Source organism: Pseudomonas sp. ABC1 (genome assembly GCF_013395055.1).
Lineage (GTDB): Bacteria > Pseudomonadota > Gammaproteobacteria > Pseudomonadales > Pseudomonadaceae > Stutzerimonas.
The window spans coordinates 1541596-1598593 of the sequence record NZ_CP058349.1 but is presented as its reverse complement, the minus strand read 5'-3'; the positions used below and the strand labels follow the sequence as shown (position 1 = coordinate 1598593).

Annotated in this window: 50 protein-coding genes and 1 pseudogene (2 of these 51 running past the window's edge); 33 read left to right on the top strand and 18 right to left on the bottom strand. The window is 63.0% G+C overall.

What is annotated here, in order from left to right; genetic code table 11:
* On the top strand, window positions 1–296 hold the 3' end of the coding sequence (locus HW090_RS07025; protein ID WP_179112843.1) for an oxaloacetate decarboxylase. It extends 568 nt beyond the left edge of the window; the window shows 296 of its 864 coding nt (coding positions 569–864); its start codon lies beyond the left edge, outside the window; it ends in the stop codon at window positions 294–296.
* A 67-nt stretch (window positions 297–363) separates the two neighbouring features.
* Entirely contained in the window at window positions 364–630 is a 267-nt protein-coding gene (locus tag HW090_RS07020; protein WP_179112842.1) for a DksA/TraR family C4-type zinc finger protein, read from the top strand.
* Between the two features lie 3 nt (window positions 631–633).
* Here HW090_RS07020 and urtE read toward each other — a convergent pair whose 3' ends face one another.
* From urtE to atzF, 8 genes are all read right to left on the bottom strand, one after another.
* Entirely contained in the window at window positions 634–1332 is a 699-nt protein-coding gene (gene urtE / locus HW090_RS07015) for an urea ABC transporter ATP-binding subunit UrtE (RefSeq protein ID WP_179112841.1), read from the bottom strand.
* Window positions 1333–1416: 84 nt separating this feature from the next.
* Window positions 1417–2250: an urea ABC transporter ATP-binding protein UrtD gene (urtD, locus tag HW090_RS07010; protein ID WP_179112840.1), complete on the bottom strand. Its 834-nt coding sequence runs from the start codon at window positions 2248–2250 to the stop codon at window positions 1417–1419.
* On the bottom strand, window positions 2247–3326 hold the full coding sequence (urtC, locus tag HW090_RS07005; protein ID WP_179112839.1) for an urea ABC transporter permease subunit UrtC: 1080 nt from the start codon (window positions 3324–3326) through the stop codon (window positions 2247–2249). The genes urtD and urtC overlap by 4 nt, the downstream gene beginning before the upstream one ends.
* Window positions 3327–3402: 76 nt before the next feature.
* Complete coding sequence (gene urtB, locus HW090_RS07000; RefSeq protein WP_179112838.1) at window positions 3403–4974, bottom strand: urea ABC transporter permease subunit UrtB; 1572 nt, start codon at window positions 4972–4974, stop codon at window positions 3403–3405.
* Window positions 4975–5096: 122 nt separating this feature from the next.
* Window positions 5097–6362, bottom strand: a complete 1266-nt coding sequence (gene urtA / locus HW090_RS06995; protein WP_179112837.1) for an urea ABC transporter substrate-binding protein — start codon at window positions 6360–6362, stop codon at window positions 5097–5099.
* On the bottom strand, window positions 6344–7117 hold the full coding sequence (locus tag HW090_RS06990) for a GntR family transcriptional regulator (protein ID WP_179112836.1): 774 nt from the start codon (window positions 7115–7117) through the stop codon (window positions 6344–6346). The genes urtA and HW090_RS06990 overlap by 19 nt, the downstream gene beginning before the upstream one ends.
* Before the next feature lies 1 nt (window position 7118).
* Complete coding sequence (gene uca, locus HW090_RS06985) at window positions 7119–10748, bottom strand: urea carboxylase (protein WP_179112835.1); 3630 nt, start codon at window positions 10746–10748, stop codon at window positions 7119–7121.
* A gap of 65 nt (window positions 10749–10813) precedes the next feature.
* Window positions 10814–12604, bottom strand: a complete 1791-nt coding sequence (atzF, locus tag HW090_RS06980) for an allophanate hydrolase (RefSeq protein ID WP_179112834.1) — start codon at window positions 12602–12604, stop codon at window positions 10814–10816.
* A 221-nt stretch (window positions 12605–12825) separates the two neighbouring features.
* Between atzF and HW090_RS06975 the strand changes: the two genes are divergently transcribed.
* On the top strand, window positions 12826–13461 hold the full coding sequence (locus HW090_RS06975) for a pseudouridine synthase (RefSeq protein WP_179112833.1): 636 nt from the start codon (window positions 12826–12828) through the stop codon (window positions 13459–13461).
* A 60-nt stretch (window positions 13462–13521) separates the two neighbouring features.
* On the opposite strand, the gene HW090_RS06970 is transcribed toward HW090_RS06975, so the two are convergent.
* Window positions 13522–13863 carry an FKBP-type peptidyl-prolyl cis-trans isomerase gene (locus HW090_RS06970; RefSeq protein WP_179112832.1) on the bottom strand — a complete coding sequence of 114 codons (342 nt, stop codon included), beginning with the start codon at window positions 13861–13863 and terminating at the stop codon, window positions 13522–13524.
* Window positions 13864–13949: 86 nt separating this feature from the next.
* Here HW090_RS06970 and HW090_RS06965 point away from each other — a divergent pair, with 86 nt between their 5' ends.
* Together HW090_RS06965 and HW090_RS06960 are read left to right on the top strand one after the other, a co-directional pair.
* Window positions 13950–14354 carry a DUF4878 domain-containing protein gene (locus HW090_RS06965; RefSeq protein WP_179112831.1) on the top strand — a complete coding sequence of 135 codons (405 nt, stop codon included), beginning with the start codon at window positions 13950–13952 and terminating at the stop codon, window positions 14352–14354.
* Window positions 14354–14923 (top strand): YiiX/YebB-like N1pC/P60 family cysteine hydrolase, encoded by a 570-nt coding sequence (locus tag HW090_RS06960; protein ID WP_179112830.1) that lies wholly within the window; start codon window positions 14354–14356, stop codon window positions 14921–14923. The genes HW090_RS06965 and HW090_RS06960 overlap by 1 nt, the downstream gene beginning before the upstream one ends.
* A gap of 353 nt (window positions 14924–15276) precedes the next feature.
* Here HW090_RS06960 and HW090_RS06955 read toward each other — a convergent pair whose 3' ends face one another.
* Window positions 15277–15747, bottom strand: a complete 471-nt coding sequence (locus tag HW090_RS06955) for a hypothetical protein (protein WP_179112829.1) — start codon at window positions 15745–15747, stop codon at window positions 15277–15279.
* 12 nt (window positions 15748–15759) lie between these two features.
* Window positions 15760–15930, bottom strand: coding sequence for a type IV pilin protein (locus tag HW090_RS06950; protein ID WP_179112828.1), 171 nt, complete (start codon window positions 15928–15930; stop codon window positions 15760–15762).
* A gap of 300 nt (window positions 15931–16230) precedes the next feature.
* Here HW090_RS06950 and pilB point away from each other — a divergent pair, with 300 nt between their 5' ends.
* The 5 genes from pilB (at window position 16231) to yacG (ending at window position 20897) form a co-directional block, all read left to right on the top strand.
* Window positions 16231–17934 (top strand): type IV-A pilus assembly ATPase PilB, encoded by a 1704-nt coding sequence (pilB, locus tag HW090_RS06945; RefSeq protein WP_256930760.1) that lies wholly within the window; start codon window positions 16231–16233, stop codon window positions 17932–17934.
* Between the two features lie 12 nt (window positions 17935–17946).
* On the top strand, window positions 17947–19152 hold the full coding sequence (locus HW090_RS06940) for a type II secretion system F family protein (RefSeq protein ID WP_256930759.1): 1206 nt from the start codon (window positions 17947–17949) through the stop codon (window positions 19150–19152).
* Window positions 19153–19155: 3 nt separating this feature from the next.
* The gene (locus HW090_RS06935; protein ID WP_179112827.1) at window positions 19156–20025 is read left to right on the top strand and encodes an A24 family peptidase; all 870 of its coding nucleotides are present in this window, start codon (window positions 19156–19158) and stop codon (window positions 20023–20025) included.
* 75 nt (window positions 20026–20100) lie between these two features.
* Window positions 20101–20709: a dephospho-CoA kinase gene (gene coaE / locus HW090_RS06930; protein WP_373416369.1), complete on the top strand. Its 609-nt coding sequence runs from the start codon at window positions 20101–20103 to the stop codon at window positions 20707–20709.
* On the top strand, window positions 20706–20897 hold the full coding sequence (gene yacG / locus HW090_RS06925; protein WP_179112825.1) for a DNA gyrase inhibitor YacG: 192 nt from the start codon (window positions 20706–20708) through the stop codon (window positions 20895–20897). The genes coaE and yacG overlap by 4 nt, the downstream gene beginning before the upstream one ends.
* Before the next feature lie 32 nt (window positions 20898–20929).
* Here the strand turns inward: yacG and HW090_RS06920 are convergent, their stop codons facing one another.
* A complete protein-coding gene (locus HW090_RS06920; protein ID WP_179112824.1) occupies window positions 20930–21619 on the bottom strand; it encodes an energy-coupling factor ABC transporter permease in 690 nt (229 codons plus the stop codon).
* A 346-nt stretch (window positions 21620–21965) separates the two neighbouring features.
* Here HW090_RS06920 and rplM point away from each other — a divergent pair, with 346 nt between their 5' ends.
* From rplM to HW090_RS06885, 7 genes are all read left to right on the top strand, one after another.
* The gene (gene rplM / locus HW090_RS06915; protein WP_179112823.1) at window positions 21966–22394 is read left to right on the top strand and encodes a 50S ribosomal protein L13; all 429 of its coding nucleotides are present in this window, start codon (window positions 21966–21968) and stop codon (window positions 22392–22394) included.
* Between the two features lie 14 nt (window positions 22395–22408).
* On the top strand, window positions 22409–22801 hold the full coding sequence (gene rpsI / locus HW090_RS06910) for a 30S ribosomal protein S9 (RefSeq protein ID WP_179112822.1): 393 nt from the start codon (window positions 22409–22411) through the stop codon (window positions 22799–22801).
* A gap of 305 nt (window positions 22802–23106) precedes the next feature.
* Window positions 23107–23700: a ubiquinol-cytochrome c reductase iron-sulfur subunit gene (gene petA / locus HW090_RS06905; RefSeq protein ID WP_179112821.1), complete on the top strand. Its 594-nt coding sequence runs from the start codon at window positions 23107–23109 to the stop codon at window positions 23698–23700.
* The gene (locus HW090_RS06900) at window positions 23700–24911 is read left to right on the top strand and encodes a cytochrome bc complex cytochrome b subunit (protein WP_179112820.1); all 1212 of its coding nucleotides are present in this window, start codon (window positions 23700–23702) and stop codon (window positions 24909–24911) included. Before petA ends, HW090_RS06900 begins: the two co-directional genes overlap by 1 nt.
* Entirely contained in the window at window positions 24911–25723 is an 813-nt protein-coding gene (locus HW090_RS06895; protein ID WP_179112819.1) for a cytochrome c1, read from the top strand. Before HW090_RS06900 ends, HW090_RS06895 begins: the two co-directional genes overlap by 1 nt.
* A gap of 90 nt (window positions 25724–25813) precedes the next feature.
* Window positions 25814–26449, top strand: coding sequence for a glutathione S-transferase N-terminal domain-containing protein (locus tag HW090_RS06890; RefSeq protein WP_179112818.1), 636 nt, complete (start codon window positions 25814–25816; stop codon window positions 26447–26449).
* Window positions 26446–26847 (top strand): ClpXP protease specificity-enhancing factor, encoded by a 402-nt coding sequence (locus HW090_RS06885; protein WP_179112817.1) that lies wholly within the window; start codon window positions 26446–26448, stop codon window positions 26845–26847. The genes HW090_RS06890 and HW090_RS06885 overlap by 4 nt, the downstream gene beginning before the upstream one ends.
* 12 nt (window positions 26848–26859) lie before the next feature.
* Here HW090_RS06885 and HW090_RS06880 read toward each other — a convergent pair whose 3' ends face one another.
* The 3 genes from HW090_RS06880 to dksA form a co-directional block, all read right to left on the bottom strand.
* On the bottom strand, window positions 26860–27354 hold the full coding sequence (locus tag HW090_RS06880; protein WP_179114848.1) for a murein L,D-transpeptidase family protein: 495 nt from the start codon (window positions 27352–27354) through the stop codon (window positions 26860–26862).
* Between the two features lie 49 nt (window positions 27355–27403).
* Window positions 27404–28291 carry a tRNA glutamyl-Q(34) synthetase GluQRS gene (gene gluQRS / locus HW090_RS06875; protein WP_179112816.1) on the bottom strand — a complete coding sequence of 296 codons (888 nt, stop codon included), beginning with the start codon at window positions 28289–28291 and terminating at the stop codon, window positions 27404–27406.
* Between the two features lie 82 nt (window positions 28292–28373).
* Window positions 28374–28820, bottom strand: coding sequence for an RNA polymerase-binding protein DksA (gene dksA / locus HW090_RS06870; protein WP_179112815.1), 447 nt, complete (start codon window positions 28818–28820; stop codon window positions 28374–28376).
* A gap of 189 nt (window positions 28821–29009) precedes the next feature.
* On the opposite strand from dksA, the gene HW090_RS06865 reads away from it, so the two are divergent.
* Complete coding sequence (locus HW090_RS06865; RefSeq protein ID WP_179112814.1) at window positions 29010–30182, top strand: pyridoxal phosphate-dependent aminotransferase; 1173 nt, start codon at window positions 29010–29012, stop codon at window positions 30180–30182.
* The gene (sfsA, locus tag HW090_RS06860; RefSeq protein WP_179112813.1) at window positions 30182–30889 is read left to right on the top strand and encodes a DNA/RNA nuclease SfsA; all 708 of its coding nucleotides are present in this window, start codon (window positions 30182–30184) and stop codon (window positions 30887–30889) included. The genes HW090_RS06865 and sfsA overlap by 1 nt, the downstream gene beginning before the upstream one ends.
* A gap of 9 nt (window positions 30890–30898) precedes the next feature.
* On the opposite strand, the gene HW090_RS06855 is transcribed toward sfsA, so the two are convergent.
* Entirely contained in the window at window positions 30899–31933 is a 1035-nt protein-coding gene (locus HW090_RS06855; RefSeq protein ID WP_179112812.1) for a DUF5924 family protein, read from the bottom strand.
* A 16-nt stretch (window positions 31934–31949) separates the two neighbouring features.
* Entirely contained in the window at window positions 31950–32537 is a 588-nt protein-coding gene (locus HW090_RS06850; protein ID WP_179112811.1) for a TIGR00730 family Rossman fold protein, read from the bottom strand.
* Between the two features lie 334 nt (window positions 32538–32871).
* Between HW090_RS06850 and HW090_RS06845 the strand changes: the two genes are divergently transcribed.
* The 6 genes from HW090_RS06845 to HW090_RS06820 all read left to right on the top strand — a co-directional run bounded on the left by HW090_RS06845 (window position 32872) and on the right by HW090_RS06820 (window position 48841).
* Complete coding sequence (locus tag HW090_RS06845; RefSeq protein WP_179112810.1) at window positions 32872–35145, top strand: YgiQ family radical SAM protein; 2274 nt, start codon at window positions 32872–32874, stop codon at window positions 35143–35145.
* 261 nt (window positions 35146–35406) lie between these two features.
* On the top strand, window positions 35407–36174 hold the full coding sequence (locus tag HW090_RS06840; RefSeq protein WP_179112809.1) for an efflux RND transporter periplasmic adaptor subunit: 768 nt from the start codon (window positions 35407–35409) through the stop codon (window positions 36172–36174).
* Window positions 36171–37490 carry an efflux RND transporter periplasmic adaptor subunit gene (locus HW090_RS06835; RefSeq protein WP_179112808.1) on the top strand — a complete coding sequence of 440 codons (1320 nt, stop codon included), beginning with the start codon at window positions 36171–36173 and terminating at the stop codon, window positions 37488–37490. Before HW090_RS06840 ends, HW090_RS06835 begins: the two co-directional genes overlap by 4 nt.
* A complete protein-coding gene (locus HW090_RS06830) occupies window positions 37487–39586 on the top strand; it encodes an HlyD family efflux transporter periplasmic adaptor subunit (RefSeq protein WP_179112807.1) in 2100 nt (699 codons plus the stop codon). Before HW090_RS06835 ends, HW090_RS06830 begins: the two co-directional genes overlap by 4 nt.
* A gap of 503 nt (window positions 39587–40089) precedes the next feature.
* Window positions 40090–47316, top strand: coding sequence for a DUF4347 domain-containing protein (locus HW090_RS06825; protein WP_179112806.1), 7227 nt, complete (start codon window positions 40090–40092; stop codon window positions 47314–47316).
* A 49-nt stretch (window positions 47317–47365) separates the two neighbouring features.
* A complete protein-coding gene (locus HW090_RS06820) occupies window positions 47366–48841 on the top strand; it encodes a TolC family protein (protein ID WP_179112805.1) in 1476 nt (491 codons plus the stop codon).
* A gap of 76 nt (window positions 48842–48917) precedes the next feature.
* On the opposite strand, the pseudogene HW090_RS18110 reads toward HW090_RS06820, so the two are convergent.
* A pseudogene (locus tag HW090_RS18110) lies at window positions 48918–49433 on the bottom strand (methyl-accepting chemotaxis protein); the annotation flags it as partial.
* A gap of 1682 nt (window positions 49434–51115) precedes the next feature.
* Here HW090_RS18110 and HW090_RS06810 point away from each other — a divergent pair.
* From HW090_RS06810 to HW090_RS06775, 8 genes are all read left to right on the top strand, one after another.
* The gene (locus HW090_RS06810; RefSeq protein WP_179112803.1) at window positions 51116–52177 is read left to right on the top strand and encodes a DUF2333 family protein; all 1062 of its coding nucleotides are present in this window, start codon (window positions 51116–51118) and stop codon (window positions 52175–52177) included.
* Between the two features lie 208 nt (window positions 52178–52385).
* On the top strand, window positions 52386–52637 hold the full coding sequence (rpsP, locus tag HW090_RS06805) for a 30S ribosomal protein S16 (protein ID WP_179112802.1): 252 nt from the start codon (window positions 52386–52388) through the stop codon (window positions 52635–52637).
* 5 nt (window positions 52638–52642) lie between these two features.
* Window positions 52643–53179, top strand: a complete 537-nt coding sequence (gene rimM, locus HW090_RS06800) for a ribosome maturation factor RimM (protein ID WP_179112801.1) — start codon at window positions 52643–52645, stop codon at window positions 53177–53179.
* Between the two features lie 6 nt (window positions 53180–53185).
* Window positions 53186–53935 carry a tRNA (guanosine(37)-N1)-methyltransferase TrmD gene (gene trmD, locus HW090_RS06795; protein WP_179112800.1) on the top strand — a complete coding sequence of 250 codons (750 nt, stop codon included), beginning with the start codon at window positions 53186–53188 and terminating at the stop codon, window positions 53933–53935.
* Window positions 53936–53983: 48 nt separating this feature from the next.
* Window positions 53984–54334, top strand: coding sequence for a 50S ribosomal protein L19 (rplS, locus tag HW090_RS06790; RefSeq protein ID WP_179112799.1), 351 nt, complete (start codon window positions 53984–53986; stop codon window positions 54332–54334).
* Between the two features lie 133 nt (window positions 54335–54467).
* Window positions 54468–55364, top strand: a complete 897-nt coding sequence (gene xerD, locus HW090_RS06785) for a site-specific tyrosine recombinase XerD (protein WP_179112798.1) — start codon at window positions 54468–54470, stop codon at window positions 55362–55364.
* A 212-nt stretch (window positions 55365–55576) separates the two neighbouring features.
* On the top strand, window positions 55577–56305 hold the full coding sequence (locus HW090_RS06780; RefSeq protein ID WP_179112797.1) for a thioredoxin fold domain-containing protein: 729 nt from the start codon (window positions 55577–55579) through the stop codon (window positions 56303–56305).
* A gap of 118 nt (window positions 56306–56423) precedes the next feature.
* Window positions 56424–56998, top strand: the beginning of a protein-coding gene (locus HW090_RS06775; RefSeq protein WP_179112796.1) for a homoserine dehydrogenase. The gene runs 730 nt beyond the window's last position; only the first 575 of its 1305 coding nucleotides appear in the window; its start codon is at window positions 56424–56426; its stop codon lies off the right edge, out of view.

The following is a 56998-nucleotide window of genomic DNA, read 5'->3' as shown; positions in this document are numbered from 1 at the left end:
TCGAGGATTTCGAGCAACTGGAAAAGGTCTCCGAGCAGATCAACGTGCCGTTGATGCTGGTGACCTACGGCAACCCGAAACTTCGCGACAATGCCCGCCTGGCCAGCCTCGGCGTGCGCATCGTGGTGAACGGTCATGCCGCCTATTTCGCCGCGATCAAGGCGACCTACGACTGCCTGCGCGAGCAGCGCGAGGTGCAGGCCTGCGACCTGAACGCCTCTCAGCTTTCGGTGAAGTATTCCACGGCGGACGAGTACATGGTCTGGGCCGAGGAGTACATGCAGGTCAAGGAATAGGGCTTGCAAAAAGCGCGGGGCGCGTCCATATCTCCATGATCGCCAATCGTTGCGCTGGAGGTGTGGCATGGCCACCGGCTGGGCCCATGACGGGGCCGTACAGGAACAGATCGACAGCACCATCGAGGATGCGGTGCAGCGCGCCCGCAACCAGTTGCCTCAGGGCGAAAGCCTGGAGCATTGCGAAGAGTGCGGAGCGCCGATTCCTCCGGCACGGCGCAAGGCCGTACCGGGAGTGCGCCTGTGCATCGGTTGCCAGGCGGAACATGATCGCGAGCAGATGAACTTCAGCGGCTATAACCGGCGCGGCAGCAAGGACAGCCAGTTGCGCTGAGGCTCAGATGGCGACCAACCCGCGAACGCCCTCGGCTTCCATGGCGCTGCCTGCGCCACGCTGGATGATTTCTCCTCGGCTCATCACCAGGTACTGGTCAGCCAGTTCGGCGGCGAAATCGTAGAACTGCTCCACCAGCAGGATCGCCATGTCGCCACGGGCGGCGAGTTTTTTGATCACCACGCCGATCTCCTTGATCACCGAGGGCTGGATGCCTTCTGTGGGTTCGTCGAGGATCAGCAGCCGTGGCTGGCTGGCCAGGGCCCGTCCTATCGCAAGCTGTTGCTGTTGGCCGCCGGAAAGGTCGCCACCCCGGCGATGCTTCATTTCGCGCAATACCGGGAACAGTTCGTAGATGAACTCGGGTACGGCCTTGGCGTCTTTGGCGCTGAAGCGGGCAAGCCCCATCAGCAGGTTTTCCTCGACCGTCAGGCGGGCAAAGATTTCGCGCCCCTGCGGTACGTAGGCGACACCGGCGTGTACGCGCTGATGCGGTTTGCAGGTGGTGATGGCCTTGCCTTCCCACTGCACATTACCGTCCGAGGCCGGGACCAGGCCCATCAGGCACTTGAGCAGGGTGGTCTTGCCGACGCCGTTGCGTCCGAGCAGGCAGGTGACTTCGCCGACCTTCGCGTCGAACGACAGACCACGGAGGATGTGGCTGCCGCCGTAGTACTGGTGGAGCTGTTGGACTTGCAGCATAGAAATGTCCTTAACCATTGTTCGGTGCGCAGGCGCGCCTCATGTGTGTTCCCCTCTCCCGTTTGCAGGAGGGGGAGAGGGCTTTCAGCGCCCCAGGTACACCTCGATCACCCGCTCGTCGTTCTGCACCTTCTCCAGCGAGCCTTCGGCCAGCACGCTGCCCTGGTGCAGTACGGTGACGTGGTCGGCGATGGCACCGACGAAGTCCATGTCGTGCTCGACCACCATCAACGAGTGCTTGCGCGCCAGGGACTTGAACAGCTCGGCGGTGAACTCGGTCTCGGCATCGGTCATGCCCGCCACCGGCTCATCGAGTAGCAGCAATTGCGGTTGTTGCACCAACAGCATGCCGATCTCCAGGAACTGCTTCTGCCCGTGGGACAGCAATCCGGCCTGGCGCTGCCGCTGGTCGTGCAGGCGGATGGTGTGCAGCACCTCGTCGATACCGTCACGTTGTTCGCCGGAAAGGCGCGCGCGCAGGCTGGCCCATACCGATCGGTCGGCTTTCTGTGCCAACTCCAGGTTCTCGAATACCGACAGCGCCTCGAACACCGTCGGTTTCTGGAACTTGCGACCAATCCCGGCCTGGGCGATCTGCGCCTCACTCATGCGCGAGAGGTCCAGGGTATCGCCGAAGAACGCGCTGCCACTGGTGGGGCGGGTCTTGCCGGTGATCACGTCCATCATGGTGGTCTTGCCGGCCCCGTTCGGGCCGATGATACAGCGCAGTTCACCGACACCGATGTAGAGCGTCAGGTCGGTGAGGGCCTTGAAGCCGTCGAAGCTGACGTTGATGTCTTCCAGGCTGAGGATGGTACCGTGGCGAGCATCCAGGCCCTGGCCCGCGACGTGCCCGAGGCCGATGGCTTCACGGCCACTGCCGGCCAGGTGCGAAGTGTCTCGTGTGTGGACGTTCATGGCTTGTTCCTCTTGTGCAACAGGCCGACCAGGCCCTTGGGCAGGTACAGGGTGACGATGATGAACAGCGCGCCGAGAGCGAACAGCCAGTATTCCGGGAAGGCCACGGTGAACCAGCTCTTCATGCCGTTGACCAGGCCGGCGCCGAGCAGCGGCCCGATCAGCGTGCCGCGTCCGCCGAGGGCGACCCATACCGCGGCTTCGATGGATTGCGTGGGCGCCATCTCGCTCGGGTTGATGATGCCGACCTGTGGTACGTAGAGCGCACCGGCCAGGCCGCACAGCACCGCGCTCAGCACCCAGATGAACAGCTTGTAGCCACGCGGGTCGTAGCCGCAGAACATCAGGCGGTTCTCGGCATCGCGTACTGCCGTGAGGATGCGCCCGAACTTGCTGCGCGCCAGGACGAAGCCCAGGGCCAGGCTGCCCGCCAACAAGGCGACGGTGGCGATGAACAGCGCGGCGCGTGTACCAGGCGCGGTGATGGCGAAGCCGAGGATGCTGCGAAAATCGGTGAAGCCATTGTTGCCGCCGAAGCCGGTCTCGTTGCGGAAGAACAGCAGCATGCCGGCGAAGGTCAGCGCCTGGGTCATGATCGAGAAATACACCCCCTTGATCCGCGAGCGAAAGGCGAAGAAGCCGAACACCAGCGCCAGCAGGCCCGGCACCAGCACTACCAGGCACAGCGCCCAGAGGAAGTTGCTGGTGCCGTACCAGTACCAGGGCAGTTCGTTCCAGGCCAGGAAGCTCATGAATGCGGGCAGGCCATCGCCGGCGCTCTGGCGCATCAGGTACATGCCCATGGCATAGCCGCCGAGGGCGAAGAACAGGCCGTGGCCCAGCGACAGCAGCCCGGCGTAGCCCCAGACCAGGTCGAGGGCCAGGGCGACGATGCAGTAGCAGAGGATCTTGCCCACCAGCGTCAGGCTGTAGGCCGAAACGTGCAGGGTGTGTTCCGCCGGCAGCAGGTGCAGCAGCGGCATGGCGAGCAGGATGGCCGAGACCAGCGCGGCGATTGCCAGGGTCAGCCTGGGGCCGGCTTTCTGTGCCAGCGTCAGCGTGAGGGGCTGGTTCATGGGCGATTCTCTCCAGCGCCTGTGCGCGTGTGACGGTTTGTCTGTTCGAGGTGGTGGGGCGTCAGGGCGAGTTTCATCAGTCGATCACCCTCCCTTTCAAGGCGAACAGCCCCTGCGGGCGCTTCTGGATGAACAGGATGATCAGCCCCAGGATCAGGATCTTGCCCAGTACGGCGCCGATCTGCGGTTCGAGGATCTTGTTGGTGATGCCCAGGCCGAAGGCCGCCAGCACGCTACCGGCCAGTTGGCCGACGCCACCGAGTACCACCACCAGGAAGGAGTCGATGATGTAGCCCTGGCCGAGGTCCGGGCCGACGTTGCCGATCTGGCTCAGGGCCACGCCGCCGAGGCCGGCGATACCCGAGCCGAGGCCGAAGGCGAGCATGTCCACGCGCCCGGTGGGCACGCCGCAGCAGGCGGCCATGTTGCGGTTCTGCGTCACCGCGCGCACGTTCAGGCCGAGGCGGGTCTTGTTCAGCAGCAGCCAGGTCAGCAGTACCACAGCCAGCGCGAAGACGATGATGACGATGCGGTTGTACGGCAGCACCAGGTTGGGCAGCACCTGCAGGCCACCTGATAGCCAGGCCGGGTTGGCCACTTCGACGTTCTGCGCGCCGAACAGCACACGCACCGCCTGGATCAGGATCAGGCTGATGCCCCAGGTCGCCAGCAGGGTTTCCAGCGGGCGGCCATACAGGTGGCGGATCACCGTGCGTTCCAGTGCCATGCCGATGGTGGCGCTGACGCAGAAGGCCACCGGCAGGGCGGCCAGCGGATAGAAGTCGAGGAACTCCGGCGCCAGGCGCTGGAACGCCAGTTGCACCAGGTAGGTGGAGTAGGCGCCGAGCATCAGCATCTCGCCGTGGGCCATGTTGATCACCCCGAGCAGGCCGAAGGTGATCGCCAGGCCAAGGGCCGCCAGCAGCAACACCGAACCCAGGCTCATGCCGCTGAAGGCCTGGCCGAGTAGTTCGCCGACCAGCAGCTTGCGCTTGACCTGGGCCAGGCTGGTTTCCGCCGCGGTGCGCACGGCCGGGTCGCTTTCCGCGTCGGCTTGCAGCAGGGCCTCCAGGCGGCTGCGCGCCTGGGGTTCGCCGGTTTCGCCGAGCAGGCGCACGGCCGCCAGACGCACGGCTGGGTCGGTGTGGGTCAGTTGCAGGTTGGCCAGCGCCAGGGCGAGGGCGTCGCGGACGGCCTCGTCGCTTTCCTCGGCATGCAGGGCGCCGAGACGTTCCAGCTGTGCGGGCTGGGCAGAGCGTTGCAACTGGCGGGCGGCGGCCAGTCGCTCGACGGCATCGGCGCTGAGCAACTGGTGACTGGCCAGGGCGGTGGCGAGCAGGCCGCGCAGGCGGTTGTTCAGGCGCAGCTTGCGGGGTGTGCCGTTGGCTTGTGCATCGCCGTCGGCTGCGTGCCAGGCGCCGTCCCGTTCGATGAAGGCGCGCTTGTCGGCATCGCTGCCAACACGGCCCTGTTGCAGGGCCTGCAGCAAGGGCTGGCGCTGGGCATCGGGGGCGGCGCTCCAGTCCTGCAGCAGCTTGGCCTGTTTGCCAGCGTTGGCGGCGACGAAGTCGTCGGCTTCGCCAGCGGTCGCGGCCAGGGGCAGCAACAGCAGCAGGCTCAGGAAAATTCGGGTAAGGGCAGTGGGCATGGCGTGATCCTTGGGGCTACTTTTTGCCCTCTCCCCCAGCCCCTCTCCCGCGAGCGGGAGAGGGGAGCAATGCCGCGCGATTGAAATTACGGCACGGGAGGGGTGGGGAGAGGGGCTTTGCCTCAGTTCGACTTCACCGGGGTATCGGCTTTCTTGTCGTTGCCTTCGATGTACGGGCTCCACGGCTGGGCGCGGATCGGGCTGTCGGTTTCCCAGACCACCGAGAACTGCCCGTCGTCCTGGATTTCGCCGATCATCACTGGCTTGTGCAGGTGATGGTTCTTCTCGTCCATCTTCAGGGTGAAGCCGCTCGGCGCAGCGAATTCCTGGCCAGCCATGGCCGCACGGACCTTGTCGACGTCAGTGGTGCCGGCCTTCTCGACCGCCTGGGCCCACATATGCAGGCCGACGTAGGTGGCTTCCATCGGGTCGTTGGTCACCACGTTGGCGGCGTTGGGCAGGCTCTTGGCCTTGGCGTAGGCCTTCCACTTGGCGACGAAGGCCTCGTTGACCGGGTTTTCCACCGACTGGAAGTAGTTCCAGGCCGCCAGGTGCCCGACCAGTGGTTTGGTGTCGATGCCGCGCAGTTCTTCCTCGCCCACCGAGAAGGCCACCACCGGCACTTCGGTGGCTTCCAGGCCCTGGTTGGCCAGTTCCTTGTAGAACGGCACGTTGGAGTCGCCGTTGACCGTGGAGACCACGGCGGTCTTGCCGCCCGCGGCGAATTTCTTGATGTTGGCGACGATGGTCTGGTAATCGCTGTGGCCGAACGGCGTGTAGACCTCTTCGATGTCCTTGTCGGCGATGCCTTTGCTGTGCAGGAAGGCGCGCAGGATCTTGTTGGTGGTGCGCGGGTAGACGTAGTCGGTGCCGAGCAGGAAGAAGCGCTTGGCGCTGCCGCCGTCCTCGCTGAGCAGGTATTCCACCGCCGGGATCGCCTGCTGGTTCGGCGCGGCGCCGGTGTAGAAGACGTTCGGCGACATTTCCTCGCCTTCGTACTGCACCGGGTAGAACAGCAGGCCGTTGAGTTCCTCGTAGACCGGCAGTACGGATTTGCGCGACACGCTGGTCCAGCAGCCGAAGGTCACGGCGACCTTGTCCTGGGTCAGCAACTGCCGACCGCGTTCGGCGAACAGCGGCCAGTTGGACGCGGGGTCGACTACCACCGGTTCCAGTTGCTTGCCGAGTACGCCGCCCTTGGCGTTGATCTCGTCGATGGTCATCAGCGCCATGTCCTTCAACGAGGTCTCGGAGATGGCCATGGTGCCGGACAGCGAGTGCAGGATGCCGACCTTGATGGTCTCGGCGGCCTGCAGGGTCCAGGTCATGCCCATCGCGGCGATGGAGGCGGAGAGGGTGAAGGCCTTGATCAGACTGCGTCTTTGCATGGTGATAGCTCCTGTTGTGAATCCGTTGCGAGGTGCTGCCGTTGCTCCGCCAGTGCCTGTTGCCGGGCACTGTGCAGGCGGTGCAGGGTGATGCTGCGCACCTCGGCCTTGCTGGTTTCGATGTGGTCCTTGAGCAGCTGCTGGGCGTCCTGGCAACGGCGCTCCAGCAGTGTGCGGAGGATCTGTCCGTGTTCTTCGTAGGTGGCGGTTACCCGTGCGCCCTGGGTGAAGTCGAGGCGGCGGATGATGCGGATCTTCTCGCTGATCTCGCGGTGGATACGGGCCATCTCGTGGTTGCCGGCAAGCTCCAGCAATTGGCAGTGGAAGTCTTCGTCGAGCTGCTGCACGGTGCGTTCTTCGGTCTGCCGTTGGCTGGCGTCCACCAGCCAGGTGGCGCAGAGCGGGCCGAGACGCTCGGCCAGGGACTCGGACGGCAGCAGGCACAGGCGCTGGAGCGCTTCCAGTTCCAGGGTGATGCGCACCTCGTACAGCTCCTCGAAGTGCTCGAAGTCGAACGGCCGTACCTGCCAGCCGCTGCGAAAGTGCACTTGCAGGTAGCCTTCGCGGGCCAGGCGGTCCAACGCCTGGCGCACCGGTGTGCGGCTGACGGCCATGCGCTGGGCGATCTCGCCTTCGGAAAAGCGGTCGCCCGGCAGCAGGCGGAAGTGGCCGATGTCATCCTTGATGCTGGCGTAGATGCGTGCGGCCAGGCTTTGCGGCCGCTGCGGCGCTGGATGGGTGCCTGCCAGTTGCATGTCAGGCCGCCTCCAGCGGGGTCAGCAGCAGCAAGGTGTCGCCAGGGGTGACGGCCTTGCCGGGCTGGCAGCGCACGGCCTTGACCGTGCCGCTCACCGGCGCCTTCACCGACAGCTCCATCTTCATCGCCTCGACCACCAGCAGCGGGGTGCCGGCCTCGACGAACTGGCCCGGCTCCACCAGCACCTTCCACACACTGCCGCACATCTCGGCACTGACCAGGTGCCCGTCGAGGTCTTCTTCCTCTCCCGTGGCGGCCTGTTGCAGTGGCTCGACGTGGACGTCGTATTCATGCCAGCGTTCCACCTCGCTGGCGAAGGCCTGTTGCTGGCGCTGCTGGAAGCTGTCGATGCTTTCGGCCTGCTCGGCGAGGAAGCGGCGGTATTCGGCGAAGTCGAACTCGCCTGCTTCGATGCGGACCTGTGCCCGGCCCTCGCGGAAGGCTTCGCGCTGGCGGGTCAGTTCCTCCTCGCTGACCGGGTAGAAACGCACCTGGTCGAAGAAGTGCAGCAACCAGGGCTGGCCATCGGCGAACTGCTCGTTCTTGCAGTGCTTGTTCCAGATCGGCAGGGTGCGCCCGACCAACTGGTAGCCGCCGGGCGAGTCCATGCCGTAGATGCACATGTACATGCCGCCGATGCCCACGGTGCCCTCGGCGGTGAAGGTGCGCGCCGGGCTGTACTTGGAACTGAGCAGGCGGTGGCGCGGGTCCAGCGGCACGGCGCAGGGCGCGTCGAGGTAGACATCGCCGAGGCCGAGGATCATGTAGCTGGCATCGAACAGGATGTCGCGCACCTGCTCTCGGCTGTCCAGGCCGTTGGCGCGCTGGATGAAGTCGACGTTGTTCGGCAGCCAGGGCGCCTGGGCGCGCACGGTCTCGCTGTAGCGCTGCACGGCGCCGAGGGTGGCGCTGTCCTCGAAGGCCATGGGCAGGTGGACGATGCGGGTCGGGATCTTGATTCGCTCGACATCCGGCAGGTTTCGCTCCAGCTCCAGCAGGTGGGCCAGCAGGGCCTGCTGGTGGAGTACACGGCTGTCGTAGCGCAGTTGCAGCGAGCGCACGCCGGGCGCCAGTTCCTCCAGGCCGGTCAGCGGTTCGGCCTTGAGCGCTTCCATCAGCAGGTGCACGCGCAGGCGCAGGGCGAGGTCCAGCACGTTGTCGCCGTATTCCAGCAACAGGTAGGCGTCACCGGCCTGGCGATAGGTGGCGTGGGGGCGGCCCTCTTCGGCCGGCAGCTCTGCGAGGATGGTTGCGGAGGCGGTCTGCTGCGGCGCCAGGGACGGTGCCGGCAGAGTGACGGCGGAGATCGCCGCCAGTGCTTCGATGCTGCCCAGTTGTGCCTGCTCCAGGCTGCGCGCCTGCTGGTAGCTGATCGGGTGGAAGCGCAGCTTGTCGCCGGGGCGGACCTGGCCGACTTTCCACAGTTCGGCCTTGGCGATGGTCACCGGGCAGACGAAGCCGCCCAGGCTCGGGCCGTCCTTGGTCAGGATCACCGGGAAGTCGCCGGTGAAGTTGATCGCGCCGATGGCGTATTCGCAGTCATGTACGTTGGACGGGTGCAGCCCGGCCTCACCGCCATCGGCGCGGGCCCAGCTCGGTTTGGGGCCGGACAGGCGTACGCCAAGTCGGTTGGAGTTGTAGTGCACCTCCCATTCGGCGGCGAAAAAGGCCTCGATCGCCTCCGGGGTGAAAAAGTCGGGTGCACCGTGCGGGCCGTACAGCACGCCGATGTCCCAGGTGTTGCCGTAGTGCGGGACCAGGCTGGCATCCAGCGGCTGCGGTGGGCTGACCGGTGCCGGCGTGGTGCAGGCTGGCAGGTGCGGTTGCGAGATCGCCAGCATGTCGGACGGGCGCAGGGTGCGGCCCGCATGGCCGCCGAACTGGCCGAGGGCGAAGGTGGAGCGGCTGCCGAGGTAGACCGGCACATCCAGGCCGTTGCGTATCGCCAGGTAGCCGCGGCAGCCGCTGCGGGCGTGTCCCAGCTTCAGGGTCTGGCCGGCCTTGACGCTGATCGGCGCCCAGTAGGGAACGGCCTGGCCGTCCAGTTCGGCCGGGCAATCGGCGCCGGTCAGGGCGATCAGGCTGTCGCAGTGGAAGCGCAGGGTCGGGCCTTGCAGGGTGTACTCCAGGCCGGCGGCGCTGGCATGGTTGCCGACGATGCGATTGGCCAGGCGAAAGGCGAAGTCGTCCATCGGTCCGGACGGTGGCACGCCGATGTCCCAGTAGCCCAGGCGGCCGGGGAAGTCCTGCACGCTGGTGTAGGTGCCTGGCTCCAGCACTTCGAGGGTGCTGGGGCAGAAGGCGAAGTCATCGAGCAGGCGGGTCCAGACGCGTGCCTGCTGGAACGCCTCGCTGGCGACGACCTGGCGCAGGTAGTCGAGGTTGCTGGAAATGCCATGCAGGCGCGTGGCGGCCAGCGCTTCGCTCAGTCGCGCGATGGCCTGGCGACGGTCGGCGCCCTTGACGATCAGCTTGGCCAGCATCGGGTCATAGAAGGCCGAGACTTCGCTACCGCTGCTGACCCAGCCATCGACCCGCACGTCTTGCGGAAAGTACACCTCGCTGAGTACGCCAGGGCTGGGCTGGAAGTTTTTCAGCGGGTCTTCGGCATAGATGCGCACCTCGATGGCAGCACCTTCGGGCGTCCGCTCCAGGGCCGGCCAGTCCAGCGCGTCGCCGGCGGCCACACGCAGCATGCATTCGATCAGGTCGAGGCCGGTGACCATTTCGGTGACCGGGTGCTCCACCTGCAAGCGGGTGTTCACTTCGAGGAAGTAGAAGGCGTCACGGCGGCTGTCGTAGATGAACTCCACGGTCCCGGCGCTGCGATAGGCCACCGAGCGACCCAGCTCGACCGCTGCCGCGTGCAGTTTCTCCCGCGTGGCCTGGGGCAGGTTAGGGGCCGGGGTCTCTTCCACGACTTTCTGGTTGCGCCGTTGCAGCGAGCAGTCGCGCTCACCCAGTGCCGCCACACGGCCCTGGCCGTCACCGAATATCTGTACCTCGATATGCCGGGCCTGGTCGATGAAGCATTCGAGGAACACCCCGGCATCGCTGAAGAACTGCTCGCCCATGCGCCTGACGCTGTCGAAGGCGGCTTGCAGGCCGGCGGCATCGTCGCAGCGGGTCAGGCCGATACCGCCACCACCGGCGGTGGTCTTGAGCATCACCGGATAGCCGATGGCCTCGGCGGCCTGCAGGGCCTGTTCGGCACTGTCCAGCAGGCCGGTGCCGGGCGCCATCGGTACGCCGGCCGCGCCGGCCAGTTCACGGGCTCGGTGCTTGAGGCCGAATTCGCGGATCTGTCCGGGTGTCGGGCCGATGAAGGCGATGCCAGCGGCCTCGCAGGCTTCGGCGAATTCGGCACTCTCGGAGAGAAAGCCATAGCCGGGGTAGATCGCCTGGGCGCCGCTTTCCCGGGCGGCGGCAAGGATCTTGTCGACGCTCAGGTAACTGTCGGCGGCTTTCTCTCCGCCCAGGGCGATGGCGATATCGGCCTCATGGACATGCGGTGCGTTGCGATCCGGTTCCGAGTAGACCGCAACGCTGCGGACACTCAGGCGCTTGAGGGTGCGGATGGTGCGGACGGCGATCTCGCCACGGTTTGCGATCAGTACGGTGTTGAACATGTGTTGCGGCCTCCTGGCTGGCGCTGTTCTTGTTCCCTCTCCCGCGTGCAGGCGAGGGGAGCTGATTACGCTTTGGTGCTGGCGATAAAGGCGCGCCAGCCGCCGAAGCTGGTGATGTCGCGAGCGTCGGCCAGGGCCCAGGGTTCGCAGATGAAACCCTTCACGCTGCGGCCATCGGCCAGGGTCAGGTTGCCGATGCCGAGCGGCGCGGGAATTTCCGCGACGAACTCACCGAAGCGCGCCAGGGGGATGTCCCACAGCTCGACGATGATCGAGCTGCCGTCCTCGTCGCGGGCCAGCCCCGGCTTGGGTGGCACCGTGCCGGCCAGGGCATAGAGGCGATAATCCGGCGCGGTCAGCGTCTGCTCGACCAGCACCGCCGCGCGGCTGGTGAGCTGGAAGTTGAGGGGCATGCCGGTCAGGTGGGCGCCGACCACGGCGACCCGCACGCTGCCGTGCGCAGGGGTGTTCAGGGTGTTCTGTGGTTCAGGCAGGTGGCGTCCGGTGGCGCCGAGGGGGAGGCGGGTATGTGCCTGCCAGCGTTTGCCGAAGGCACTCAGCGCCTGGTCGTGCCAGGCCGGTGCGATCAGCGTGATCCCGGCGGGCAAGCCGTCCGCGCGCAGGGCTGCGGGCAGAGCCAGAGCGGCGAGGTCGGCGAGGTTGGTGAAGTTGGTGTAGGTGCCGAACTGGCTATTGAAGCGCACCGGCTCCTCGGCCATTTCTGCGCGGGTATGGATGGTTGGGCTGGTGGGCACCACCAGGGCATCGAAACCCGCCAGCAGGTCGTTGATCTGGCGGCTCAGCTCGGCGCGCCGGTATTCGGCGCGGTAGGCGTCGCAGGCGTCGTAGGCATGGCCATTCGCGACAATGCCGCGTACCACCGGCTCGATCTGTTCGGCGTCGACACCCTCTAGCGCAACGGTGCGTTCCGCGACCCAGGCGCCCTGGTAGAGCTGTTCGGCCAGCAGGCGGAACGGGGTGAAGTCGATGGGTTGCAGGTGCACGCCGAGCGCAGTCAATCGCTCCAGGGCCTGCTCATGGGCGGCCTGTGCCTGCTGGTCGCCGAAGAACTCCAGCGTGTCCGGTACGGCGAAGCGCGGTGCGCTGCCCATGCCGACCGGGGCTGTGCATGGATTCTTGCGGGAATAAGGATCGGCGGCGTCGTAGCCACCGGCCAGGCTGGCCACCAGGGCGGCATCCTCCACGCTCAGGGCGAAGACCGAGATGCAGTCCAGGGTGCGGCAGGCGGGCACCAGTCCGCTGGTGGAAAGCCAGCCCTTGCTCGGCTTCAGCCCGACGATGTTGTTGAAGCCCGCCGGCACCCGTCCCGATCCGGCGGTATCGGTGCCGAGGGAGAAGGGCACCAGGCCGCGCGCGACCACGCTGGCCGAACCTGAGCTGGAGCCGCCGCTGACATAGTCCGGGTCGAAACTGTTGGGCACCTCGCCATACGGCGAGCGCGTGCCGACCAGGCCGGTGGCGAACTGGTCCAGGTTGGTCTTGCCGATCAGGACCGCGCCGGCCTTGCGCAGGCGAGCGAGGACGTGGGCATCCTGTTCGGCGATATGGCTGAACGCCGGGCAGGCGGCCGTGGTGGGCCAGTCCGCCGCATCGATATTGTCCTTGATGGCGAAGGGCACGCCATACAGTGGAAGCTTGTCGAGATCGCCGCCGGCTTCGGCCAGCAGGCTGTCCAGGTGCTGTAGCTGTGCCTGCAACTGTTCTTCGCCAGCCAGGCTGATCCAGGCACAGTCATTGTGGTCGATACCGGCCAGCAGGCGGCCGATCAGGTCGGCGGGGCGTTGGCCATCGAGGTAGGCGAGCTTCCAGTCGGTCAGGGTGAGTGCGTGGGACATGCTCTGAAATTCCATCTTGTATCCAAGTTGTGGAATCTCTTTAGCAGTGAGCGTGCCAATTTTTATCTATTTGATTTTAATGGATTTTCTGTTTTCTACATGAAATGAGATGCATGGATTGCACTGTGCTGGCGCATCGTTGCGCCGCGCTGGGGCAGGGCGGGCGAAGGCGGGGCGTGCTGTATGCTATGCCCTGTCCCATGCCCTGGAAGCACCGCCCCATGTCCCGCCCCCGTCGCCCTTCCGATCCCCGCCCCACTGCTCGCGGTGACGAGCGTTCCAGGCGTGTAGCCAGGCCTGCGCCTGCCCAGACGCGGCTGCTGGTGCTGAACAAGCCCTTCGATGTGCTGACCCAGTTCACCGACGAACAGGGACGGGTCACGCTCAAGGATTTCATCGCGCTGCCTGGTATGTACCCTGCGGGGCGACTGGACCGGGACAGTGAGGGCCTGCTGTTGCTGACCAACGATGGCCGCTTGCAGGCACGCATCGCCGACCCTCGGCACAAACTGCCCAAGACGTATTGGGTCCAGGTCGAAGGGGAGATCAGCGAGGCGCAATTGCAGCAGTTGCGCGAGGGCGTCGAACTCAACGATGGCCCGACGCTACCGGCGCAGGCGCGCCGCCTGGACGAGCCGGAACTCTGGCCGCGTCATCCGCCGGTGCGTTTTCGCAAGAGCATTCCCACCGCCTGGCTGGAACTGGTGATTCGCGAGGGGCGTAACCGCCAGGTCCGGCGCATGACGGCGGCGGTCGGCCTGCCGACGTTGCGGCTAGTGCGGGTGCGGATTGGCAATGCCAGCCTGGAGGCGCTGGCGCCGGGTGAGTGGCGGGAAATTTCGCCTGATTCGCTCTAGGGTCGTTGACGTTTCGACGCAAGCCGCGTTCTCGCTCCGAAACGACAGTACGTTCAGGCTTCAGTCGTCCCGTGTCAGTACTTCCAGCAGTTCGATCTCGAACAGCAGGTTGCTGCCTGGCTTGATATGTTCACCCATCTGGCGTTCGCCGTAAGCCAGGTGAGCGGGCACCCATAACTGGCGTTTACCGCCTACGCGCATTCCGATGAGGCCTAGGTCCCAGCCTTTTATCACGCGTCCGCTGCCGATCACGCACTGGAATGGCTTGCCCCGTTGGTAGGACGAGTCGAACTCCGTTCCATCCTCGAGGGTGCCGCGGTATTGCGTGGTGATCAGGGCGCCTTTGACGACCGCCTTGCCATCGCCGGTGTGAATATCGGTGATCTTCAGTTCTGTATTCATCGTGCCGTCCTGTCGGGTGCTTCCAGGCTTCCGGTGGGAGCCTTGGGTATACTGGGTCGGTCAATTATCAACCGGTAGGTATCGACATGCACCAGAGCAAGGCGGTGTTCCGCGTTTTATTCCTGGGCCTGATGGCCATTTTGTTGGCCGCGTGTTCGGGCGGTAGCCCCGAGTCAACGGTGGAGAATTTCTACAAGGCGGCGGCGAAGGGTGACGTGGACAAGGCTATCGAGCTGATTTCCTTCGCTGATGTCGGGGCGAACGAGATGGTCCAGGCCAAGGGCAAGGTGCAGATGATCGTCGGGCAGTTGCAGGCCCGGATCCAGGCCAACGATGGCCTCGACAGCGTCGAGGTGCTGTCATCGACAGTGAACGAAGAGGGCACCCAGGCGGTGCTGAATAACCGCTTGAACTACAAGAATGGCAAGAGCCAGGAGGACCGGGTACGTCTGGTCAAGGAAAAGGGCGACTGGAAGATCTCCCTGAAGTGATGTACGCGTGGCTGCTCAGGCTTGGCGGCCTGCTCGCCTTCTTGTGGCTGGCGCCGGCCTGGGCTATCTCCCTGCCCTCCGGTGCCGAGGCTGGCGATCTGATTTTTCGTGAGGGCACCGAGGCCGTCAGTGCCATGGTCATGGCGGTGGGGCGCGACCAGTACAGCCATGTCGGTATGCTGATCGGTGAGCCGGGTAACTGGCAGGTCATTCACGCAACACCCTCCGAAGTACCAGGGCGTGCCGATGCCGTTGTGGTCGACTCCCTGGCATTCTTCTCCGCCCCCAAGCGCTCGCGGCGCCATGCCGTCTACCATGTCGAAGCGACCTCCCAGCAGCGAGTGAAGGCTGTCGAACAGGCGCGTCTGGCCCTGGGCGTGCCATTTCGTATCGGAGAGCCCGAAGGCACCTACTGTACGCTGCTGGTGTGGCAGGCCTGGAAAACGGCAGGCGTAGACCTTGAGGTCATGTTCGACTACCTGTACATCCCCATGCTGGCAGGTGAGTACTTGTTGCCGGGCGCCTTGCGCGCTTCTCCCAAGTTGCGACTGCTGCCTTCAGCGTCTTGATGCCAGGTTTTCCGGTCAGGGTATAAACAAGCACTCCTCCTCAATGGCCGAAATATGGACCCGGCAATAAGTGCCATTTTTCGAGCGCTCAATAGATTCGAGTATATAGGGCTAATTTGACTGTGCCTTTTCGGCGTATGAGATTGAAGTAGTGGTCTGTGCATATAGGTGATGTTGGAAGGTGGCGGTGTGTTGTTGATTGGCAGTGATGTATTTTAATTGACTGAATTATTTGTTTTTTCTGCTTCTCTGGGTGTGTCGCTTCCCAATTTCTTGACCTGTATTGTTTTTTGTAATTTGCAGTGCTCCTGCCAAATCTTCTTTTGGTGCTGTTAGTTTTTGAGGCAGGACTTTCAATTCCCAATAACCGCTTCCAGAGCCGTCGCACTTGTACAGGCTGCGTCCAGGCTTACGGCCCCCACTATCCCGCCTGATGTCGACACGGAAAACGCCTTGCCCTTGTCGTTCGTTTCGAACGTGTGCGCTGCGCCGCCATTGGCAGCGGCCTCGGCTTTTGCATCGCTGCAGCTTGCATCATTCCACTCGTTGACACCGTTGTTCACGTTGACGACGGCGCAATTGACTGTGCTTTTCTTGCGGCTGCCCGCCTTGTGGCAGGTGGCGATACGGATGACGTTATTGTCCAGGTCACAGTGATAGGCGCCATAGACATTGCTGGACAGGTTGATGGTCACGGCTTCCGACAGCAGTTCGCAGCCGGCATTTCCTGCCTGGATAGGAACCCCGGATGAAATAGGGGTCGCTGACGCAATTGATAGATGGGTCATGAGTACTGTGGCCATCAAGGGCATGGAGGCTTTCATCTGGATGCTTCCTCAGAGCTGGGCGGCGGCCATTGCATTAATGGCGTTCCGCGCATCGACCGTTGCGACGGTATCGTTGGATCTGGATCGGTATTCATTGAACTGCGGAATGGCGATGGCAGAGAGAACGCCAATGATGGATACCACGATCATGAGTTCTGTCAGGGTGAAACCTTTGTCCATGGTGTGGCTCCTTGCCGGTCATGTGCGTGCCTGGTTTCTGTATGTTTTACATCGGTGATTAAAAATTTGCAGGGCAGGTTTTTATTCTTGTGACCTGGTTCTCATTTTTTCTGACTATTTGATGGTTAGTATTCGTTTGCGCTTTGCTGGAGTTACTCAGGATGGCTTTTAAATAAGTATTTATTCCTGAGGGGACGGAATGACGGTGAACGGCTTTTTCAGAATGTCCCTATGACAAACGTGCTGGTCTGGAAGATATATGTACGCTAAAACCTTGTGCCCTTGAGCGGGGAGGAAGAAATGGACGTCTTTCGACATAAAGACGAGTCAGTGGAGCCGGGTATTGCTCTGACCGGCTTGGCATGCGAGTTGATCGAATCAGGGCTGCTGGATGAGCAGCAGATACGGCAAGCTCAGAAAGAGGCGGATCGTGAGCGAATATCACTGGTTGCCTGGCTTGCACGGCACCGTCTGGTCGATAGCCAGCGGTTGATGCTGTTGTCCGGCAGGGCTTTCGGAATGCCTTGCTTCGATCTCGACCTGTTCGACATGGGGCACGCTCCCGCTGGATTGGTCAGCGAGAAAATGGCCAGGACGCACCGCGTGCTACCACTGCAGTTGCAGGGTAATCGCCTGCGTGTGGCCGTCTCCGACCCTGCAAACCACCAGGCTATCAGCGACATTCAGTTCTGTACGGGGTTGTGCGTGGAGACCGTGCTGGTCGACGACGAACTGCTCAGTAGGGTCTTGGACCGGTTTTATGCTCCCGCCGGGGCTGACCTCGGTGCTGAGCCGGATTCTCTGGCTATCTCGGATGATGCACGGGAAATACCTCCGGATGGCTCTGAGGATGCGCCTGCGGTGCGCCTTGTACGGGATGTCCTGCTTCGGGCTGTCAAGGAGGGGGCGTCCGATCTGCATTTCGAACCGCATGAGAAGTACTACCGGATACGTTGCCGTACCGATGGGCTTCTGTATGAGCTGGCACGACCTCCGATGTCTCTGGCCAGCAGGATATCGACACGCCTGAAGGTCATGGCCGGTATGGATATCGCGGAGCGTCGGCGGCCGCAGGATGGCCGGGCAAGGTTGGACGCGGCCGATGGGCGCCCCGTCGACATGCGCGTCAGCACCCTGCCAGCCCTCTGGGGCGAACGAATCGTGATACGCATACTCGATGCCTCCCTCTCCTGTCTGGGTGTCGATGAGTTGGGGCTGGAGGCAGAACAACAGCGGTTGTACCTGTCGGCATTGAGGCAATCACGGGGGCTGATTCTCGTGACCGGCCCCACCGGCTCTGGCAAGACAAGAACCTTGTACAGCGGGCTGGCTACGCTCAACACCGGAAGCCTGAATATATCGACGGTGGAAGATCCGGTGGAGATCAGCCTGGACGGTACCTGCCAGGTCAATATCAATCCGCGCCAAGGGCTTGGCTTTGCCCAGGTATCCCGTGCACTCCTGCGGCAGGATCCGGATGTCATCATGGTGGGCGAGATTCGCGATCCGGAAACAGCGGAAGTTGCCATCAAGGCGGCACAGACCGGCCATCTCGTCCTGTCCACATTGCATACCAACAGTGCCGCGCAAACGCTGGAAAGACTGCGCAACCTGGGCATCCCGGCCTTCAACATCGCCGCAGCGGTCAGCCTGATCGTCGCCCAACGCCTGGTACGCCGATTGTGCACGTGCAAGCGGGAAATATCGTTGCCACAGGAGGTGCTGCTTCAGGAGGGTTTCCCGCCTGAGAGCATGGGATGTTTCACGCTTTTCGAAGGCGTGGGTTGCAGTGAATGCCGGGACGGTTACAGGGGGCGAACCGGCATACATGAGGTCGTACGGATCACTCCCGAGTTGCAGCAGTTGATCATGCGAGGAGGCAACTCCATCGAGATGGCCGCCCTGGCCACGGCAGAAGGCTTTCACAGCCTGCGCGTTGCCGGCCTGCTGAAGGTCATGCAAGGCGTTACCAGCCTGTCTGAAGTGAATCGAGTAATGGGATAGGCCGGAGGTTGCTTGAAAAATCGGATTTTTCACTGGGAAGGCACGGACAGCCAGGGCACGCGACTCAGTGGGGAAGTGTCCGAGGCGAGCGCGATGCTGGCGAGAGTGCGATTGCGCAGCCAGGGGGTTCGCTCATTGCGCGTGAGGAGAAAGCCTCGGCCTCTTTTCAATACGAGGCGGCGGGTCTCACCACGGGACATTGCATTGTTCACTCGTCAGATGGCGATCATGGTGAAAGCCGGGGTGCCGCTTCTGCAGGCACTTGGGAGCGTAGGCGAATGTTTCGGCCGGTCTGCAATGAGTGGGCTGGTGCAGGAAATTCGGCAGGAAATTGCTGGCGGGAACAGTTTCTCTGGTGCCTTGCAAAAGTGGCCCGAGCACTTCGATGGCGTGTACTGCAACCTGGTCGTGGCGGGGGAGCAGTCAGGGACGCTGGATGTGCTGATGGACACCCTCGCGGTCTACAAGGAGCGCGGTGAACTGCTGAAGGGGCGGGTTCGTCGTGCCATGGTCTACCCGCTAGCCGTGATCGTGATGGCCTTGCTCGTTTCATTGCTCTTGCTGATCGAAGTGGTGCCTCAGTTCGAGGCGGTGTTTGCCGATTTCGGCGCGCAATTACCGGCATTCACGCTATTCATCGTGGGGCTTTCCGATGGGCTACGACAAAGCGGGTATCTGGTACTGGCCATCTTCATCCTGAGTGGCTTCATCTATGGCTACCTTCATGGGCATGTCACTTCCGTCAGGCACATGCAAGAACGTTTCTCGCTGAAGGTTCCGGTCCTGGGGGCGATTCTTCGCAAGGTTGCCGTGGCTCGCTATGCCAGAACCCTGGCAACCACTTTTGCTGCTGGTGTGCCGCTGGTGGAGGCCCTGGTTTCAGTGGCGGGGGCTACTGGCAATGTGGTATTTCGCAACGCGGTCGATGGCGTACGTGCGGATGTCACCTCAGGGCAGCAACTGCATTGGGCCATGCGCCGTGTCGGCGTGTTTCCAGGCATGATGGTGCAGATGGTCGCCATCGGCGAGGAGGCGGGGGCACTGGATGAGATGCTCGACCGAGCTGCCGGCATCTATGAGTCGGAAGTCGACAATACGGTGGATAATCTCACGACCCTGATGGAGCCCGCGATAATGGCTGTCCTGGGGATTCTGGTTGGCGGTTTGATCATTGCCATGTATCTGCCGATCTTCCAGTTGGGCAATGTAATTGGGTGACCGATGATTCTTGATCTACTGGCCAGCGATTCGCTGGCGTTCGTTTCCTGTGCTGTCGTGCTCGGCTTGCTGGTGGGCAGCTTCCTCAATGTGGTTGTCCATCGCCTGCCGATCATGATGCAGCGGGAGTGGCAGTCCCAGGCCAGGGAGTTCCTTGGTCTGCCAGATGATGAGGACAGGGTTGCGCCCTTTAACTTGATGCAGCCTCGTTCATGCTGTCCGCAGTGTTCGCATGCCATTCGTCCGTGGGAGAACATACCGCTGATCAGTTGGCTGGTACTGCGGGGGCGCTGTTCGGCATGCAAGTCGCCAATCAGCTGCCGCTATCCTCTGTTGGAACTGTTCTGTGCGTTTTTGTCGGGCATCATCGCCTGGCACTTCGGCTTCTCCTGGCAGGCAGGTGCCATGCTGCTGCTGACCTGGGGGTTGCTGAGCATGAGCCTGATCGATGCGGAGCATCAGCTACTGCCCGATGCGTTGGTACTCCCGCTGTTGTGGCTGGGCCTTATCGTCAACGGTTTTGGCCTGTTCGCCACCTTGCATGAAGCCTTGTGGGGGGCTGTGATCGGTTATATGAGCCTGTGGTCAGTCTATTGGCTGTTCAAGCTGACGACGGGCAAAGAAGGCATGGGGTATGGTGACTTCAAGCTCCTGGCGATGCTGGGGGCGTGGGGAGGCTGGCAGGTGCTGCCGGCCACGATTCTCTTGTCCGCACTCTCTGGCGCCGTGATCGGCTCCATCATGCTGCGGCTGCGCAATGCCAATACGTCCACGCCGATCCCTTTCGGTCCCTACCTGGCGCTTGCAGGCTGGGTGACCCTGCTATGGGGCGACTGGATCAGTGCGCAGTACCTGCGCCTGGCCGGTCTGTGAAATATGACGTGGACTGCCCATGGCCCTGTGGGACCATGGGCACGTGGTCATCGATCTGGTATGGAGTCTTGTGACATGAAGCCCTGGGTACTGGGACTGGCAGGTGGTATTGGCAGTGGCAAGAGTGCCGTGGCTGATCGCTTTAGTGCACTTGGCGTACACGTGGTCGATTCTGACCAGGCCGCACGCTGGGTCGTTGAGCCAGGGCGTCCTGCGTTGGCGCGAATCGTCGAACATTTCGGCAACAGAGTCCTGCAAGCCGATGGTCACTTGGACCGCTCTGCCTTGCGTGCCATCATCTTCCAGGCGCCACAGGAGAAGGCCTGGCTGGAAGGGTTGCTGCATCCTCTGGTCAGGGAGGAGGTCGAGCACCATTTGACGTTGGCACGTTCGCCCTACGCCATCATGGTTTCTCCGCTGCTGGTGGAGGCGGGGCTGCACCGGCGGGTCGATCGTTTGCTTGTCGTGGATGTGCCCGAGTCCTTGCAACTGGAGCGAGCCATGCGGCGGGATGGTGCCAGTGAAGAGCAGGTGCGGGCGATCATGAGCGCGCAGGCCAGTCGTGACGAACGCTTGCGTCATGCGGATGATGTATTGGTGAATGACCGTGACATGGCATGGCTACAGACAGAAGTAGAGCGTCTGCATGCTTTCTATCTTACTTTGCGCGGAGGTACGCAATGACGACCAGGGTTCAATGCCCGACATGCAGTGCGCCAGTCGAGTGGAGTGCTGCCAGTGCACATCGTCCATTCTGCTCTGAACGCTGCAAACTCATCGATCTTGGCGCCTGGGCCTCGGAGAAGCATGCGATTCCTGGCGATGAGCTGGAGGATGAAGTGTTTTCCGGGGATTTATCCCTGCGCCATTAATCAGTAGGCAGCCTCCAGCGGTCCGCCGGCAATCAATGCGAAGGCTCGTCATCTTTCCAGGGGGCTTGCAGGTAGCGCGTGCGGTTGAAGGTTTCCAGGCAATCCGGATAGAACACCACCAGTGCCGTGACGGCCGTGCCGTTGATGAAGGCTTCTGGGAACATGATCAGCCAGAGATAGCCTGCAAAATCCTCCAGCCAGGGTGGCATGAGGTAACGCCCGTCCAGTAGCAGAATGCCCAGTGAGGCGAGTATGCACAGCAGGGCGGTCAGCGCGGCGGGAAAGAATCCGCAAAAGAATATATAGACGAACAGATTGCGGGGCTGGGCCTTTTCCACACGGCGGGCGCAAAGCTCCGTGACGATGACCGGGATCAGGATCAACAGTGTGCCGTTGATACCGATGGCGGCCCACTGCTGGTGGCCCGTGACGACGATGCCGAGTTGTGCGATGAGTCCTGCCAGTATTGCCAGTGGCCAGCCAAGCAGGAGTGTGACCGCGGTCATCCCGATGAAGTGGAAGGACAGGCCGGACTCGAAGTCGCGGCGCACCAGCCATAACAGGAACAGCGCCAGCATCGTACCGAACAGCAAGTGCTGGCGACGGGTATCGCTGAACAGCTCTACCCACGAAACCTCTCTTGCCGCCCAGGCCAGCGCGACGGCATAGATGCACCACCCTGTCACCAGGCTGGGTTGGGCAAGCAGGTCGGCAGCTATCATGCGGTGCTCTGTGATCGTGACGGGGCGGGAATTGTCGCTCTGGTGGAGGTGGTATGGAAGATGGGGGCGTAGCCGTGCGAGTCCGAGGGCGTGCGAATCGTCTTGGGAATTGACTTGCTATTTCTCTTGTAATCCGGATAATTCCGCAACCTTCCTGGCGGGGATGCCTAGCTCGTCGGGGAAATCAGGTAGGGGATGCCTAGCCTACCGAACACTTGCCGTGGCGGACGCACAGACCCGAGCCCCCGATAGCGTCTGTTTCCGGCTGTCCTGACCTTGTCAGGGCGAGCACTATTCAGTAAGATTTGCCGTCTTAATTTTCAGGCGGCCCCTGAGGCTATAACGAATGAAGACTTTTACTGCTAAACCGGAAACCGTCAAGCGCGACTGGTTCGTCGTCGACGCTGCCGGCCAGACCCTGGGTCGTCTGGCAACCGAAATCGCTAGCCGCCTGCGTGGCAAGCACAAGCCCGAGTACACCCCTCACGTTGATACCGGTGACTACATCGTTGTCATCAACGCCGAGCAGGTTCGTGTAACCGGCGCCAAGACGTCCGACAAGATGTATTACTCTCACTCCGGTTTCCCGGGTGGCATCAAAGAGATCAACTTCGAGAAGTTGATCGCAAAGGCGCCCGAGCGCGTGATCGAGACCGCGGTCAAAGGCATGCTGCCGAAGAACCCGCTGGGTCGCGACATGTATCGTAAGCTGAAGGTCTACAAGGGTGCTAACCACCCGCATAGCGCTCAGCAGCCCCAAGAACTGAAGATTTAACGGAATAGTTCATTATGTCGGCGACTCAAAATTACGGCACAGGCCGTCGCAAGACAGCAACCGCTCGCGTTTTCCTGCGTTCGGGTACTGGCAAGATCTCCATCAACAACCGCGCACTGGATAACTTCTTCGGTCGCGAAACTGCTCGTATGGTCGTTCGTCAGCCTCTCGAGCTGACCGGGACCACCGAGAAGTTCGACATCTACGTCACCGTCCTCGGCGGTGGTGTGAGCGGTCAGGCCGGTGCGATCCGTCACGGTATCACCCGTGCACTGATCGAATACGACGAGACTCTTCGCAGCCCGCTGCGCAAGGCCGGTTACGTGACTCGCGATGCTCGCGAAGTCGAGCGTAAGAAAATCGGTCTGCGTAAAGCGCGTAAGCGTCCGCAGTACTCCAAGCGTTAATAGCGCTTGTAAAAAACGCCCGGCTCCGGAAGGAGTCGGGCGTTTTTTTATGCCTGCGAATTCTTCGTAACGGCTCATGCTTTTTGCGCTTTCCTTTGTCGTCGCAGGGAAATCGTTGCCGTATGCGACAGCGTGTCGCGTCGCTGGAGGCCCCGTTTTACGGGGTTTGCAGCGTTTGGTCTCCGCTTATCACCTTGTCTTTATGGGGGCATTTCTTTACCATTTGGCGAATTTTTAGCGGCCTGATTTACGTAGTAGATGCCTGCTCTGGCAGGTCATAAGAAAAGCTGATGGGAGACGACTGAATGAGCAATGACGGCGTGAATGCTGGCCGGCGTCGCTTCCTCGTAGCCGCCACTTCTGTGGTGGGTGCGGCAGGAGCGGCGGGCGCTGCGGTCCCGTTCGTGGGATCGTGGTTCCCGAGTGCCAAGGCCAAGGCAGCCGGTGCACCGGTGAAGGTAAATATCGGCAAGATAGAACCGGGGCAGCAGATGGTTGCCGAGTGGCGTGGCCAGCCGGTGTTTATCGTGCGTCGTACCGAGGAGATTCTTGCGAATCTGGAGAAGGTCGCTGCACAGGTGGCCGACCCGGAATCCAAGGCTTCGGTACAGCCTGCCTATGTCGATCCGAAGGTCCGTTCGATCAAGCCGGAACTGCTGATTGTGGTCGGTCTCTGCACTCACCTGGGTTGCGCGCCTTCCTTCCGTCCGGAAGTGGCCGCCGCAGACCTCGGTGCCGACTGGGTAGGTGGGTACTTCTGCCCCTGCCACGGCTCGAAATACGACATGGCCGGACGTGTCTACAAGGCGCAGCCTGCGCCCTTGAACCTGCCGGTGCCCCCGCACACCTACGAGACGGATGATGTGATCATCATCGGTGTGGACCAGGAGAACGCCTGATGAGCAAGTTCATGGAATGGGTCGATGCCCGCTTCCCCGCGACCAAAATGTGGGAAGACCATCTCGCCAAGTATTACGCCCCCAAGAATTTCAACTTCCTGTACTTCTTCGGCTCCCTGGCTCTGCTGGTTCTGGTCAACCAGATCATCACCGGTGTCTGGCTGACGATGAGTTTCGAGCCGTCCGCCGAAGGCGCCTTCGCCTCCGTCGAATACATCATGCGTGACGTCGAGTACGGCTGGATCCTGCGCTACCTGCACTCCACCGGGGCGTCGGCGTTCTTCGTCGTGGTCTATCTGCACATGTTCCGTGGCCTGCTCTACGGTTCCTACCAGAAGCCGCGCGAGCTGGTGTGGATCTTCGGCATGATGATCTACCTGGCGCTGATGGCCGAAGCCTTCATGGGTTATCTGCTGCCCTGGGGCCAGATGTCCTACTGGGGTGCCCAGGTGATCATTTCGCTGTTCGGTGCCATTCCGGTGATCGGCGACGACTTGACCCAGTGGATCCGTGGTGACTACCTGATCTCCGGTATCACGCTGAACCGCTTCTTCGCCCTGCATGTGATCGCGCTGCCGATCGTCATTCTCGGCCTGGTGGTGCTGCATATCCTGGCACTGCATGAAGTTGGCTCGAACAACCCGAAAGGGGTCGACATCAAGAAACTGAAGGACGAAAACGGCGTTCCGCTGGACGGTATCCCGTTCCACCCTTACTACACGGTGAAAGACATCGTGGGTGTGGTGGTGTTCCTGTTCGTCTTCTGTGCCGTGGTGTTCTTCTTCCCGGAAATGGGTGGTTATTTCCTGGAGAAACCGAACTTCGAAGCGGCGAACCCGTTCAAGACACCTGAACACATCGCACCTGTCTGGTACTTCACACCGTTCTACGCGATCCTGCGGGCCGTTCCGGACAAGCTGATGGGCGTCATCGCCATGGGCGCTGCCATCGCCGTGCTGTTCGTCCTGCCATGGCTCGACCGCAGCCCGGTCAAGGCCATGCGCTACAAAGGCTGGCTGAGCAAGATCTGGCTGCTGGTGTTCTGTGTTTCCTTCGTAATCCTCGGGGTGCTGGGCGTGCTGTCGCCGACACCGGGTCGTACGCTGCTGTCGCAGATCTGCACGGCGCTGTATTTCGCGTACTTCATCTTCATGCCGTTCTATACGCGCATGGAGAAGACCAAACCGGTTCCGGAAAGGGTGGACGGCTGATGAAAAAGCAATTCGCTGCATTGATTCTTGCAATATTGCCGGCGTTCGCTTTTGCCGCCGGTCCTTCGGTCCATCTCGACAAGGTCGATATCGACCTGCGTGACAAAGCCTCCCTGCAGGATGGTCTGAACACGTTCGCCAACTACTGCATGGGTTGCCACAGCGCCCAGTACCAGCGTTACGAGCGTGTGGCCAATGACCTGGGTATTCCGGAAGACGTGATGCTGAAAAACATCGTCTTCAACGAGGAAGCCAAGATCGGCGACCACATGAAGATCGGCATGCGCGCCAATGACGCCAAGGTCTGGTTCGGTGCCGCACCGCCCGACCTGACGCTGGTGGCCCGTGTCCGTGGGAATGACTGGCTGTACTCCTACCTGCGCAGCTTCTACGAAGATCCGGCGCGGCCTTATGGGGTCAACAACACGGTTTTCCCGAACGTCGGTATGCCGCACGTGCTGGCGCCGCTGCAAGGTCGCCAGGTCATCCCGGCACATCTGCCAGAGGGCGAGAGCGTCGACTGCAAACAGGTTCAGGTCGTCGAGGGTGGCCGCAAGCAGTTCGATCCGCTGACCGGCACGCCGATCACGCATGAAGACTGCAGCCAACTGACCGTGGTCTCGGGGACTGGCTCCCTGAACACTGCGGAGTACGACGAGAAGGTGAAGAATCTGGTAGCCTTCCTCGCGTATTCGGCCAACCCGGTCAAGCTGGAGAGCCAGCGTATCGGGACCTATGTGCTGCTGTTCCTGGTCGTGTTCTTCGTGTTCGCTTATCTGCTCAAACGCGAATACTGGAAAGACGTGCACTGACAGCTGCTGCATAATCCGCGTTACACCGCACGCGCCCTTATGGGCGCGTGCGTTTTTCTGCTTCTGATGAATTCGAAAAGAGGAAGGCCCATGGCCGCAGTCAATCGCCTGGCCTGCTATTCCGATCCCGTCGACCACTACTCTCACCGTGTGCGGCTCGTGCTGGCGGAAAAGGCTGTCAGCGTCGATATCATCGATGTCGGGCCGGGCCAGTGTCCGCCCCAATTGACCGAAGCCAACCCCTACGGGGGCGTGCCGACGCTGGTTGGGCGAGAGCTGGCATTGTTCGATGCGCAGGTGATCCTGGAGTACCTGGAAGAGCGTTATCCGCATCCGGCACTGCTGCCGGCCTATCCGCAGGAAAAGGCCAAGAGTCGCTTGCTGATCCACCGGATACAGCGTGATTGGTGTGTGCTGGTCGACTGCATCCAGGCGCGCGATACCGATGAAGCCCGACGCGTGCAGGCCCGCAAGGAGTTGCGTGAAAGCCTGACGGGCGTGTCACCGGTCTTTGCGCAATGGGCGTACTTCTTCAGTGATGAATTGAGCCTGGTGGACTGCTGCCTGCTGCCGCTCTTGTGGCGCTTGCCGGTCCTGGGCATCGAGCTGCCCCGTGCAGCCCGCCCCTTGCTCGATTACATGGAGCGAAACTTCACCCGGCCGACGTTCCAGGCCAGTCTTTCCGCTGCCGAGCGCGATATGCGCCAAGAGAGGCTCTGTTCATGACATCCAGCCGTCCCTATCTCCTGCGTGCCCTGTATGAATGGCTCGTCGACAATAGCTGCACGCCCCACCTGCTGGTGGACGCCGAGTTCGCCGGGGTGCGGGTGCCTGCCGGTTTTACCCAGGATGGCCAGATCGTGCTGAACGTATCGCCCCAGGCAACCCGGCATATGCACATGGATAACGAGGCGGTGAGCTTCGAGGCGCGCTTCGGTGGTGTGCCGCAGCAGTTGTACGTGCCGGTGGCGGCGATCCTGGCGATCTACGCCAGAGAAAATGGCCAGGGCATGGTGTTCGAAGTGGAGGAGGATTCCGAGCCGACTCCACCGGAAGATACGACCCCCGAGCCTGCGGCCACAGCGAAGCCATCGGGGCGGCCAAGCCTGAAGGTGGTCAAGTAGCGCCGCCGGTGGCTACGGTCTGATCTCTATCAGCGTACGGTCTGGCACCCGTCGCCAGACGTCGCGCATGTCCGTGTTCTTCAGGGCGATGCAGCCGTCGGTCCAGTCGAGGGTATGGAAGAACCATTCGGGGAATTCATCATCGATCGGTGTGCCGTGCAGCATGATCATGCCGCCCGGGTTCACGCCGCTGGCTCGCGCCATGGCGGCGTCATGGGCGTTGGGGTAGGAGATGTGCATGGCCAGGTTGTACTTCTCGCTGCGCTTGCGCCAGTCGATCCAGTAGATACCCTCCGGTGTACGCAGGTCGCCTTCCTGACGCTTCGCCCCTTCGGGGCGCTTCCCCAGCGAGATGCGGTACTGCTTGATCACCTGCCCGTGGCTGATCAGTTGCAACTGCCGCTCGGACTTGAGTACCAGCACCTTGTCTATCCGTTGAGGCTGTGGCGATGCATGCAGGTCCGTGGCGATGAGGCTCAGGCAGATAAGGGTCAGTAACCAGCGCATCATTCGACTTCCTGTGCGGGCCTGGGGCTGCCGGTTGGGCTGCGCCGGCTCATTTCAATTCGGATTCGGCCAGGGTGAGTGTGCGTGGAATACGCGTGGCATCCCAGTGTGCAATGCCCCAGTTCATCAGTTCCGTGCGGTTGGCGTCATGCAGCGCCTGGGGTGGATTCTGCCCTAGCGCTCGCAGGGCGCGTAGCAAAAGCGGCGCCGCCTGTCCGGCCTGTAGCGGCGGCGAGCGGTAGGACTTGCCCAGCTTGTGCCCGTCCGGCTGGATGACCAGCGGTACGTGCAGGTAGCGCGGCTGTGGCAGGCCCAGCAGTTCCTGCAGGTAGAGTTGCCGGGGCGTCGAGTCGAGCAGGTCGGCGCCGCGCACCACATCGGTCATGCCCTGGTAGGCATCGTCCAGCACCACCGCCAGTTGATAGGCAAACAGGCCGTCCCGGCGGCGAATCACGAAGTCACCGACATCCCGGCCCAGGTGCTGGCTGAAGCGGCCCTGGACACGGTCCTCGAAGGCATATTCCAGTTGCGGCACGCGCAGGCGTATCGCGGCATCCCTGTCGGGTTTTCGCGCTTCTCGGCAGAAGCCGGGGTAGATCGGCCAGGGTTCCAGGCGCTTGCGCGAGCAATCGCAGGGATAGGCCAGCCCCTGTACCAGCAGGTGTTGCAGTGTCTGCTGGTAGGCGTCGCTTCGTTCGCTCTGGCGCAAGAGCGTGCCGTCCCACTCGAAACCATAGGCTTCCAGTGTGGAGAGGATGGCCGCCTGGGCGCCGGGGGCTTCACGGGGTGGATCGAGGTCTTCCATGCGCAGCAGCCAGCGCCCCTTGGCCGCGCGCGCGTCGAGGTACGAGGCAAGCGCTGCCATCAGCGAACCAAAATGCAGGTAGCCACTGGGTGTCGGGGCGAATCGGCCGGTATAACCGTGGGGCGTTGGCATGGCGGGACGGGCTTCGGGAGATGGCTGTCCGCGGGGGAGGGTACCTGCCCACTCCCGCCAGGGCGGGAATGGGCGCGTATCCTTATGAGCCGATCTGCTTTTCCTTGATCTCGGCCAGGGTCTTGCAGTCGATGCACAGTGTCGCGGTCGGACGGGCTTCGAGACGACGGATGCCGATCTCGACGCCACAGGAATCGCACCAGCCGTACTCGTTCTCGTCGATCAACTGCAGGGTTTCGTCGATCTTCTTGATCAGCTTGCGCTCGCGGTCACGGGCGCGCAGTTCGAGGCTGAATTCTTCCTCCTGGCTGGCACGGTCCGCCGGATCGGGGAAGTTGGCCGCTTCGTCCTGCATGTGATGCACGGTACGGTCGACTTCCTCCATCAGCTCCAGTTTCCATTTGGTCAGGATACCGGTGAAGTGCGCACGCATCCGATCATTCATGTACTCCTCGCCTTTGGACTCCTTGTAGGGCTCGAAGGCGCGGATCAGTTGACTGCTCGATTTTGACTTTTCATTAATGGGCATGGATGAACGCCTCTCGCTATGTCCATTGCGCAGGTTGGTGATCCCTTGCCGGCAAGGCCGGTCCTGCGGATGCAAGCGGGCGAACTTACCAGATCGCATCGGGGCGCGCTACTCCCGAGTATCACCGCAGCTGCAGGGGGGAAGGGACCTTGGGTAGAATCCCGGTTTCGCTTCGTTCAGGACGGTTCGATGACCTCGCTTTACAGTGCACGCAGCCGTGCGATAGAGCCCTTCCATGTCATGGCCCTGCTGGCGCGTGCCAACCAGTTGCAGGCCCAGGGGCATGACGTCATTCACCTCGAGATCGGCGAGCCCGATTTCACCACGGCCGCCCCGATCGTCGCTGCCGGGCAGGCCGCGTTGGCGGCCGGCCATACCCGTTACACCGCCGCCAGGGGGCTGCCGCAGTTGCGTGAAGCCATTGCCGGATTCTATGCGCAGCGCTACGGGCTATCCATTGACCCCGAACGCGTGCTGATTACTCCCGGTGGCTCAGGCGCTTTGTTGCTGGCGAGCAGCCTGTTGGTCGATCCGGGCCGGCACTGGCTGCTGGCCGACCCGGGGTATCCGTGCAACCGGCATTTCCTGCGCCTGGTCGAAGGCGCTGCGCAACTGGTGCCGGTCGGTCCGGATGTTCGCTATCAACTGACCGAGGAACTGCTGGAGCGTCACTGGAACGCCGATACGGTGGGCACGCTGGTGGCGTCGCCGGCCAATCCGACTGGGACGTTGCTGGATCGCCAGGAATTGGCCGGGCTGGCGCGTGGCACCCGTGCGCATGGCGGGCACCTGGTGGTCGACGAGATCTACCACGGGCTGACCTATGGGGTGGACGCCGTCAGCGCCCTTGAGGTGGACGACGAGGCCTTCGTGCTGAACAGCTTTTCCAAGTACTTCGGTATGACCGGCTGGCGCCTGGGCTGGCTGGTGGCGCCGCCGCAGGCTGTGCCGGAGTTGGAGAAGCTGGCGCAGAACCTTTATATCAGTGCGCCGAGCATGGCCCAGCATGCGGCGCTGGCCTGCTTCGAGCCGGCCACGCTGGACATCCTCGAAGCGCGCCGTGCGGAATTTGGCAAGCGCCGGGACTTCCTGCTGCCAGCCCTGCGCGAGCTGGGCTTCGGCATTGCCGTCGAGCCGCAGGGGGCTTTTTACCTGTACGCCGATATCAGCGCCTTCGGTGGCGACGCCTATGCCTTCTGCCAGCACATGCTGGAGCGCCAGCATGTGGCGATCACGCCCGGCATCGACTTCGGCCGCTACCGTGCGCAGCAGCATGTGCGTTTCGCCTATACCCAGGACCTGCCGGTGCTGCAGCGTGCGCTGGAGCGGATCGCCAAGGGCTTGCAGGAGTGGCAGGGCTGATGCGCTTTCCCGTTCCGCTGCAACAGGCTGTTCTGGTCCGGCGCTACAAGCGTTTTCTCGCCGATATCGTCACCGAAGAAGGGGAGGCGTTGTGTATCCACTGCCCGAATACCGGCTCGATGCTCAACTGCCAGGGTGAGGGCGCGCGCCTGTGGTTCAGCCGTAGCGACGATCCGAAGCGCAAGCTGCCCGGCACCTGGGAACTGGTGGAGACGCCCCAGGGACGCTTGGCTTGCATCAATACCGCGCGGGCCAACGCGCTGGTCGAGGAAGCGCTGCGTGAGGGTGTGATCGCAGAACTGGCGGGTTTTACCCGGTTGCGCCGCGAGGTGCCCTACGGGCAGGAGAACAGCCGTGTCGATTTTCTGCTCGAATATCCACAGGGGTTGGCCTATGTCGAGGTCAAAAGTGTGACGCTGGGGTTTGCTGACAGTGCCGTGGCTGCCTTCCCGGACGCGGTCACGGCGCGCGGCGCACGGCACTTGCGCGAGCTGGCGGCGCTGGCCCGCGAGGGTGTGCGGGCGGTGCTGTTGTATTGCGTCAACCTGTCGGGTGTCGAAGCGGTGCGGCCTGCCGTGGAGATCGATGCGGCCTATGCCGCCGCACTGGCCGAGGCGAAGGCGAGCGGTGTCGAAGTGCTCGCCTATGCGGCGGAGATCTCACCGGAAGCGATTCGCCTGGTGCGGCGGATTCCGGTGCAGGAGTAGCCGCCCAGCCTACGGGTGTTTCCCTTCCGTCACATCGAAATGCAGCACCCCGATGACTTGCCCTGAGTCGGTCACGACCCTGACTTTCCATTGGCCCGCGGCCTTGGGGGGGAAGTTACGCTTGTGGCTCCAGGCGCGATAACCGGTCTTGATGCCTCCGTCTATCTCCAGGGCGATCCGGTCGATGACGCGGTCTGCCTGTGACCACTCGTGGTAGATGCGTTCCTTGAGGCCGCGAGGGGCGCTGATGGCGGTGTAGGCGTACAGGCCATTGAGGCCCAGCTTCGCGCTGTCGATCTGCTGGATGCTTTGCCCAGGGCGCCGCTGGCCCGGGTCGAGGCTGTCGCTGACCACCATGTCGGTCATCCACAGGGTGGCCGGTGGTACCCAGCTTCTGATTTCCCAGCCGCCCAGCCCGACCAGCGCGGCGATGCTGATGATCGCCAACAGGCGCCTGAAGCCCCAGTGCGGGAACAGGCCACTGAAGCTCGGCAAGGCAAAGAGTACGGCGATACCCAGGGCCCACTGGTAACTCTGCGCCGTCGACAGGTGCAGGATGAGCGGCAGTACCGTCAGCAGTACGGCGAACAGTGTCAGCGCGTGGAAGGCCAGGTATATCCAGCGTCGAGGCGCCAGCCAGCGGTAGTAGAGCGGGTCGATCAGGGCCACCAGTGCCGCCGCGCCGAGCAGCCCGGTGAACAGTGCCTGGCTGCTGTTCCAGGCGGTGGTGACGAAGAAGAACGGCAGGATGAAGAACAGGCTCTCCTGGTGCACCATCTGGGTCGCATAGCGCAACAGCGGTGGCGGCAGTTGCCAGCCGAGCCAGCGCTTGAGCGCGTTGCGCAGGCTGCTTTCCAGCATCAGCCACAGCCAGCTCACCAGCATGACGATGGCAATCACGCGCCCAAGCCCGGCCTGGCGCTCGACCAGGATGAAGCTGGCCACGCCGGAGAGGAAGCTGAGCAGGGCGACAGTGCCGGGGTAGCGCTGCACGACTCCGGCGATCAGTGTGATCAGGCGGGCCGTCTGGTTCCTCCAGGTCATGATGGCTGGCGAGGACTCAGGACGGGGTGCGCTTGCCCCAGCGCGTGTCCGCGCTGGGTTGCCAGGCCTTCATCAGCTCCAGCAGCTCGATCGGCGATTCGCTGCGTTGCAGCATGGTGCGCTGCTCCTGGCGGACGAAGCCCTCGTCGACGAGGTGGTCGAGGAACTGGCTGAGCTTGCTGTAGAAACCGTGCACATCCAGCAGCCCCATGGGCTTGCTGTGGTAGCCCAGTTGGCCCCAGGTCCAGGCTTCGAACAGTTCTTCCAGCGTGCCCAGGCCGCCGGGAAGGGCGATGAAGCCTTCGGCCAGTTCGGCCATGCGCGCCTTGCGTGCGTGCATGCCGTCGACCACTTCCAGGCGCGTCAGGCCTTCGTGGCCGATCTCCGAGTTTTTCAGGCTTTGCGGGATGATGCCGATGACCTCGCCCCCTGCCGCCATGCAGGCGTCGGCCACCACGCCCATCAGTCCGACGGAGCCGCCGCCATAGATCAGTTGAATGTTGCGCGCGGCGAGGGTGCGGCCCAGGTCGCTGGCCGCAGCCTGGTAGGCAGGGTTGGCGCCAGTGCTGGCACCGCAGAACACGCAGATTGAACGCAGAGACATCATGTGCTCCGTGGGTTGGGAGCGGCAAAGTATCCTCCGCTTGCGCCTCGCGGCCAAGCGTGGCTTGCCAGTGCGCTGCCGCTGATGGCGCAGGCGTAGGTGGCCAGCAGGGTTTCCAGAAGTGGGTGGCGCGCCATGATCATGCCCTCCGGCGGGGATTCGACGGGGCGATTCTCTGCCTGCGGGGGCGTCGTGGCTGTTTGAATCCATCAATGGCCGCGATAGTCGGCAATGCGGCGATGTCCGGGTAATTCGCTCGGCCTTTCTGGTTGTTTTTTGTGCTATATTCCGCGCCCGTTTTTTCAGCCTGCCCTGCGAGCACCCTGAATCCGTCATGCAAGCCGCCAAGCCATTGTTCGACTATCCCAAATACTGGGCCGAGTGTTTCGGTCCGGCCCCCTTCCTGCCCATGAGCCGGCAGGAGATGGACCTGCTGGGCTGGGATTCCTGCGACGTGATCATCGTCACCGGGGATGCCTACGTCGATCATCCATCCTTCGGCATGGCGATCATCGGTCGCCTGCTGGAGGCGCAGGGCTTTCGCGTCGGCATCATTGCCCAGCCCGACTGGCGCAGCAAAGACGACTTCATGAAGCTGGGCGAGCCCAACCTGTTCTACGGTGTCGCGGCCGGCAACATGGATTCGATGATCAACCGCTACACCGCCGACCGCAAAGCGCGCTCCGATGACGCCTACACGCCGGGCGGCCTTGCCGGGCAGCGGCCGGACCGTGCCAGCCTGGTCTACAGCCAGCGCTGCAAGGAGGCCTACAGCCATGTGCCGGTGGTGCTTGGCGGCATCGAGGCATCCCTGCGGCGGATCGCCCACTACGACTACTGGCAGGACAAGGTGCGCCGCTCGATCCTGATGGACGCCACCGCCGACATCCTGCTCTACGGCAATGCCGAACGGGCCATTGTGGAGATCGCCCAGCGCCTGGCTTTCGGCGAATCGTTCGACAGCATCACCGATATCCGTGGCACCGCCTTCGTGCGCCGTGACACGCCAGCAGGCTGGTTCGAGATCGACTCGTCGCGCATCGACCGTCCGGGCAAGGTCGACAAGATCATCAACCCCTATGTGAACACCCAGGACAGCGCCGCTTGTGCCATCGAACAGGCCAAGGGCGAGGCGCAGGACGCGGACGAAGCCAAGGTGGTGCAGTTGCTGGCTCACCCGAGGCTGGAGCGTGATCGCACGGTGATCCGCCTGCCGTCGTTCGAGAAGGTGCGCAACGATGCGGTGCTCTATGCCCACGCCAACCGCGTGCTGCACCTGGAGACCAACCCCGGCAATGCCCGTGCGCTGGTGCAGCGCCATGGCGAGACCGACATCTGGCTCAATCCGCCGCCGATTCCCATGAGCACCGAGGAGATGGACTACGTCTTCGGTCTGCCCTATGCCCGTGTGCCGCACCCGTCCTATGGCAAGGCGAAAGTGCCGGCCTACGAGATGATCCGCTTCTCGGTGAACATCATGCGTGGCTGCTTCGGCGGCTGCACCTTCTGCTCCATCACCGAGCACGAAGGCCGCATCATCCAGAACCGCTCCCACGACTCGATCATTCGCGAGATCGAGGAAATGCGCGACAAGGTGCCGGGCTTCACCGGCGTGGTATCCGACCTGGGCGGGCCGACCGCCAACATGTACCGCATCGCCTGCAAGAGCCACGACATCGAGCAGCACTGCCGCAAGCCGTCCTGCGTCTTCCCGGGCATCTGCGAGAACCTCAATACCGACCATTCGTCGCTGATCGAGCTGTACCGCAAGGCGCGGGCGTTGCCGGGGGTGAAGAAGATCCTGATCGCGTCCGGGCTGCGCTACGACCTGGCCGTTGAGTCGCCGGAATATGTCCGCGAGCTGGTCACCCACCACGTTGGCGGCTACCTGAAGATCGCCCCGGAGCATACCGAGCGTGGTCCGCTGGACAAGATGATGAAGCCGGGCATCGGCAGCTACGACCGCTTCAAGCAGATGTTCGAAAAGTTCTCGAAGGAGGCGGGCAAGGAGCAATACCTGATCCCGTACTTCATCGCTGCGCATCCGGGGACGACCGACGAGGACATGATGAACCTCGCCCTGTGGCTCAAGCGCAACGGCTTCCGCGCCGACCAGGTGCAGGCTTTCTACCCGTCGCCGATGGCCACCGCCACCGCCATGTATCACTCGGGCAAGAACCCGCTGCGCAAGGTGACCTACAAGAGCGACGGCGTGACCATCGTCAAGAGCGAGCAGCAACGTCGCCTGCACAAGGCTTTCCTGCGCTACCACGACCCGAAGAACTGGCCGCTGCTGCGCGAAGCGCTGGCCGCCATGGGGCGTGCCGACCTGATCGGCAGTGGCAAGCACCAGTTGATTCCCGTGCATCAGCCGCAAGCCGACGAATACCAGAGCGCCCGCCGCAAGAACTCCACGCCAGCGGCCAGCAAGAAGGCCGGTGCCAGCAAGCCCCTGCTGACCCAGCACACCGGCCTGCCGCCGCGCAGCCATGATGGCAAGTCCTGGGAAAAGCGCGAACAGGCCAAGGCCGCCGCCGAGGCGCGGCGCAAGGCTGGCAAGCGCCCTGCGAGTGGCGGCGGCAAGCCGCGTCCGGTGGCGCCGCGCTGAGAACCATTCCCTGATCGCCGCAGGTGATATGACCTGCGGCGCTGCCTATTCCCCCTGTACGGGAAACGTTGGTAGCATCCGGCGCCATTGAGTGCGTGTCTCTCCCTGCGTGTCCATGTCTCCCCATGGGCCGGGTCGACGCTTGCCAAGTGTTACGGTCGCTCGACCGTCAAGGGCTGGCACCGATTGGCAGCAACCTTTCGGCACGCAATCATCCAACTATCCATTTGATGTATTTCCGCCTTTCAGGGATGTAGCCAGATGAAGCAGGCAATGTGGTGGGCGATAGCTGCCCTGTGCGCTAATACGGCCCTGGCCGCAGTCGGGGATGATCCCTTGCTCGCCCCCGAGGCGAGCATGACCTCTGCGAGCGAGGTGCGAGGTGTATTGCGGGCTCGCTCCCAGGCGGTGCTGGCCAGCGAGTTGCCGGGCCGCATCACCGAGATGCCATTTGCCGAGGGGCAGTCGTTCAGCAAGGGCGATGTACTGGTGCGCTTCGATTGCCGTGCTTATCAAGCGCAGGCCAATGCCTCCGCCGCAGCGGTGCGTGCTGCGCGTGAAGAGTTGCGTAATAAACAGCAGTTGGCCGCACTGAACTCAGTCGGGCGCCTCGAGGTGAGCCTGGCCGAGGCCCGACAGGCCCAGGCTCAGGCCGAGTCACAGGTCTATCAGGTGCAGGTCCAGCGTTGCCAGGTCAAGGCGCCTTACGACGGTCAGGTCGTGGCGCGTCGGGTTCAGGCCCACGAAAGTGTCGCCAGCGGCGCGCCGCTGCTGGAAATCGTCGACAACCGCTCCCTGGAAATCCATCTGCTGGTGCCGTCACGCTGGCTCGGCAGGCTCAAGCCCGAGCAGACCTTCAGCTTCGTACCCGATGAAACCGGCAAGCTGATCGCCGCCGTGGTCAAGCGCCTTGGCGCGCGCATCGATGAAGGCAGTCAGACGCTCCTGCTGATCGCCAGCGTGCCGGCCAATACTCCGGGCCTGCTGGCCGGGATGAGCGGCACCGCACAGTTCGCGGAGCCGCAATGAGCGCTCCCGTTCCAGGCGCCCTGGAGCAACTGCTGGCGCATTACCTCAAGCTGGAGCGCCAGGCTCGCGTTGCAGCATCCACCGAGGTGCTGTCGTTCAGCATGGTCAACGACAGTCAGCCCCTGTTCGGCTATCGCCATGGTGCGCTGCTGATCGCTGGCAAGGTGCGCGCCCTGACGGGTATCAGCGCGGTCGAGCCAAATGCGCCGTTCGTGGTCTTTATCGAGCGCATGGCCGCTCGGCTGGCTGCGGGTGAGCGTTTTGCCCTGCCGGGCGCGGTGCCGCCAGAGAGTGTCGACCAGGCCAGCCGTGACGACTGGCAGGCGCTGTCGGCGCCGCATGCCTTCTGGTTGCCGCTCAAGGACCGCCAGGGCCAGGTGTTCGGCGGCCTTTGGCTGGCCCGTGACAGTGCCTGGAGCGAGGCCGAGCAGACCTTGCTGGCGCAACTGGGTGATTGTTATGGCCATGCCTGGTGCGCGCTGCAACCGGGCAAGCCATGGCGTTTGCGCTGGCCGGCGCGGACCCGTTGGGCCATGGCCGGCGCACTGCTGCTGGTGTTGCTGGTGCCGGTACGCCAGTCCGTGCTGGCTCCGGCCGAAGTGGTACCGCGCAATGGCCAGGTGGTCGCTGCGCCGCTGGACGGTGTGGTCGCCGAGGTGCTGGTCAAACCCAACCAGCCGGTGCAGGCCGGGCAGGTGCTGGTGCGCTTCGACGCAACCAGCCTCAAGGCCCAGGCCGATGTCGCCGAGCGTACCCTCGGCGTGGCTGAGGCTGAATTCAAGGCCAACACCCAGCGCGCGTTTTCCGATGCCGACTCCAGTGCCCGTCTGGATCTGCTGGCGGCACGGGTCGAGCAGAAGCGTGCCGAGCGTGATTACGCCCACGACCTGCTGGGGCGCAGCGAAGTGCGCGCCGGACGCGACGGTATCGCCGTGTTCGCCGATGCCCAGCGCTTTATCGGCAAGCCGATGCGCACCGGTGAGCGCTTGATGGAAATCGCCGATCCGGCTCAGGCTGAGTTGCGTATCGAACTGCCGGTGGCTGATGCGATTCGTCTGGACAACGGCGCAGAAGTGGCGCTGTTTCTCGACAGCGATCCGTTGAACCCCCACAGCGCCAAGCTGGAGCGCGCGGCCTACCAGGCGCAAAGCACCGCCGCCGGGCAATTGGCCTACAGGCTCGACGCCAGCTTTGACGATGCACCGCCGCGCATTGGCCTGCGCGGCACTGCCAAGCTGTTCGGCGATCGCGCGCCGTTGGCCCTGTATCTGCTACGCCGGCCATTGGCGGCCCTGCGTCAGGCGGTGGGCTTATGATCCTGCCGGCGCTACGCCCGGACCTGCAACTTTCGGTGGCGACACCGGGGCTGGACGGCTCGCCGCAATGGACCCTGGCCGACCCGCTGCGCGGCAAGTACTTCAAACTCGGCGCGCCAGCCATGCGTTTGCTGCGTCACTGGGCCTTGGGCGATGCCCTGCAAGTGCTAAAGGCGGCCAATGGCGAGCCCGGTGCTCCGCTGACGCCGCAGGCGCTGGAAGAGTTGCTCAAGTTTCTCCGTGGGCATGACCTGATCAGCGGTGGCGACCCGGAGCAGAGCGCCAGCTACGAGGCCAAGGCGGCCAGCCGGCGTCAGGGACTCTGGACGCAGGTTCTGCACAAGTATCTGTTTTTCCGCATTCCTCTATGGCGCCCGGATGCCTTCCTCAATCGCACCTGGCCCTGGTTGGAGCGCTTTGGTCCCAACCTGCTGCGCATCGGTCTGCCATTGGTGCTGTTGCTGGGGGCCTTCCTGGTGATGCGCGACTGGGAGCGTTTTCTCGCGACTTTTCCGCAGTTGCTCAGCCTGGGCGGTGCGGCGGCGTTCGCCATCGCCCTGGGGTTCGCCAAGCTCTGCCATGAATTCGGCCATGCCTACATGGCCAAGCGTGCCGGTTGTCGGGTGCCGAGCATGGGGGTGGCGTTCATGGTCCTGTTGCCGATGCTCTACACCGATGTCAGTGATGCCTGGCGTGTACAGGACCGGCGTACACGGCTGTTGATCGGCTCCGGTGGTGTGCTGGCGGAACTGCTGCTGGCCTGCATCGCCTTGCTCGCCTGGTCGCTGCTGCCGGACGGGGCCGGGCGCACGGCAGCGTTCATGCTGGCCAGTGCCACCTGGATCACGACCCTGGTGATCAACGTCAACCCGCTGATGCGTTTCGACGGCTATTTCCTGCTCAGCGACCTGTGGGGCGTCGACAACCTCCAGGGGCGCGGCTATGCGCTGTGCCGCTGGCACCTGCGCGAAACCCTGTTCGGCTACGGCGAACCTGCCCCTGAGCGTTGGTCGCCGGCATTGCGCAAGCGTCTGTTGTACTGGGGCTATGCCTCGTGGCTCTGGCGTGCGGTGCTGTTCTTCGGCATCGCCCTGGCGGTCTATCACATGTTCTTCAAGGTGCTCGGCATCTTCCTGATGGTGGTCGAGCTGGCCTGGTTCATTTTCCTGCCGATCTGGAAGGAAATGGCGCACTGGTGGCAGCACCGTGACAAGGCCCATCCGCGCAAGGTGCTGTTCCTCGGTGGTGGTCTGCTGGCATTGCTGGCCGTGCTGCTGGTGCCATGGCGCAGCGGTGTGGAAGTGCCGGCGATGCTTGAGGCGTCTCGGGTCAGTGCACTGCATGCACCGACCGCCGCGCAAATTCGTGAGGTGTTGGTCAGGGACGGCCAGCCGGTCACGGAGAACCAGGTTCTGGTGACCCTGGCATCGCCGGACCTGGATGCGCGCATGAGCATTGGGCGGCGCGAGATCCAGATTCTCCAGTTGCAGTTGCGCCGACAGTCCGCTCGCAGCGAAACCGTTGGAGACAGCGGCATCCTTGAACAGCGGCTGGCCGAAGCCGTGGCCGAGTACCGTGGCTTGGCGGCGCAGCGTGAGCGCCTGGTGCTGCGTGCGCCCCATGACGGAGTGGTGCGTGACCTGGCTGACAACCTGAGCCCTGGCCGCTGGATCAGCGCCGAGTTGCCGCTGGCGCAGGTGGCTGACGGTGGCTTGCGCTTGCGCGGGTACCTGGCTGAAGCGGATCTCTGGCGGGTGGCGCCTGGGACCCGCGGGCATTTCGTCGCCGACGACGTCTTGCACGCTTCCATGCCGGTGGTTCTGGATGCGGTGGACACCAACGGTGTGGCCTATATCGACCAGGAGGCATTGATCTCGGAGCACAGTGGCCCGATTGCCATTCGTCGCGATGAGGAGAAGAGGGCGCTGCCCCTGCAAGCGCAATATGGCGTGCAGTTCGTACTCCAAAGCAGCCCTGTGCAGCCCTTGAACCACCCGCTGCGGGGCCTTGTTGTGCTGGACGGGCAGGGCGAGTCGCTGCTGGTCGCCGCCTGGCGCCGCATGGCAGCGATCGGTATCCGGGAAAGCGGTTTCTAGAGGCTGTTGAGGCGTCAGAGAGCCCCTGGCCGCAGTGTGCTGCCTGCCGCCTGTTGCAAACGGCCCCGATAGGCCGCAAGCCAGTACAAATGGGTTATGGCGTTCAGGCCCCGCCCCGCTGTAGTCTGAGCACCGATACAGCGGTTGGTCGTCTGCCCATTGACGGACAACCTCCCCGCGTGACCAGGCCCCAAGATGTTCGTCTCTAAGTAACAGTGCACCGTGATACTACGGCCTGCGCTGGACTTCACTGATGCTGGCGATCGGGTTCGCACTGAGCGGCTCTGCTCCTCGGTGCGCGTAGAACGACTGTTCCTGGCGTGCGGTTCGCGGCTGTTTTCGCGGTGCGGCCCACGTTCTGGCGGTCCGTGTTTTCGACATATGGCAGTGCATGGCTTCGAGTTGCAACTGATGGCAACCCTCGGCGGAACTACAGGGCTCCGCCACTTATTTTGGCCGCAGTGTCCAGCCGGATACTGCGGTGACATCCCAGGAGATGCAGCATGAAATTCATCGAGCGATTCTCGCGCAAGCCCGCCCAGCCGCCGCGCCTCGTCGAGCCTGGCCCTGCTCCGTTGCTGGTGGCCCTTGAGCCGCGAATCATGTTCGATGCCTCTGTGGCCGTGGTGGCCGAGGACGCTGCCGCGCAGACCGCCGCCGATACGGCCCGGGACAGTGCCTCCAGCACGGCTGACGCTGCCAGCGCGGATGCGCGTAGCCCACAGAACCAGCGCCAGGAAGTGGTCTTCGTCGATGGCGGCGTGGCCAATGTTGGCGAACTGCTCGCAGGCCTGCCGGGTAGCGCCGAAGTGGTCATCCTTGACCCGAGCAAGGACGGCCTGCAGCAGATGGCCGAGTACCTCAAGGGCCGTGAGGGCCTGGATGCCATCCACCTCCTGTCCCACGGTGCTGACGGTACGGTGCTGGTGGGCAATATCTGGCTCAGCAGTGCCAACCTTGTCGAACACCGCGCCGCGCTTGAAAGCATTGGCGCGGCGCTGAATGCCGATGGCGATTTGCTGTTGTATGGCTGTAGCGTCGGGGCCGATACCGCAGGCATCGACTTCATCAGCTCACTGGCGGCTGCCACCGGTGCTGACGTCGCAGCGTCCGACGACATTACTGGAAAAGGGGGCGACTGGAACCTTGAGGTGAATACCGGTGAGATTGAAGCCTCGGTTTTGCAGATCGACACTTACCAGCATGCGTTGAATGTCAGCAATACCACTGCCGAACTGCTGATTGACGGAGCACCGGCCTTGAGCGCCACAGTAGGTGCAGGTGTCGAATTCCTTATGGATGGGCGCGCGGACGTAAGCGAGTCCAATTGGTACATCGACATCGACCCCTCCGCATCAACAATCACTATGACATTCGTTACCAACGACGTCTCTGTGAGAGAAGGGATAGCCCGCCTCGATGTCGTCTTCAGTAATGGCACCCTGGATGCCATTACCTCTATCACTGCTGACACAGATGCAACTACGAGCCCTGCGGATATCTCAGCCAGCGTTGTCGGCGACGATAAGACGATCTCCTTTCATATCGACACCGCGGGGACAGGGGGGGACGGCGTACTGGTCTGGCGTTTCACTTCAACCAGCACCGCTGCGGATACTGCGCCCAGTGTCAGTGCCTCTGGCACTAATCCGAACTATCTCGAAAACAGCAGTCCGGTTGCACTGTTTTCCAATGTCACTGCCAGCACCAATGACAGTGACCAGAGCTTCACGGGGGCTACTTTCACGGTAACCAATGTCAGCAACGGCGCTTTGGAGGTTTTAAGCATCGACGGCATCAACATTGGTCTCAGCAACGGTAACAGCGGTGTATTGGCGAGCGGCGGTAGCTATAGCGTCAGTGTCGTTGCCGGTACGGCAACGGTCACGCTCAGCGGCATGAGCCGTACCGATGCCCAGATGAATACCCTGATCAACAACATCACCTACGGCAATGGCAGCGACGACCCCGGCAACAGCAGTCGCGTAGTCACCATCACTGAAATTACCGACAGCGGCAGCAATAACACCGCGGCTCTAAATATCGTTTCCACCGTATCGGTCATACCGGTCAACGATGCGCCGGTGATCACCCCGGTCAACCCGACCCTGGCCGGCCTGAGCGACAGCTCCACCAACAACAATGGCGACGCGGTCAACACGCTGCTCGGTGGCGTCACCGATGTCGACACCGGCTCGCTCAAGGGCATGATCGTCACCGGCATCACCAGCACTTACGGCACCTGGCAGTACAGCACAAACAACGGCTTCAGCTGGACCGATATCGGCAGCGCCTCGGATGCATCCGGACTGCTCCTGCGCTCAACGGATCGCGTACGCTTCGTACCGGATGGCGTGCATGGCGAGACGGCCACCATCACCTACCGCGCCTGGGATCAGACCAACAGCACCCAGGGCGGCCAGGGCTCCAGATTGAACGTCACCAGTCTCCTTGGTGGCAGCAACGCCTTCTCTACCGGCACTGACACCGCCAGTGTGGTGGTCACCGCGATCAACGATGCGCCGATCGTCACCGGCAGCGGCGGCAGCGTGGGCTGGACCGAGGGCAACAACGTCACGTCCACCCCCGTGACAGTCGACGCGAACATCTACCTCAGCGATCCAGACGGCCCGGGCGTCGACTACGTCAGGGTGCAGGTGACGTCCAACTACGCCTCCGGCGAGGACGTGCTTGGCTTCAACAACACCGACATGGCGGTGTACGGCGATATCGCCGGCGCCTGGAACGCCGGGCTGGGCATCCTGACCCTGACCTCCAGCAGTGGTACCGCGACCCAGGCGCAGTTCCAGGCGGCGATGCGTGCCGTGACCTTTACCAATACCTCGGACGCCCCGATCGTCGCGACCCGCACCGTGACCTTCCAGGCCAATGACGGCAGCCTGAACTCCAACGTCGTGTCGCGCAGCGTCACCATCACCGCGGTAGACGACTCGCCGGTGATCAGCGCGCCAACCAACGTCACCGTGACCGAAGACACCCTGTCGCCAGTGACCGGCATCATCCTCAGCGATGTCGACTCCGCCAGCGGCTCTCTGACCCTGACCGTCGGCGCCGGCAACCTCAGCGCCACCAGCGGCAGTGGCGTGACCGTGAGCGGCACCGGTACTGCGCTGATCCTCAACGGCACCCTGACCGCGATCAACAACTTCATTGCCGCCGGCAGCCTGAAGTACACCCCGGCGTTGAACTCCAACACCAGCGTAACCCTCGGCCTGAGCCTGGACACCGCCAGCGTCAGCACCGACACGCGCAACCTGACTATCGACATCACCCCGGTGAACGACGCGCCGACCATCAGCGGCCCGGTCAGCATCAACGTCACCGAGGACGTGGCCAAGTCCATGGCCGGCATCACCTTCGGCGATGTCGACTCCGGCAGCGGCAGCGTCCGGGTGATCTTCAGCGTGGCCAACGGCAACGGCACCTTCAGCGCGACCGCCAGCAGTGGGGTGACCGTGACCAACAACGGCACCAACGCCATCACCCTGGAAGGCACCGTCGCCGACATCAACACCCTGGTCAGCAACGGTCGCCTGACCTACCTCGGCGCGCTCAACGCCGCCGGGGTCAAGACCATGTCGATCTCGATCAACGACAACGGCAACACCGGCAGCGGCGGCGCCCTGCAGGTCAACGCCAACATCTCGCTGGTGATCGCCGCGGTCAACGACGCGCCAGTCAACAACCTGCCGGCCGCCCAGACCGTGTTCCAGGACGGCTCGCTGGTGTTCAACAGCGCCAACGGCAACCTGATCACCATCACCGACGTGGATGTCGGCGGCAACACCGTGAAGCTGTCCCTGACCTCGGTCAACGGGCAGATGACCCTGGGTTCGATCGTCGGGCTGAGCTTCAGCACCGGCGATGGCACCAACGACACGTCGATGGTCTTCACCGGCACCCTGGCGGCCATCAACGCCGCCCTGAACGGCCTGACCTTCACCCCGCAGCCCGGCTACAACGGCACCGGCTCGATCACCTTCGTGAGCGACGACCAGGGCTACAGCGGCGCCGGCGGCGTCCAGACCGATACCGATACCGATACCCTGTCGATCACTATCGCGCCGATCAACCCGAAAATCACCGGCGTGGTGGCAGCCCCGGGCAGCGATGGCGCGCACAAGGTCGGCGAGACCATCGATATCGTGGTCCAGTTCGACAACAACGTCATCGTCGACACTAGCTCCGGCATCCCGACCCTGCTCCTGGAAACCGGCGCCATCGACCGTCAGGCGGTGTACCTCAGTGGCACCGGGACCAACCAGCTGACCTTCCGCTACACCGTGCAGGTCGGTGACCTCAGCGGTGACCTCGACTACGCCAGCACCTCGGCGCTGTCGCTGAACGGCGCGGTTCTGCAGAGCGCCCAGGGCCACTCGGCGATCCTGACCCTGCCGGCCGTAGGCGGCGCCAGCTCTCTGGCCGGCCAGCAGGCCATCGTCGTCGACGGCGTGGCACCGAGTATCAGCAACATCGTGCTGCCGAGCGATGCCAGCTATCGCCTCGGGCAGAATATGGACTTCACCGTCAACTTCAGCGAAGCGGTCAGCGTCGACGCCACCGGCGGCACGCCGCGCATCGAAGTGACCCTCGACACCGGCGGCGTTGCCTATGCCGAGTACGTCTCCGGCAGCGGTACCAGCGCCCTGGTGTTCCGTCTCGTGGTCGCCAGCGGCCAGCAGGACAGCAACGGCATTACCGTCGGCAACAGCATCCAGCTCAACGGCGGCAGCCTGCGCGACCTGGCCGGCAACGACAGCCCCGTCGCACTGGCGCCGGGCAACAGCAGCGGCATCCTCGTCGACGGCATCGTGCCGACCGTGGCCACCGTCAGCGTGCCGGCCAGCGGCTCGTACAAGTCGGGCGACGTGCTCAGCTTCACCGTCAACACCAGCGAAGGCGTGGTGGTCGACACCCTCGGCGGCACGCCGCGGCTGGTGCTCACCGTGGGCGGCGTGACTCGTTACGCCTCCTACGTCTCCGGCGGGGCGGACGGCGCACTGGTGTTCCAGTACACCGTGCAGTCCGGCGACACCGCCGCCAGCGGCATCGTGGTGAACGGCACCCTTGACCTCAATGGCGGCCATGTCAACGACCCGGCCGGCAACGCGCTGAACCTCAACCTCGGCGCCGTGGGCAACACCGGCAACGTGCTGATCGACACCACCACGCCGTACGCCACCAACATCACCCGCGTCGACGCCACGCCGACCAACAGCGGTTCGGTCAGCTACACCGTGACCTTCAGCGAGAACGTCGGCAACGTCGATCCGAGTGACTTCAACCTGATCTTCGGTGGCAGCGTCGCCGGCAGCATCGAAAGCGTCACTGCCGTGGATGGCAAGACCTTCACCGTCAAGGTCAGCGGCCTGACCGGCACCGGTACCGTGCGCCTGGACCTCAAGCCAGGCACCGATATCGCCGATGCCGCCGGCAACCTGGTTCCGGGCGGGCGCGTGGGCGTGAACTACACCATCGACCGCGACGCGCCGAGCGTGACCGGCGTCGATGTGCCGGTCGATGGTACCTACATCCCCGGCCAGAACCTCGATTTCACGGTCCACCTGAGCGAGAACGTGCAGTTGAACACCAGCGGCGGCTCGCCACGCCTGGAAGTGCTGCTGGACAATGGCCAGACAGCCTGGGCCGATTACGTGTCCGGCGCCGGTACCAGTGCGCTGGTGTTCCGCCTGACCGTCGCCACGGGCCAGTTGGATACCAACGGCATCACCCTTGGCAACGCCATCCAGCTTAACGGTGCGACCCTGCGTGATTCCGTCGGCAACGATGCACAGCTCGCCCTCAACGGCCTGTCACCCACCGATGGTGTGCTGGTCGATGGCGTGGCGCCAACCGTTGCCAGCGTGACCCTGCCAGCGCCGGGCGCCTACAACGCCGGTGACGTGCTGCGCTTTACCGTCAACGCCAGCGAAGTGGTGATCGTCGACAGTGGTACTCCGCAGTTGGCGATCAACATCGGCGGCGTGACCCGTTATGCGCAGTACGTCGCTGGTTCCGGTACTTCGGCGCTGGTCTTCGAGTACACCGTCGATTCGACCGTCAACGCTCCCAACGGCATCAGCCTGGCGGCCAGCATCGATAGCAGTGGTGCGACCTTGCATGATGCCGCCGGCAACGCCATGAGCCTGACGCTGAACAACGTGGGCAGTGGCAGCGCGGTGATCGTCGATAACAACGCGCCGAACTTCGTCAGTACCGATAACGTCGACGTTACCCCGACCAATGCCGGTTCGGTCCGCTTTACCGTAACGTTCAACGAAACCGTCACGGGTGTGGACAGCAGCGACTTCAGCCTGGTGCTCACCGGCAGCGCCAATGGGCGAATCGCCTCGGTGACCCAGATCGACGGTCGCACCTACCTCGTCACCGTCGATAATCTCTCCGGTGCCGGCAACCTGCGCCTCGATCTGAATGCCAGCGGCACCGGCATCACCGACGTGGCGGGCAACCCTATCGTCGGTGGCGGGGAAGGCAGCGGCTACGACATCGACCGCGTGGCGCCGAGCGTGATCTCGGTCGGCGTGCCGCCGGCCGGAACCTACGTGGCAGGGTCGCAACTGGACTTCACCGTCAAGACCAGCGAAGTGGTACTGGTCGACACTGGTACCGGTGCCAATGGTGCACCGCGCCTGGCGATCACCCTCGACAACGGTGAGGTCGCCTACGCCACCTACCTGTCTGGCTCGCAGAGCGACACGCTGACCTTCCGCCTCAATGTCACCAACGGCATGTCTGGCAACACGACCTTCAACGTCGCTTCGAGCATTGACGTAAACCAAGGCAGCATCCGCGATGCGCAGGGCAACGATGCGCTGACCAGCCTGAACAACGTCGGTAGCACCAGCGGTATCCTGGTCGATGCCAGCGCGCCTAGAGCGACCAGCATCGAGGTCGTCGGACCGGTCCTGCCAACCGATCGCACCCTGACCTTCAACCTGACCTTCAACGAGGCGGTCAGTGGCGTCGACGCCGCCGACTTCAGCGTTCTCGGTACCAGCAGCGCCAGCGGCACGGTGCAATCGGTGCAGCGCATCGACGCCACCACCTACCGCATAGTGGTGGGCGCCCTGCGTGGCCAGGGCACCCTGCAATTGAGCCTGAACCCGCTGAACAGCGGCATCCAGGATGGCGCCGGCAACGCGCTGGCGACCAGCCTGAGCAGCGCGGCGCAGGCCGTGCAGGTCTTGGACGTCGGCGACCTGAACTACCGGATCAACCCAGCACAGACTGTCGCCGAGCCGCTGCCAAGCATGGTTCAGCCACAAGTTCCGACCCTGGTGGCCGACAACGGCGTATCGCCGCTAGTCCCCGGCTCGTTGTTCGAAGTGCGTACCACCGGCGGCGATATCCAGCCGCTGGGTACCATCTTCCTCGGCAACGCCAGCAGCGCGCCAAGCTTCATCGCCCAGGTCTTCGGCAGCAGCGACAGCAGTGCCGGCCTTGGCGGGGGCTTCGGTAGCAGCACGCTGTCGACGATCTTCAGCCATGACGTCCCGGGTGTGAGCGAAATGAACGTGTTCAACGGCGGTCAGTGGCGGCCGGCGGACATCAACCATGGCCTGCGCGGCGTGTTTGGTACACCCACCTTCGGGCAGCAACTGCAGCAAATCAACGAAGCCGACCAGCGTCATGTACGCGAGTTGGCCATGGCTCTGGCTCAGTCGGCACAGATCGGACAGCGCACATGAAATACAGCACACCTTTGAATGATCGAGCCGTACTTGGGGGCGGCCAGGGATGAAAAAGAGCCAGAAGTTTTTCGGTATCAGCCTGCTTGCGCTGGCAATCAGTGGTTGCGCGGTTACCAGTCAGCCAATTGACCGCAGTGTCAGCGAGGAACGTGCGCGCACAGACTTGGCGACCATGTTCAAGGATCAGGAGCCGCTCAGTGGCCCCCTGACATTGCATCAGGCCATGGCCCGTGCCGTGAAGTACAACCTCGAGGCGCGCCTCAAGGTGATGGAAGAGGCGCTGGCCAAGCGTCAGATCGACCTGGCGCGTTATGACATGCTGCCGCGCATGGCGGTGGAAGCAGGCTATGCCGGGCGAAGCAACACGAGTGCTTCCAGCAGTGAAAGTATTCGGACTGGCACGCAATCCCTGGAACCCTCGACCTCCCAGGACCGCAGCCGGGATGTCGCCGACCTGACCATGGTATGGAATGTCCTGGATTTCGGTGTCAGCTACGTCAGTGCCAAACAGCAGTCGGACCAGCGCCTGATCCTCGAAGAACGCAAGCGCAAGGTGATCCACACCATCACCCAGGACGTACGTTCGGCGTACTGGCGTGCGGTAGCGGCACAGCGCCTGCTGACTCAGATCGACAGCCTGATGGGGCGCATTCACCAGGCGCGCGAGAACAGCCAGAACATGGCTGCGCAGCGTGTCGGTGACCCGGTGCAGACGTTGAGCTATCAGCGTGCCTTGATCGAGGCGACCCGTCAGTTGGAAGAGCAACGCCGTGCCTTATCGCTGGCCAAGACCGAACTGGCGGCGCTGATCAACCTGCCCTTGAACACGAATTTCACGCTGGCGCCTGAAGAGGGCTATGCGGTACCTGAGTTCAAGGCCGACTTCGCCAAGCTGGAGCAGCAGGCCCTGAGCAGCCGTCCGGAGTTGCGCGAGCAGGATTATCAGGCTCGTATCAGTGCCGCAGAAACCCGCAAGGCCATGCTGCGTCTGTTGCCAGGGTTGGAGTTCTCCGCGGGTGGTCACTACGACAGCAACTCCTTCCTGACTAACCAGAGCTGGGCTGACTATGGTGTGAAAGTCACCTGGAACCTGTTCAACGTGCTGTCTGCGCCTGCGGCCATCAAGGTTGCCGAAGCCGGTGAGGACGTTGCGGCCGCGCGTCGCCAAGCCATGTCCATGGCGGTTCTGGCCCAACTGTATGTGGCCAACGCCAACTACAGTGAAGCCGTGCGCCAGTTCAACACCAGTGAAGAACTGGCCGCTCTCGATGGCGAGATCGCCGAGCAATTGCGCAACCGCTACCAGACGCAGAATATCGGTGAGCTGGAGTTGATTCAGGGCGAGTTGAATAACCTGCAGACCCAGCTCAAGCGCGATTTGTCCTATGCCGAGCTGCGCAATGCCTATGCCCAGTTGTATGTGAGCGCGGGTACCGACCTGCTGCCTCCGGAGCTTCCGGATGCCAATGTTGAAACCATCGCTTCCGCACTGCTGAGCAGTGAGGCCAACTGGGGACGCTGACAGTCCATGGTGCGGGGCCAGCGATTGTTTCGCTGGCTCCGTTGCCGCGCTGCCAATGCGGCGCCAGCCCTGTACCTTACAGGCAGAACGTCTGTGTAGCCTTGTCCAGCTCGCGGCCCAGTTTCAGCAACTGGTCGCTTTGCTGGCGGTTGCTTTCGATGTGTTCGAGGCTGCTGCTGCCTTGCTGGTGGATGCGTTCGCTGTGACGGCGAATCTCGCTGACCGCCTCATGCTGCTTGGCAGTGGTCTGGGCGATGCGTTCGCTCATGCTGCCGATGGTGTCGATCGAGGCGACGATTTCGTCGAGGGCGCCTTCGGCTGACTCGGCCAGGCGTGCCGTTTCCTCGGCATGGCTGACCTGGCTGCGCATGGCCTGTACGGACTTGCGCGCCGCCAGTTGCAGCGTTTCGATCAGCCGCTGGATTTCTCCCGTCGCGCCGCTGGTGCGTTGTGCCAGGGAGCGTACCTCGTCGGCCACGACGGCGAAGCCACGCCCATGGCTGCCGGCGCGTGCCGCTTCGATGGCGGCGTTCAGTGCCAGCAGGTTGGTCTGTTCGGCAATCGACCCGATCACGCTCAGTACATTGCCGATGGTGGTGGTTTCATTGGCCAGGTGCTCGATGGCCAGGGCGTTGTCCTGTACTTCGCTGACCAGTGCATGCAGGCCCTGCAGGCTTTGCCCGATGACCTGCTGGCCTTGCGTGATGGCGTTGCCCGCGGTGCGGCTGGCCGTGGCGGCTTCCGCGCTGCCTTCGGTGACCTGCTGGATGGTGGCTTCAAGCTCGCCCAGGGAGTCGCGAATCAGCGCGGTATCGGCCGACTGATGGCTGGCGCCCTGGTGCAGGGCCGAGCTGGTTTCGCTCAGGCGATGGCTGCTGTCGGCCACGTCGCGTGCCTGGTCGCGCAGGGTGCCGACCAGTTGCAGCAGGTAGTCCCGCAGTCGGTTTACCGAGGCTTCGATGTCCTGCAGTTCGAGCGTGCGACTCTCGATGCGAGCCGGTTGGCTGAAGTTGCCCTCGGCCCAGGCGCCAAGGGTCGGTGCCAGGCGTTCCATGGCGCGGGTCAGCCGGCGTTGCAGGCGGTCGATGGCGAGGGCGATCAGCAGGATCAGGGCAATGATGCTGGCCTGGATGATGCGGACCTCTTTCTGGATGCGTGCGTGCTCGGCGCGCACCGCAGGCTCCAGCGCCGTCAGGGCCTGTTGCAGGGCTTCGGTGCGGTCACTGCTGGCCTTCATCAGTTCGCTGCGTTGCTGGATGAGTTCGCGGGTGCGTTGCAGTTCGGCCGGGTAGCGGGCGAGCAGGCTGGTCAGCTCCCGCTTGAGTGCGGTGCCCCGGTCCTGGGCGGGTTGTTCGGCAGCTTCGCTCTGTAGTCCGAGCAGGTCGGCGAAGGGATCGCTCTTGCGTTCTTCGGTCACACCCAGCAGTGGCAGGCGCTCGATCTTTTTCGCTTCGGCATCGAGTGTCTGCAGGGCTTGCTCTATTTCCTTGTACAGGGTGTCCCGGCCACTGCTGATCAACTGGCTGCGCGCATGGCTCAGTCGGAGCAGGTTCTGGCTGGCGCTGAACAGCGGGGAGAGGTAGGCGCTGCCGTTGCCTTTGTTGGCATAGCGCGCCAATTGTTCGAGTGCCGCCGCCAGTTCGCGCTCGGACTGTAGCAACAGCCCCTGGGGATCGCCGGCCAGCTTGCCGGCGGCCAGCAGGTCGCCGGCAGTGAAACTGTGCAGGTCGACCAGGCTGGGTCGCAGCGTGTCGGCCAGTTGCGTCGGCAGGTCGTCCAGGCCGCCATCGAGTTCTTCCAGCGCTTTCAGGGCGTGACTGTGGCGCACGGCATCGCCGTGGCTCAGGTACGCCTGGATATTGCTGGCAACGCCATGCTGGAACTGTTGCGACAGCCCCAGGTAGCGGCTCATCAGCAGGTAAGGGCGTTCCAGTGCGCGCTCCGACCACCACAGCGTTGCCCCGAGGGCAAGGCAGACGGCGAGCAGCAACAGGGTGTTGAGTGTAGTAAGCGACTTCAGGCGCATGCCGGCCTCGTGTGAAAACCGAGAGGCTGAAACCTTATGGCACTTTGATTTCAGTCGCGTGACGGCAGCCCGTTCGTCAGGACCCTCATGGGGGGCGCACTCTTTGCCTCCTCTCTGGCTTGCGGGAGAGGGCTTGGGAGAGGAGCGGCCTTGCCAGGCCCGCTGCGTTATAGTGGCGACCTGCTGGCTGCAACGTACAGGGACGGTTGCGGTCAGAATCCTGAAGCAACGGAAAGGACATACCTATCATGCTGGACTGGAAGAATCGCTTGGGCCTTTCGGGCCGATCCTCGGCGTCGGGCACGGCGGCGCCTGCTCATTCAGGGCGCCGCGTCCTGTGGCGGGTCCTGGCCATCGTGCTGGGCGTTTATTTGCTGCTGGCGCTGTTCGTCGGCTGGTACTGGAGCCTCGAGCCCGATCCGTTTCCGGTGAAGCAGAGTGCTCGCGAGGCCGCACTGGCGAAGGAGCATCAACTGGTCAGCGGCTATACCACCGCCGTGACGCTCAAGCGCGTGGCGTCCACCCTGCTGGACAAGCCGGGTGGTTACCTGAGCAACGACGTGACGCCGCCCGGCGTATGGCTCGACAACATGCCAAGCTGGGAATACGGCGTGCTGGTACAGGTGCGCGACCTGAGCCGAGCGCTGCGCAAGGACTTCGCCCGCTCCCAGTCGCAGTCGACGGAGGATCCGGATCTCTCCAAGAGCGAGCCGCTGTTCAACTTCGACCACCGCAGCTGGGCGCTGCCCGCCGCCGAGTCCGAGTATGGCGCGGCCATCCAGGGCCTGGACCGCTACCTGGCACGCCTGGGCGCGCCGGAGCCACAGGCGCAGTTCCATACGCGGGCCGATAACCTGAACAACTGGTTGGGGGATGTGGCGACCCGCCTGGGGTCGTTGTCACAGCGCCTGTCGGCGAGTGTCGGTCGTGTGCGACTGGATACCGATATCGCACCGGAGCAGGAGCGCAGCGGGATCGTGCCCAAGGTCAAGGAAGAACGTGTCGAAACGCCATGGATGCAGATCGACAATGTCTTCTACGAGGCGAGAGGGCAGGCCTGGGCGCTGTCGCATTTCCTGCGTGCGGTCGAGGTCGATTTCGCCGATGTGCTGGCCAAGAAGAACGCCACGATCAGCGTGCGCCAGATCATTCGTGAGCTGGAAGCCGCCCAGGAGACGCTCTGGAGCCCGATGGTCCTGAATGGCAGTGGTTACGGTGTGCTGGCCAACCACTCGCTGGTCATGGCCAACTACATCTCCCGTGCCAACGCCGCCATCATCGACCTGCGCAACCTGCTGTCGCAGGGCTAGGCTCAGGCTCCGGCGGCGTAGCGGTTGCAAGTACGCGCGGCCGTGGCTTGATCCACTGGGGCAAGCCACGGCCTGATCAAGCCGGCAACTGCTAAAGCATTTGCAATTCCTGCGTTTATCCTTAAACTATGCCGCCTTTCGGGCCTGCTGGCCCTTGTGTTCGTTTGGCATGGGCCAAGCACAGACTACCTACAGGAACGATGTCCGCATGGTAACTATTCGTCTCGCTCGTGGCGGCTCCAAGAAGCGCCCTTTCTATCACCTGACCGTCACTGACAGCCGCAACGCCCGTGATGGCCGTTTCGTAGAGCGCATCGGTTTCTTCAACCCGATCGCCGCCGGTGCTGAAGTCAAGCTGTCCGTCGACCAGGAGCGCGCCAACTACTGGCTGGGTCAGGGCGCGCAGCCGTCTGAGCGCGTTGCTCAGCTGCTGAAGGAAGCTGCCAAGGCTGCTGCCTGAGTCGTATGAACAGCACGTCGGCCCCGGCCGAAGACCTTCTGGTCATCGGCAAGATCGTTTCGGTGCATGGCGTGCGTGGGGACGTGAAGATCTATTCCTTCACCGACCCGATCGAGAACCTGCTTTCCTATTCCCGCTGGACATTGCGCCGTGGTGATGAAACAAGGCAGGCAGAGCTGGTGAAAGGCCGTCTGCAGGGCAATATCCTGGTGGCGACCCTCAAGGGTGTTGCAGATCGCGAAGTCGCGCGTGGTTACGCTGATTTCGAGATATGCGTGCCCCGTGCCGAACTGCCGGTTCTCGATGGCGATGAGTATTACTGGTTCCAGTTGCAGGGGCTGACGGTCATCGATCAGCTCGGGCAGGTTCTGGGCCGGGTCGATCATCTGCTGGAGACGGGCGCCAACGATGTGTTGGTGGTCAAGCCGTTCCCAGGCAGTCTGGATGATCGCGAGCGACTGTTGCCTTATATCGATCAGTGCGTATTGCGGGTCGACCTGGCAGCAGGCGAAATGCATGTCGACTGGGATGCGGATTTCTGACTTGCCATGCCATTGCGCGTCGAGGTCATCAGTCTGTTTCCGGGCATGTTCGCCGCCCTGACCGAGTACGGCATTACCAGCCGTGCGGTGAAACAGGGGTTGCTGGAACTGCGTTGCTGGAATCCGCGTAGTTACACGGAGGATCGTCACCAGACCGTGGATGACCGCCCTTTTGGTGGCGGCCCTGGCATGGTGATGAAAATCAAGCCGCTGGAGCTCGCCTTGGCCGATGCCAGGCAAGCGGTCGGGTCCGATGCGAAGGTCATTTACCTTTCACCGCAGGGCCGCCAGTTGAAACAGGCCGACGTGCGGATGCTTGCACAGGCCGAGGGTTTGATCCTCATCGCGGGACGTTACGAAGGCATCGACGAGCGTTTCATCGAGACGCATGTCGATGAAGAATGGTCGATTGGCGACTATGTATTGTCCGGTGGCGAGCTGCCGGCGATGGTGCTGGTCGATGCTGTGACACGCCTCTTGCCTGGTGCACTGGGGCATGCGGGATCTGCCGAGGAGGACTCCTTCACGGATGGCCTGCTCGATTGCCCGCACTACACCCGACCGGAGGTGTATGCGGGAAAACGTGTTCCCGAGGTGCTGCTTGGCGGCAACCATGAACACATCCGGCGCTGGCGTTTGCAGCAGTCCCTGGGGCGTACCTGGGAACGTCGCGCTGATCTTCTGGATGGCCGCTCGCCTTCTGGAGAAGAACAAAAGCTGCTGGCGGAATATATTCGTCAGCGGGACGATAGTTGATTGAACGTATCGATGCCGGGCCGGGAGGCCTGTCTCAGGAGCACAGCAATGACCAACAAAATCATCCAACAGCTCGAAGCCGAGCAAATGACCAAGCAACTGCCGCCTTTCGCGCCGGGTGACACCGTAGTCGTCCAGGTCAAAGTGAAAGAAGGCGACCGTGAGCGTCTGCAGGCTTTCGAAGGTGTTGTGATCGGCAAGCGCAACCGCGGTCTGAACAGTGCCTTCACTGTTCGCAAGATCTCCAGCGGTGTAGGCGTAGAGCGTACCTTCCAGACCTTCAGCCCGGTTGTTGAGAGCCTGACTGTCAAACGTCGTGGTGATGTACGTAAAGCCAAGCTGTACTACCTGCGCGCGCTGTCCGGCAAGGCCGCCCGCATCAAGGAAAAACTGGTCTGATCCGGTTTTTCTTTCACAAGAAAGCAGCCTCCGGGCTGCTTTCTTGTTTTCTGGGGTATGGTTTTCCGCTAGGTCGCGAGGCGCCAGGGTACGAGTCGGCGCCCGTGTCTTCCTGTGTCGATGAGAGTCCTTTATGTCAGTGCTCGATGCGCCGCTGATAGACCGTTTCCTCGATATGCTCTGGCTGGAAAAAGGCCTGTCGCAGAACACGCGAGAGGCCTATCGTCGGGATATCGGGCAGTTCAACGCCTGGCTGGTCGAGCGTGGGTTGTGCCTCGAAAGCGCGGGGCGTGAGGCGATCCTCGATCACCTGGCCTGGCGCCTGGATCACGGCTACGAGGCTCGTTCGACCGCTCGCCTGCTGTCGGGGTTGCGGGGGTTCTACCGCTATCTTTTGCGCGAAGGCACGATAACCACCGACCCTACCTTGCAGGTCGAGCAGCCTCGGCTCGGCCGTCCGCTGCCCAAGTCGCTTTCGGAGGCCGATGTCGAAGCCCTGCTGGCGGCTCCCGATGTGGAGGGCATGCTGGGGCTGCGTGATCGGGCCATGCTGGAGGTGCTCTATGCCAGTGGCCTGCGGGTGTCCGAATTGGTCGATCTGCGCCTGGAGCAAGTCAGTCTGCGTCAGGGTGTCGTCCGGGTCTTCGGCAAGGGCAGCAAGGAGCGTCTGGTTCCGCTGGGCGAGGAGGCGCTGGATTGGCTGGAGCGCTACCTGAAGGGTGCGCGCGGTGAGCTGCTGGGGGGGAATGTCAGCGATGTGCTGTTTCCCAGTCAGCGGGGGCAGCGCATGACGCGGCAGACGTTCTGGTATCGGATCAAGCTGCATGCGCGTGCGGCCTGTATTGCGACCGCGTTGTCACCACATACCTTGCGCCATGCTTTCGCGACGCATCTGCTCAACCATGGCGCGGACCTGCGCACCGTGCAGATGCTGCTCGGCCATAGCGACCTCTCGACCACGCAGATCTATACCCACATCGCCCGGGCACGTTTGCAGGCGTTGCACGCCGAGCATCATCCGCGCGGTTGAGCGCCGGCTTATTGCCTGGGCCTTGCAGGAGCCCTCTCCCCAACCCTCTCCCGCAAGCGGGAGAGGGGGCAAAAAGGTGTGTGGTCCGTTCATATGAGCACGCATGACGATCTTCGTGTGATTGTCCTGTCTGCATAGCTTTTGGCTGTGAAGCCGGGTGGCCAGCTATGGTAGTCTTCGCTTCCTATCCGATAGCTTTCAGCGGAGCCTTCATGCGCCTGTTTCCAGCCATCCTGACCGCAGCTTTTGCCTTTTCCGCATCCGGTCTGGCACTTGCCACCGAACCCGACCAGGCGATTCGTGAAACCCTCCGTCAGGTCCAGCCGGACATGGTGATCGACAGTATTGCCGAGAGCCCGATGAGCGGCCTCTACCAGGTTCAACTGGAGGGAGGTCGACAGCTGTATGCCAGCGCCGATGGACAATTCCTGATCCAGGGGTACCTGTTCCAGTTCAAGGACGGCCAGGCGAGCAACCTGACCGAAAAGGCCCAGAGCGAAGCCCTGGCCAAGACGATCAACGCCATTCCCAGGCAGGAAATGGTGATCTTCTCGCCCAAGGAGCCCAAGACCCATATCACGGTCTTCACCGATACCGATTGTGGCTATTGCCAGAAATTGCACAGCGAGGTCGCCGAACTGAATCGTCGCGGTGTCGAAGTGCGTTACCTGGCCTTCCCGCGCCAGGGACTGGGCAGTCCGGGGGCGAAGGCGCTGGCCAGTGTCTGGTGTGCCAAGGACCGCCAGGCGGCGATGAACAAGGCCAAGGCGCGGGAAAGCATTCCCGAGCTGCAGTGCGACAACCCGGTCGCCAAACAGTATGAACTGGGCCAGATGGCCGGCGTACAGGGAACCCCGGCCATCGTCCTGGCCAACGGTCAGATGATCCCGGGTTACCAGCCGGCGCCGCAGTTGGCCGAAGTGGCGCTTTCCGCTCGCTGATACGCAGCTTCCGCCCGGTGTGGCGGTAATTGACTAAAGCCAGCGTGCTTCGTAATGTGCGGCTCTTTTTATGTGGTCGGTCGCTCCGACTTCTTGCTTGTGTGAATGGGGGTTCAGCTTGAAACCGGTGAAAGTAGGCATCTGTGGACTGGGGACCGTTGGTGGCGGCACCTTCAATGTACTCAAACGCAATGCCGAGGAAATTGCGCGCCGGGTCGGACGCGCCATCGAGGTCGGCCAGATCGCCGCTCGCGATGCCAATCCGAAGTGCGATACCCAGGGCATTTCGATCACCAACGATGTGTTCGAGCTGGTCCGCAACCCCGAGATCGATATCGTCATCGAACTGATTGGCGGCTATACCGTCGCGCGCGACCTGGTGCTCGAAGCGATTGCCCAGGGCAAGCACGTGGTCACGGCGAACAAGGCGCTGATTGCCGTACACGGCAACGAAATCTTCGCCAAGGCCCGCGAGAAGGGCGTGATCGTCGCGTTCGAAGCCGCGGTGGCCGGCGGTATCCCTGTGATCAAGGCGCTGCGCGAAGGCCTGTCGGCCAATCGCATCAACTGGCTGGCCGGCATCATCAACGGCACCGGCAACTTCATCCTGACCGAGATGCGCGAGAAGGGCCGTGACTTCCATGATGTGCTCAAGGAAGCCCAGGCGCTCGGCTATGCCGAAGCCGACCCGAC

Bases quoted from the DNA above. Each gene is read 5' to 3' on its own strand.
- HW090_RS07020 (WP_179112842.1), top strand. From the start codon at position 364: ATGGCCACCGGCTGGGCCCATGACGGGGCCGTACAGGAACAGATCGAC.
- urtE (WP_179112841.1), bottom strand. From the start codon at position 1,332: ATGCTGCAAGTCCAACAGCTCCACCAGTACTACGGCGGCAGCCACATC.
- urtD (WP_179112840.1), bottom strand. From the start codon at position 2,250: ATGAACGTCCACACACGAGACACTTCGCACCTGGCCGGCAGTGGCCGT.
- urtC (WP_179112839.1), bottom strand. From the start codon at position 3,326: ATGAACCAGCCCCTCACGCTGACGCTGGCACAGAAAGCCGGCCCCAGG.
- urtB (WP_179112838.1), bottom strand. From the start codon at position 4,974: ATGCCCACTGCCCTTACCCGAATTTTCCTGAGCCTGCTGCTGTTGCTG.
- urtA (WP_179112837.1), bottom strand. From the start codon at position 6,362: ATGCAAAGACGCAGTCTGATCAAGGCCTTCACCCTCTCCGCCTCCATC.
- HW090_RS06990 (WP_179112836.1), bottom strand. From the start codon at position 7,117: ATGCAACTGGCAGGCACCCATCCAGCGCCGCAGCGGCCGCAAAGCCTG.
- uca (WP_179112835.1), bottom strand. From the start codon at position 10,748: ATGTTCAACACCGTACTGATCGCAAACCGTGGCGAGATCGCCGTCCGC.
- atzF (WP_179112834.1), bottom strand. From the start codon at position 12,604: ATGTCCCACGCACTCACCCTGACCGACTGGAAGCTCGCCTACCTCGAT.
- HW090_RS06975 (WP_179112833.1), top strand. From the start codon at position 12,826: ATGTCCCGCCCCCGTCGCCCTTCCGATCCCCGCCCCACTGCTCGCGGT.
- HW090_RS06970 (WP_179112832.1), bottom strand. From the start codon at position 13,863: ATGAATACAGAACTGAAGATCACCGATATTCACACCGGCGATGGCAAG.
- HW090_RS06965 (WP_179112831.1), top strand. From the start codon at position 13,950: ATGCACCAGAGCAAGGCGGTGTTCCGCGTTTTATTCCTGGGCCTGATG.
- HW090_RS06960 (WP_179112830.1), top strand. From the start codon at position 14,354: ATGTACGCGTGGCTGCTCAGGCTTGGCGGCCTGCTCGCCTTCTTGTGG.
- HW090_RS06955 (WP_179112829.1), bottom strand. From the start codon at position 15,747: ATGAAAGCCTCCATGCCCTTGATGGCCACAGTACTCATGACCCATCTA.
- HW090_RS06950 (WP_179112828.1), bottom strand. From the start codon at position 15,930: ATGGACAAAGGTTTCACCCTGACAGAACTCATGATCGTGGTATCCATC.
- pilB (WP_256930760.1), top strand. From the start codon at position 16,231: ATGGACGTCTTTCGACATAAAGACGAGTCAGTGGAGCCGGGTATTGCT.
- HW090_RS06935 (WP_179112827.1), top strand. From the start codon at position 19,156: ATGATTCTTGATCTACTGGCCAGCGATTCGCTGGCGTTCGTTTCCTGT.
- coaE (WP_373416369.1), top strand. From the start codon at position 20,101: ATGAAGCCCTGGGTACTGGGACTGGCAGGTGGTATTGGCAGTGGCAAG.
- yacG (WP_179112825.1), top strand. From the start codon at position 20,706: ATGACGACCAGGGTTCAATGCCCGACATGCAGTGCGCCAGTCGAGTGG.
- HW090_RS06920 (WP_179112824.1), bottom strand. From the start codon at position 21,619: ATGATAGCTGCCGACCTGCTTGCCCAACCCAGCCTGGTGACAGGGTGG.
- rplM (WP_179112823.1), top strand. From the start codon at position 21,966: ATGAAGACTTTTACTGCTAAACCGGAAACCGTCAAGCGCGACTGGTTC.
- rpsI (WP_179112822.1), top strand. From the start codon at position 22,409: ATGTCGGCGACTCAAAATTACGGCACAGGCCGTCGCAAGACAGCAACC.
- petA (WP_179112821.1), top strand. From the start codon at position 23,107: ATGAGCAATGACGGCGTGAATGCTGGCCGGCGTCGCTTCCTCGTAGCC.
- HW090_RS06900 (WP_179112820.1), top strand. From the start codon at position 23,700: ATGAGCAAGTTCATGGAATGGGTCGATGCCCGCTTCCCCGCGACCAAA.
- HW090_RS06895 (WP_179112819.1), top strand. From the start codon at position 24,911: ATGAAAAAGCAATTCGCTGCATTGATTCTTGCAATATTGCCGGCGTTC.
- HW090_RS06890 (WP_179112818.1), top strand. From the start codon at position 25,814: ATGGCCGCAGTCAATCGCCTGGCCTGCTATTCCGATCCCGTCGACCAC.
- HW090_RS06885 (WP_179112817.1), top strand. From the start codon at position 26,446: ATGACATCCAGCCGTCCCTATCTCCTGCGTGCCCTGTATGAATGGCTC.
- HW090_RS06880 (WP_179114848.1), bottom strand. From the start codon at position 27,354: ATGCGCTGGTTACTGACCCTTATCTGCCTGAGCCTCATCGCCACGGAC.
- gluQRS (WP_179112816.1), bottom strand. From the start codon at position 28,291: ATGCCAACGCCCCACGGTTATACCGGCCGATTCGCCCCGACACCCAGT.
- dksA (WP_179112815.1), bottom strand. From the start codon at position 28,820: ATGCCCATTAATGAAAAGTCAAAATCGAGCAGTCAACTGATCCGCGCC.
- HW090_RS06865 (WP_179112814.1), top strand. From the start codon at position 29,010: ATGACCTCGCTTTACAGTGCACGCAGCCGTGCGATAGAGCCCTTCCAT.
- sfsA (WP_179112813.1), top strand. From the start codon at position 30,182: ATGCGCTTTCCCGTTCCGCTGCAACAGGCTGTTCTGGTCCGGCGCTAC.
- HW090_RS06855 (WP_179112812.1), bottom strand. From the start codon at position 31,933: ATGACCTGGAGGAACCAGACGGCCCGCCTGATCACACTGATCGCCGGA.
- HW090_RS06850 (WP_179112811.1), bottom strand. From the start codon at position 32,537: ATGTCTCTGCGTTCAATCTGCGTGTTCTGCGGTGCCAGCACTGGCGCC.
- HW090_RS06845 (WP_179112810.1), top strand. From the start codon at position 32,872: ATGCAAGCCGCCAAGCCATTGTTCGACTATCCCAAATACTGGGCCGAG.
- HW090_RS06840 (WP_179112809.1), top strand. From the start codon at position 35,407: ATGAAGCAGGCAATGTGGTGGGCGATAGCTGCCCTGTGCGCTAATACG.
- HW090_RS06835 (WP_179112808.1), top strand. From the start codon at position 36,171: ATGAGCGCTCCCGTTCCAGGCGCCCTGGAGCAACTGCTGGCGCATTAC.
- HW090_RS06830 (WP_179112807.1), top strand. From the start codon at position 37,487: ATGATCCTGCCGGCGCTACGCCCGGACCTGCAACTTTCGGTGGCGACA.
- HW090_RS06825 (WP_179112806.1), top strand. From the start codon at position 40,090: ATGAAATTCATCGAGCGATTCTCGCGCAAGCCCGCCCAGCCGCCGCGC.
- HW090_RS06820 (WP_179112805.1), top strand. From the start codon at position 47,366: ATGAAAAAGAGCCAGAAGTTTTTCGGTATCAGCCTGCTTGCGCTGGCA.
- HW090_RS06810 (WP_179112803.1), top strand. From the start codon at position 51,116: ATGCTGGACTGGAAGAATCGCTTGGGCCTTTCGGGCCGATCCTCGGCG.
- rpsP (WP_179112802.1), top strand. From the start codon at position 52,386: ATGGTAACTATTCGTCTCGCTCGTGGCGGCTCCAAGAAGCGCCCTTTC.
- rimM (WP_179112801.1), top strand. From the start codon at position 52,643: ATGAACAGCACGTCGGCCCCGGCCGAAGACCTTCTGGTCATCGGCAAG.
- trmD (WP_179112800.1), top strand. From the start codon at position 53,186: ATGCCATTGCGCGTCGAGGTCATCAGTCTGTTTCCGGGCATGTTCGCC.
- rplS (WP_179112799.1), top strand. From the start codon at position 53,984: ATGACCAACAAAATCATCCAACAGCTCGAAGCCGAGCAAATGACCAAG.
- xerD (WP_179112798.1), top strand. From the start codon at position 54,468: ATGTCAGTGCTCGATGCGCCGCTGATAGACCGTTTCCTCGATATGCTC.
- HW090_RS06780 (WP_179112797.1), top strand. From the start codon at position 55,577: ATGCGCCTGTTTCCAGCCATCCTGACCGCAGCTTTTGCCTTTTCCGCA.